Source organism: Lewinella sp. W8, from assembly GCF_004375085.3.
GTDB lineage: Bacteria > Bacteroidota > Bacteroidia > Chitinophagales > Saprospiraceae > Neolewinella.
Genome location: NZ_SNAQ03000004.1, coordinates 1 through 57,101, shown reverse-complemented (window position 1 = coordinate 57,101; position 57,101 = coordinate 1). Strand labels below are relative to the sequence as shown.

Genomic DNA, 57,101 nt, shown 5'->3' with positions numbered 1-57,101 from the left:
GAGCTCTGCGGGATATCCGCCATCCCGGAGGATTTCAAGGCACTCCGCATCGGCGTGCACCCGGCAGCGGTGGGTTTGTCCCAGCTCAGAGAGTAGGTACGGCAGCTCGGGGGCAACGCTTTCGTCGATGAGCAAACAATCCAGCGCATTACAGACGCTCACCCGCCGGCTCTTGGCGTTGGTGACGATGGCCTTGGCCCATTCCAAATTCGCAGTGGCATCCACGTAGGTATGGCAAATCCCGGCTCCGGTTTCGATGACGGGGACGGTGGCGTTGGCCCGGACGTGGTCAATCAGCCCCTGACTTCCCCGGGGGATGATGACGTCCACGAGGCCGTCCGCCCGCAGAATGGGGGAGAGGGCTTCCCGCTCCGAGGGTGCCAGGTAACAGGCGGGCGGCAGGTCGGTATCGGCCAGGGCCCGGTCGATCAGTGCTTTGATCGCGAGATTGCTGTCGTGGGCGTCGCGGCTTCCCTTCAGGACGGTCGCGTTACCGGCCTTCAGGTTCAGCGCGAAGACGTCGAAGGTGACGTTGGGCCGGGATTCGAAGACGATACCCACCACCCCAATGGGAACGCTGACCCGACTCAGCTGGATGCCGTTGGCCAGGGTACGATCCTCCAGGGTTTGGCCCAGCGGACTGGGCAGTTCGGCCACCTTACGCAGGTCGGCGGCGATGGCGTGGAGCCGCTCCTCATTGAGGAGGAGGCGGTCGTATTTCGGGTTGGTGGGGTTCATCCGCTGCAAATCCAGGCGATTAGCGGCCAGGAGTGGTGTAATATTGGCTTCTACCAGACTGGCCAACCGCAGCAGGCAGGCGTTAATTTCCTGGGTGGATTTCCGGTTGAGGTGATTGGCGGCGGTGCGCAGCCTTCCTAGATTCTCCTGAATCCGGGCTTGGTGGTCGACGGTAAGCATACGTCGCAAAGTTTAGGTAGGAAAATGATGGGCCACTAGGCGCCGAAGCGGCGGTGGAGGAGCCGTAGGGTTTTCAGCTTTTTGCCCCGGTCGTCGTAGATGGAAATCAGGTAGAGCCCGTCGGGGAGCTGCTCGATGTCGTAACCATCTTCCCCCGCGGGTTCGTCAAAGCGGCGGAGGCGGCGCCCGAGGGTATTCGAGACTTCAACCCGACCAACTTTGGTTCCGGCGGGCGCTTCCACGAAGAAGCGTTCGCGGGCCGGGTTGGGGTAGAGCCGGACGCTGGTGGGTTCGGGGCGATCCGGGGTGGTGGTTGTCTCCGTCAGTCCGTTGGCGCTGGAGGAATTACTATTCAGCATCGGGCGGCGTAAGATCTTGGTGGCGAAGGAGGCCGTGGCCAGGATTCTTCCGGGGATGGTCAGGTCAGAGAACAGTACCTCGGCACGACCGCTACCCGAAATGCCGTCGGGTTCCAGGACGATGTAGAAGGTGGCCGACTGACCCGGTGCCAGGGGCACCGCCTTGCCCTGGGAGCTGGTGCTGCGATCCAGCAGGTAGGGGGTGCTGGAGGTGCTGCCGTTGAAGATGCCGTAATTCCAGGAACGGGGCTTTTCGCCCATCCGGAGCTGGTAGGCCAGCTGAATCAGCCTGCTCGAATTGTTGGTCACCACGAAGGTGGTCATGTCCTGGTAACTCTCGTCGAGGTTGTCCACCACGATTTCCTGCACCACGTTTCCGGGTTCCACCCGTAACACTTCTTCCTGACAAAAACCAAGAACACTAAGCATCAGTAAAGGAAGAAGTAAGCGTGCTTTCATTGGAGTTACTGGGATTTGATGATAAATGATCCGTGAACGGGTAAAATGGAGGCTGATCCTTAAAGGCTATAACCCAATATAGGGCCTAAGGTTAACAGCGACCCCAAAAATAGGTCGCCAGCTCCGGATCATGGCCGACTTATTCCGGACTTTGGTCCATAATCATAAGGTAACAAGCGGTTTTAACTTTCTGCTAAGGGTTTTCGGATAAAGTCCGATCGCTGACGGGCTGGGGCGCCCAGAGCGCCTCCTTCCTCCCGGTGGAGCGGGCTAGGATAATGGGGGCGTGCCAAACAGAAGTTCCCGGGCGGGCAACTTTGCGCTGGGGCCGGATCGTTTTCCGGGATAATGGTCCGGTTTCGCGCCGGAACGCGCCCTCAAACCGGATTCTTTTTGCCGGATGGGAGGGATTTTACGGCCGGTCCGTCGGGGATCAGGACCAAAAGCAGGATCATTACAAAAATCCCGTCAACCTCTTTTACCTTTGCGCCCTATGAAAGTGTCCCTGAACTGGCTACGCCAGTATTTAGATATCGATCTTGACCCGGAAGTTGTCGGCGAGATCCTGACCGGAACCGGCCTGGAAGTGGAAGGCATGGAGAAGGTGGAATCCATCCCCGGAGGCCTGGCGGGCGTCGTGGTTGGTCACGTCCTCGAATGTGGCCAGCACCCCAACGCCGATCGCCTTTCGCTCACCAGCGTGGACGTGGGCGAAGCGGAACCCCTGTCCATCGTCTGCGGAGCGCCGAACGTGGCCAGCGGCCAGCACGTGCTGGTGGCCACGGTCGGCACCACCCTCCACCCCCTGAACGGAGAACCCTTCAAAATCAAGAAGGGGAAAATCCGGGGAGAAGTATCGGCCGGAATGATCTGCGCCGAAGACGAACTTGGCCTGGGCGACGACCAGGACGGCATCATCGTGCTGGAAAAGCCCTTCGAGCCCGGTACGCCCGCCGCGGAGGTCTACGAGCTGGAGGAAGATTACGTCTACGAGATCGGGCTCACCCCGAACCGTTCCGACGCCACCAACCACCTGGGTGTGGCCTTCGATCTGGCGGCCGCCCTAAACGTGAACCACGACCGCGAGGTGCAGGTCCGTCGCCCCGACGTGAGCGCCTTTCGGGAAGGCTCCGAGGCACCGATTCCCGTCACGGTAACGGATCCCAGCCAGGCTCCCCGCTACGCCGGTCTGACCATTGAAAATCTGAACATTGCTCCGAGCCCGGACTGGCTCCGCCAGCGGCTCCTGGCCATCGGCGTACGCCCGATCAACAACGTGGTGGACGTCACCAATTTCGTGTTGCACGAGCTGGGGCAACCGCTGCACGCCTTCGACCTGGACCAGTTCGGCGGTGGCGGCATCGTAGTGGAAAAGCTGCCGGAAGGCACCAAGTTCCTGAGCCTCGACGAAGTGGAAAGAAGCCTGAGCGCCGATGACCTGATGATCTGCGACGCCAACCACCAGCCCATGTGCATTGGTGGGGTATTTGGCGGACTGAACAGTGGCGTTAGCGACCAGACGACCCGCATCTTCCTGGAGGCCGCACACTTCGAGGCGGGCACCATCCGCCGGAGCAGTATGCGACACACCCTGCGGACCGACGCCGCCAAGGTCTTCGAAAAGGGGAGTGACCCCAACATCACGGTCTACGCCCTCAAGCGGGCGGCGCTGCTGCTCGAGGAAGTCGCTGGGGCCAAGGTGACGAGTAAGCTGCTGGACCTGTACCCCGAGCCCGTCAAACCCCTCGAAGTAGTGGTGCGGGATCAGCGGGTGGTGGACCTGATTGGAGCGCCTTTGTCGCGCGCGCAGGTGCAAAGCATTCTGGAATCGATGGGGATGGAAATCACGGCCAGCGACGACGCGTCCATTACCGTTGCCGTTCCCACCAACAAGAGCGACGTGACCCGCGAGGTGGACGTCATCGAAGAAATTTTGCGCATCTACGGCTTCAACAACGTCCCCGAACCGCAGATGATCACCACGGCGATGGTGGTGGCTCCCCAGCCAGACCCCCACGCCATCCGGGAACTGATCGGCGACCTGCTGGCCGCTAACGGCTTCTACGAGATGATGGCCCTCTCCCTGAGCGAAAGCCGCTACTACGGAGAGGTGAAGGAAGGCCAGCGCCAGGAGGGGCTCGTCTACATCAACAACACCAGCAACGTGCACCTGGACATCATGCGTCCGGGTATGCTGATGAGTGCGCTGGAGGCCGTTGCCCACAACCAGAACCGCAAGGAGAATGATTTGCGTTTGTTTGAGTTCGGTCGGACCTACCACCTCAAGGGCGAGAAATACAAGGAGGTTAATCACCTGACCCTGACGCTGACCGGGCAGAAGCAAACCGAAACCTGGCACCCCACGCCCAAGGGTGGGGGAGAAGTAAGCTTCTACACCCTGAAATCGGCCGTTAACCTGGTTCTCCAGCGGTTGGGTATTGACGGCTACCGGACGGACGAGGCGCCAGCCGAGACCTTTGGCTACGGCCTGCGGTACCACAAGGGGCCGATGGAACTGGTGGACTTTGGCGCCGTGCATCCACTGCACCTGCGCACCGCCGACGTAAAACAAGACGTCTTCTTCGCCGACTTCAACTGGGATAACATCATGCGGGTACTTCCGCGCAAGCCCATTCAGGTGCAGACCCCGGGCAAGTACCCCAGCGTCCGCCGGGACCTGGCGTTGGTGCTCGACAAAGGCGTCGCCTTTGCCGAAGTGGAACGACTGGCCGGCAAGGCCGAGAAGAACCTGCTGCGGGAGGTGAATCTCTTTGACGTCTACGAAAACGAGGAACAGCTGGGCGCCGGCAAAAAGAGCTACGCGGTGAGCTTTTTGATGGCCAGCGATGAGCGCACCCTGAAGGAAAAAGAGGTGGAGAAGGTTATGAAATCCATCGAAGGAACGCTCACCAAACAACTAGGAGCAGAAGTCCGTCGTTAATTGGTAACTTTGCTGATAATCAAAACTGAATGGAACCGTTGAACCAACTTGACGGTCTTGAAATAAAACTTCGGCAGCTGGCCGCAAAAATGGACCGCCAACGGGCGGCCCATGATGCGTTGGTCGCCGAAAACGAACAACTAAAGCGGGATTTCGACCGCCAACTCGGCGTCGTCAACTCGTTAAAGGATAAATTGGAACGCAGCCAACAACAGCTGGAGGTTACCGGAGAAGCAACCACTGCTTCGGGAACCGCCCCCGCCGCCAACGGACAACAACAGCAGCGGGAAGCGATTGACTTCTGCATCAGGGAAATCGATCGCTGCATTGACTGGATGCAACGGAATTAACGCTATGCCGGAACCCGCACAGGATACCAAACCGATTACCGTCGTCATTGCCGGACGCCCCTACCCCCTGCGGGTGGAGCGCCGGGATGAGGAGGGTCTACGTGCCCTGGTGGAGGAAATCAATAAGCGATTTAATGATTTCCAGATTAGGTACAGTGACCGCGATAAGCAGGATTGTCTGGTGATGACCCTCCTGACCTACGCCGATGAGCTACGCAGCGCCCGCCGCCTGGCGGATACCGGACAGGGAGGAGAAATCAGTGCCCGCCTGCAAGCGCTGAATGACCTGGTCGACGGCTTGCTATAACCCCGTTCCCCTTATCCTTTTCAGTTGTGCACGGAGTCATCCCCGATGGCTTCGATTGTTAACTATTTAATACGCTACAACGAAATGGAATTAATATACGGGGCAATTGGCCTGCTGATCGGTGCCGTTGTCGTTTTCTTTATCGGTTCGGCCCAGCGCAAAAAGCTCCAGAATGCCGTTCAGAAGCAAGACAACTCCCACAAACTAGAAGCCGAAAAAATGCTGGCGGAAGCGAAGCTGACCGCCGAGAAAACCATCGCTGAGGCTAAACTCAAGGCCGAGAAAACCTTTCAGGAATACAAGGAGAAGCAGGAGGCCTTCAAGCAGCAAAAGATCCAGGAAAGCCGCGACAAGTTCAAGCGCTTCAAGGAGGAGTTCAAGCAGGAGAAGGCGGAAGAACTGGTAGAGCTGAAGGAAAAGCGTGAGGCCCTCAAGGAGGAGCAGGCCGCGATGAAGGAAGAGCGGGCGGCCTTCAAGAGTGACCGGGAAGAAATTACGCGCGGCCAAAAGGAAGTGGAACAGCGCAAAGAAGAACTGGACCAGCGCGGAAAGCAGTTGGAGCAGGAAATCGAAACCGCAAAGCAGAAGCAGGCGGAGCTGGATACCCAGCACGAACGCTTCACCTCCGAACTGGAAAAAATCGCCAGCCTGAGCCAGGAAGACGCCAAAAAGCGACTGCTGGAGGAGGTGCGCGTGAAGTCCGAGACCGAAGCCCTTGCCCTCAAGCGGGAGCTGATCGAAGAGGCCAAGGCCGACGCCGCCAAGGACGCCCGCAAGGTGGTGATCAACACCATCCAGCGGATGTGTGCGGAAATGACAATCGAGAATACCGTTTCCGTCTTCAGCCTGGATAACGACAACGTGAAGGGGCAGATCATCGGCCGGGAAGGTCGCAACATCCGCGCCATCGAAGCGGCTACCGGTGCCGAACTGGTCGTAGACGATACGCCGGAAACCATCGTCATTTCCAGTTTCGACCCCATCCGTCGCGAAATTGCCCGCCTGTCCCTCAAGCGACTGGTCAGCGACGGCCGCATTCACCCCGCACGGATCGAGGAGGTGGTCAACAAGACGAAGAAGGAACTCGAAGCCCAGATCCGGGAAATCGGTCAAAAGACGATCATCGAGCTCGACATTCACGGCCTGCCCCAGGAACTGGTGCGCATGGTGGGACGGATGCGTTTCCGCAGCAGCTACGGCCAGAACCTGCTCAAGCACAGCATCGAGACGGCGCACCTCTGCGCGACGATGGCCGCCGAAATGGGCCTGAACAAGAAGCAGATCAAGCTGGCCAAACGTGCGGGACTCCTGCACGACATCGGCAAAGTAGCCGACGAGGACAGCGAACTGAGCCACGCCCTTTATGGCATGCAACTCTGTGAGAAGCTCAACGAGCACCCGATGGTGGTCAACGCCGTGGGGGCCCACCACGATGAGATCGAGATGAACAACATCCTCTCGCCCATCATCCAGGCCTGCGACGCCATAAGTGGCGCCCGGCCGGGCGCCCGGCGGGAAATCCTCGAGGGGTACATCAACCGGATCAAGGAGCTGGAAACCATCGCCAAGAAGAATCAGGGCGTAACCTCCGCCTTCGCCATGCAGGCGGGCCGGGAACTCCGCGTCATCGTGGAAGCCGAAAAGGTCAGCGACCAGCACGCCGACGAACTGAGCTTCAAGATCAGCCAGGAAATCCAGGAATCCATGCAGTACCCCGGCCAGATCAAGGTCATGGTCATCCGCGAAAAGCGGGCCGTGAGCTTCGCTCGCTAGGGCAGGACCCGGAAGGGAATCACGACAGAAAAGAGAAGCGCGACACCATCGGTGCCGCGCTTCTTTCGTTTGGACGGGTTGGTTTACCCTCCGTAATCGATGCTGCCGGAGCGTCGCCGACATCACACCGGGCTTCCGTTACTTCACGGGAGTTACGTAAGGAATGTCGGAGAGCACTCCGCTATTTAATCACTAATCTCCCGGTCCTGATGTCCTCCTTTCCCAGGTAGCGGAGCAGGTAGGTGCCCGGGCGAAGGTGGCGGGTTTCCACGGTCAGGACGGACTGATTCGGAGAAGTGACCTGGGCGGACAGCTGTCGCCCCTGCAGGTCAAAGAGCTGAATTTCGGCGACCGGGTTGCCCGCGGGTAGCTTGATCGTGACGGCGGATGAGGCCGGATTGGGGTAAAAGGTCAGCGGCTGGGTGGCCACGTCCTGCGTACTCACCAGATCGAAATTCAGGGGCCACCCCATATCCGCGAAGATTCCCAGGGTTACGGGGCCGGGGGTATGGACGGCTTCCCCCGCCGAGAAAAAGGGGGTCATCAGGGCGTTTTCTGATCCAGGTCGGTAGGTCTGTTCGTCGAGGTGACTGACGCTGCTACCGATGTCGAAGGCAGCGGGCGCGAAAAGCGGGACCCGTCCTCCGTTTTCCCGGTTGGCCTCCGGGCCGTTAAAGACGAGGTCGTTCATGGTGGCGGCTTGCAGCAATTCCGGAGATGGAGTGGTGAATACCGACGGATCGGCCAGGGGGAGTCCGCCTTCGGTCTCCAGAAACAGGTCGTAGATGATGAAGCGCCCCCCAAAACCCAGGCCGAGTTCCGTTTCACTGATGGTATCGGCGCTGGATAAGAATCCGAGGCCATGGCCGAGTTCGTGCAGAAAAACCGATACCAGGTCGATGCGGTTCCGGGGCGTATCTCCGTCCGTCCCGAAGTACCAGTTGGCCGTGCTGTTGGCCACCACAGTGATGTCAGCGTCGTCAGTACCGTTGAGTTGCTGTCCCGAAATGGCTTCGGCCAGGGCTACGGGATACCAGGTGTCCGGCTCGGATCCCACAAAACCTCGAATCAGGGTGGAAGGCCCCGCACTGGCCAGCAGCCGGTTATCCATGCGGTCCTGCCAGTCTACGTCGACCACGATGGGTATTTCTGATTGCAGAATACTCCCCCAGATATTGGCCGCAAAGGTCATGCTGGCCTCCGCGACCGAAGGTACGCTATCGGAAAACCTAAGGGTGAATTTCGTACCTAACTCCGAGGTCCCGTTCAAAAAGGCCAGGGGTGCCGCCTGGTAGGCGTCCACCGTGTCCCGCATCCCGCAGGTGATGCCGTGCCCGTCGCCGGCAATCTGGGCGTAGAGTTGCCCGTATCCCAGGGCGATGAATAGGAGGACGCAGGTGCGAAGAAGGGCCATGACGGTGAAGTGAGGAGGGTGAATATTACCACTATAAGTCTTCTGGTGGCCCGATTGATCGCTGGGACCCCGAAATAGTGGTGACCGTGTCGGATGGCAACAAAAAAACGGGTGGCCTCCTAAGAAGGCCACCCGTTTTTCACTCGCTCACCGCCACCTTAATCATTTAGAATTTTGGCGGTATCGCTGTAGTCTACGCCCATTTCCTTGGCCATCTCGATGGCCATTTCGGCTACCTCCCGGGCTTTGGCTTCGTTACCCGTCTTTTTGTAGAGCCAGGCCAGGGTGTCCAGGTTGGCGTAGTTGGCGTTGATGGCCACGGATTCTTTGGCCCAGTCGAGGGCCTGCAGCAGGTACTTGGGGTTGTCCGTATTCTCGAAGAAATTCCAGGCGATGGTGTTCAGTTCCTCGTAGTCCTCGCTGCCGTACTTCGTGTAGTAGGTGTAGGCGGCCTCCACGTAGGCCTGCATATTCCGGGAGCGCTCGGCGTAGAACACGGCGTAGTGGCTCTTCAGACGGTCCCGGAGCGGACCGGCGTACTTCGTGTAGTGGGCGGACATATCCTCCGCCGTGGGCAAAATCCGTCTTCCGGACGCCTTCATCTTGTGCTGGACCATCGCCATCTGTACGGAAGACATGTACGCCTGACCACCGGCGGCCTCCATGGCCGCGTCGGCGTTTTCGATCAGGTAGTTCATCCGTTTACCTCCGGGTTGGCCGGGTGAACTGACGAGCAGTTTCAGCACGCCGGGGGCCGACCAGTCGTCTTCGGCTTCCAGGTAGGAGTTGATGACCAGGTTCGCCTTGGGCTCCTCGTAGACGTTAACCAGGGTGCTGGCGTAGCTGGAGAGGAAGTCAGGGTCGCGATCGCCCGTTTCGTATCGCTTGGTCAGGGCGCCGAGGCTTTGGTCACTGACGGCCACCTGCCCGAGGGCGATGAATTCATCCTGGGGGATGTAGCCCAGCCCCTTGTGCATCAGCTCCCCCTCACCGTTGACGAAGAGGTAGGTGGGGTATGCACGCACGCGGTACTTCCGGGCCAGGGCCAGGCCTTCGCCCTTTTCCATGTCGAACTTGGCGTTGATGAATCGTTCGTTGTAGACGCTGCCCACCCGTTCGGCGGGGAACACCTTGGCGGACATCATTTTGCAGGGGCCACACCAGGTGGTGTAGGCGTCAATGAAGATGAGCTTGTCCTCTTCCTTGGCCTGCGCCAGGAGTTCATCGAACGTTTTTTCCGAAAACTGCATGCCCGTGGCGGCTTCCTGGGCGGACAGCCCGAGGGAAAGGCACAGTAAAAACAGGAAGAGTCCTTTTTTCATTCGTCATTTATTTGGGGTGAGCATTCTTCCCCAAAATAGGGGGTTTAGCGTAAAGTCTATTGTGCAACGACAATTGTAGTACCCAAATTGTTTCTTGGCGGACGAAGGAGATGGATTTGGGCGGCGCAGCGCAGGTGCAATGCAATGGAATCCTCGTGCTTTGCCGGGATGCAATGAAATCTCGTATGAGGGCCCTGGAAGGGTCCTCCTCCCCGAGCGAGGTCTGCCGGCCGTTCGCAGAACGGGCCAGGGCCTCGCGAAGATCGATCCCCCCAACGCCGTATCTTCGCCCCAATGTCCGTCAGCCTCAACAAATTCATTGCCGGCACCGGCCGGTGTTCCCGCCGCGAAGCCGACCGCCTCATCGAGGCGGGGCGGGTCCTGCTCAACGGCGAAATTGCCCAACGCGGTAACCGCGTCGAACCCGGAGACGTCGTTCTGCTGGACGGTGAAGCACTCACTGAACAACCCGAGACCGTCTACCTGGCCCTGAACAAACCCCCGGGCATCACCTGCACCACCGACCGCAGCGACCCCACCAACATCATTGACTACCTCAACTACCCCGAACGGATTTTCCCCATCGGCCGTCTCGACAAGGCCTCCACGGGACTCCTCCTGCTCACCAACGACGGCGACATCGTCAACAAAATCCTCCGCGTGGAAAACGCCCACGAAAAGGAGTACATCGTCACGGTCAACAAGAACATCAACGCCGCCTTCCTGCGCAAGATGGCCGGCGGCGTGCCCATCCTGGGCACCGTCACCAAGCGCTGCGAAGTCCAGAAGATCAACGCCCGCACCTTCCGCATCATCCTCACCCAGGGCCTCAACCGCCAGATTCGCCGCATGTGCGAGTTCCTGGGCTACGAAGTCCGGACGCTCAAACGCGTCCGCATCATGAACGTCCGGCTCGATCAACAGCCGGAAGGGGAACTACGCGAGCTGCGGGAGGACGAGCTGGCGGTGTTGATGGCGTTGGTGGGGTAGGGGAAGTAGATTAAGGGGAGAACTTCTGGAGAGTGATGCGTGCTATAATTAATCTTATGTTAAGTTAGTTTAGATTTTAAACTAACATTTGCCTTGTTAACTTAGCCAACTCGCCTTTCTACATCGTTCGCATTATGGTAGCCAGAAGGCGAACCGTTCCAATGTGGTAGTATGGACAACTGGGTATTGTATTCATAAAATGACTAGGGGCAGCCAATCGGACGCCCCTCGAGGTCTTTGGTGAAACACTACTGGTAAGTCTATTTCGATGGGGGCGTTGCCCCGATGGTGTAGAACCGTCTCCCCATCTTTCCTATCGCTTTCGTGCAAGATGAGTGATGCCTCTCGGCTGTAACACTTTCACCCCCATTCTTGGCGAAGGCCAAGGGGGCAGAAAGCAATACCCCCACCGACTAAACTGTGGTCGTTCTAGTTGGGAAGCCTATCGAGCTTTATTCAATCCAAATAAGAATTTCTATTTTGGAGCCACGGTAACTGCTCCGACGGGCGGCGGCGATAAAATTTTGCTTTTAAAAATGTTGAATCACATGCTTCATCTTAAGTCTCAGGTATCCTTGTTTGTTTTAGTATTTATAAATTTTATATTTATTTATAAGTACGGACAAAGGTTGATACCAAATTATATACTTTTGGTGTCTATCACAATAGCACTAATCCAATATGGGGTAGTTAGGTACTTTAAGTATTTTGAAAAAGTATTTACACACATATTCTTTTTATGTTCTGGACTATGCTTGTTGTCAATATGTGTATCTCACTTCTACATCCCTCTAGAGTCTCTTGACGTTGACAGATGGAGTGTAATTTCAAGTTTTTGGGAAAGCTTTGGAAGAGGTGATTACCCATACTTCGCTAGATCCCACATGGGAAACCCTCCTGGACCTATGCCTGTATATTTTTTGATTGCTTTCCCTTTTTATATGGCAGGATCACTAGAATTATTATCATTTATAGGATACATCGCAATGGCTTCATTTGTTTTTTTTACTACAAAAAATAGAAATAGCTTAATATTGTCAATGGTAATTATAAGTTCTTCTTCATACTTCTATTGGGAAGTGTTTACTAGGAGTAATATTTTTACGTATTCTTTTCTGATATTAGTATGTGCTTTCATTTTTAATAGTCTTTTTTCAAAAAAAGGCATTGGTTATAAAAAAACTTCTATTGCAGGCATAGTTACTGGATTGTTACTTTCAACACGGTCTATTTTCGTTGTGGTTTTTATTTCTTTATCGGTCTATATGCTTAAGAATAAAAAGGTAAGTAGTGTTCTTTTATGGTACGCCACAATAGTTTTGTTGTCATTTTTAATGACATTTATTCCTTTTGTGTTGATCTGGAAAGATTTGTTCTTCGAAGCAAATCCTTTTATAGTTCAATCAACCTTTCTCGTTCCTAAAGAAATGGTGGCGATTTTTTTAGTTTTATCAGCTATTGCTGGGTTGATTCCTGGATTTGAAAAAGATACATACTTCTTCTCTGGGATAACATTATTTTTAATTATTATGTTTTATTCTTTTTATCATATAGTGTTGGTTGGCTTTCAAAATGCATATTTAGAGAGTAAAATTGATATATCATACTTCCTTTTCTGTGTTCCCTTCTTATTTTATTCTTTTGTAAAAAGTCATGAAAAATATATAAATAGCCCCCCCTAAAACAGTAATCCTGCAGGGCGTTGACTCGTTCTCAAGCCCTGGGCTTGATTTTTCCAGTCTAGCTGTATCTTCTAGCATGGATCGGGCGCGGCGAAAACGTCTTCATCATCGGAGTAACCAACTTGTGCTGTGAATCCTATCTGACCTGTTTTCTAGGTGTTCAAGTGGTGAGTTCACAGGGTTATGCTTTGAGGCGACTACTACCGGAGCTGTATACTTTTCAAAGAAAAATACAGCTCCGGCAAGTAATTCATCATTCGACTAATAATATTTTATTTGTCGAAATAGCTTTACCCATCTTGTCCCTAACGACCATCAATAAAATACCAGATGGTAATTCATTTATATTAATGGCATTATTACCTAAATAAAGAGGGACAGATTTTGTACTAATTTTGTGACCTAAAAGGTCGTAGATGGTTAATCGCATTCCTTCTTCGTAAAATTCTATTGGAATGTCCATGTTTATTAGGTCATTACTACCCATTGAAAAAGGGTTAGGATAGATCTTGATCAAATTTTCTGGATTATTATCACCATTATTATGGATAGAAATTGGGGAAAAATCACCGGATAAAATTATTGTCTCCCCCGTAATGAACTGAAATATTGCTCTTGCATATCCGCTGTATTTTTTGCCAAGAAGTCCATATTCCTTTAGTGATACAAGATCATTTTCAAGCCTGTCTTTTGATGTTTTATTGGTGATAAAGTCAATGAATAATTCTTGCATCCAGGAAAAAGTATATAATTCGCGAGAATGCCCTTTAATTGTACTTAAAAAGGATTTGGCTTCTTCATACTTATTTTTACTAATAAGTACGTTTAAAGTTAGCAGCCTGATATCCATTATTGGATGATGACTCAAGAAAGCAACGGCGTCATCTGTATTGTCAGTTGTAATCAGATTTTTAGCATAATAGGTAGACAATTCTTTGTAGCACTGCTGCTCAGTATTAGACAGTTCATTGCTGATTTCTTTGTCATAGAAGACATCCAACCTTTTTTTGATTTCAAAATTGTTCATTGAGGCTTTAGACAAGTCAAAGCAGTGGCTTGTTTCTTCAAAGAAATCAGTATCGCTTTTTAATGCAGATTTACCGGCACAGGGATCAGATATTGCGGTAGGAGTTCCAACTAATACGCTTACATTCGTAGAGTTTGATGGATAAAATGGAGATCCTTGATTAGTTGTTCTTGAATAATATTGCAAAGTAGAAGATCCCTTATTGTCGATTGCCATTGTTGTTTGGCCTGAAAACTTGTTGTCGGCTGCATAGAATTTAAATAGACTTTGTGGATTGTTAATAGTTCCTCCTGACTCTATTTTAATATCAGAAGCCGAATTATTTCTAAAGCAGTTCGCTATATAGTTCATACCATCATTATTGCCAATGTTCTGGCAACCATAGACAGAGTTATCAATAGCATTCTCTTGAATATAAGACGTACTAGAACCGCAATTCATGGTTTGTACACCTGTAGAGGAACCATCTATATTGTTTCTAAATATGGTAACCTTATTAGGGCCATCTAATAATATTCCTGCAATGCCGCCATCAATACTATTATATTGAATTATCGGGTAATTATTTCCATATGAAACAGTAGAAACCACTCTGATCCCATAAGAGCTGCAGTTAAAGTAATTAGATTCACCTATATTACTACCTCCAATTTTCATGTCGTTGTATAAGGTAGGGCTTGTATTTATTGCATCTACACCAATATTAGAATTGGTGAAATTACAACCTGTTACGATGACTTCCGCATTATAGGGTAAAATGCCTTGCTTGGTAATGTTCACAAAATCACATGAAGTGATCTCAACTCCATTACTACTCCAATTTGAGATGCCAACACTTAAATCTTCAAATGTACAGTTTAAAAAATAGCTTTGATCGTCATGACCATTGATTGCATATTTCATTAGCTCTACAGCTCTCCATCCGTTCTTGAAAGTTGTGTTTTCAGCAATTATCAACCCGCCATAGTAGTCCTCTTTCTGTGGATATGGTATGTGTATGTTGTCAGTAGAAATCGCGTCCTGTGCGTTTTCAATAAGAGCGCCATTTAGATAAATTTTTCCTGCTTGAGACTGAGGGAAGTTTGAAAAATCAGAATAGCCTTCAATTCTTATTCCATGCCAATACATTCCACAATCAGTTGTTATTGTACCTCCATTTACATTTAGGGTGCCTCCCCGCTTCACGAATATTTTTCCATCAGATTGCATGGTTAATTTGCAGTCAATATCTAGTGTGGCACCATCTTCTACAATTATATCTCCGTATACCTTTATATCATAATCCCAGGTTTCATTGCTTGAAATGATTAAGTCATGATCAATCTTATCTTCGCAAATTATTGAAGACCTTAGGTTCTTGAACATAAATGTTTTATATGCTTCTCGGGATTGATTGTCTGAGAAATGAGTATATGCTCTTGATGTTTCAAATCCGCCTTGATTCATAAAGTCTGTAGAACAAGTTGACGAAAAGTGGCCCAAATTAAAGTAGTGACCATATTCATGTATGAATAAGCCTGAAAAGTATTCAAGCACTTCTTGTCTTCTTGATCCGAACCATTCAGGATCAGTTTTTTCAGCTTTGAAATTTTCATATAGCAAAAAGAAATCAGGAGCATGCCATCTTGCAGGATACGACAAATTTAAGGTAGGGAAGCCACTGTAAAAAAAGCCATTAAAGTACCATCCTCCTAAGTCTGACCATAGTTGAGTTCTCCAGATTTCAGTAGACCTATCCCAACCATAATGGTAGCTGGCATCAGTTGTTATAATTACATCAAAGCCCTGTTCATATGCAGGGTCTTGAAATACGAGATTCTGTATATCGTTCAGGTATGATTTATTACCACTTTCGCCACTATCGTATACTGTATGTTGCGGATCGTTTCGGTGATTCCACAGAAATTCGTCCTGAATTTCTATAAAATTGGGTACGTATTCTATGTTTAGGTCTCCAAGTGTTGATGGATCAGAAGTACACGTACTTTGCATATTACTAATTCTGTTGTTGATCATATCATATAAGTCATCAAGAAAATCTTGATGTACTTGATTTGACAACTCGAAGTTTCCTTCGCCGGAAGCGTTCTGAAGTAGTATGACGTTTGTTCTGATTCTAATCTTGCGTGTAGAATTGGTTGGCACTAAATCTGCAAGATGATCCTGCTCAAAGGTATTCAAATCTGTACCAGTAGGTGTAGAGCAATTAGTGGACTTAGCATCACTATTATTGTTACTGAAGCCTATTGGTGTTTGATCAGTGCCACATCCGCCAATTATGTGGGCTTGTCCGAAAAGGCCAATTGATCCGAATATAATGAATATAGCAATAGTGGTTCTAGTTAACATTAAGTTATTTGTTTGCATCCCGACTGATTTACAGAATTGTGTCGACAGGATAGTTTAAGAGGTGGTTCAGGTTTATTGAAAAAACTTTAGTTGCCTATAACCTAAAGATAGACAAATCCTAATGAGAAAAAAGAAATTAGAAGCTTATTATTACAACTGAACACTATCCGTGGTACTGTTCACCATTTGCTTTTGAGTCACCCCGCAAACTTTAATAACCTTTCTGAAAATTAGACGATGGTTGGGCAAATCCTGAACACTATACCTGCATAAGGTTCACCGGTCAATGACAGGCTGGTTGATATTTCGGAAAGATCTCTCTAAGCAACCAGGTCTTGTCTTTTAGCAAAAGCGCTCCCCTCACACCACCCACTCCAACAACCGTCCCAACAACCCATCGTCTCCGCCAGAAGTGGTTGCTTCGGCAACTAACTCGGACTTATCCGGAGCCTTCTCCTCCTTGAACTGCGCCGGCCCCTCTTTAGCCAGCGTCAGCAGACGCTGGCGGTCGTAGACGCTGAAGTCGGCGAAGGTGCGCCTTAGCAGGGGGAGTACCGCTTCGAAGTCTTCCCATTCCAGGCTGGCGACCCACTCGTCGACCAGCCGCCAGAGGGGCGGATAGTGAAAGAGGAGCTGGCCGCTGCCGTGGAGGAAGCCCGTCAGCCACTGGGCGATGTGGAGTGCCCCGTTGGCGGCGGAGAGGGCCCGGGAAAAGCGTTTGGCGGCTTCTCCGGCCGCGAGTTCTTCGCGGTCGTAGAGCAGCCGCACGCAGAGGCCCTCCACGGAGGGGTGTACGCCGGCGACGCTGCAGCGTCGCAGTCCGTCGCGCCAGTAATCCTCCAGTTGCTCCCCCCCCAGCTGGGCGAGGTGGTAGTTGGCGGAGGCCAGCAGTCCCAGCATCTCTTCGGCGCGCTCGTCGTCGATGTTGGTGGCGGCGGCCGGTAGGCCGGCCGTGAGGCGGGGGAGCAACTCCTCGATCACCAGCAGCAAGGCCGAAGTGTCGGTCTTGCGGGTGTCGCCGTAGCGGGTGGTCTGGATCAGGGTGGGTAGGGCCAGGAGCAGGGCGCTGACGTCGGTGGTGGCGGCGGCCCGCTGCCGCAGCTGAAGGAGGAGGTCCGGCACGATGGCCGGAAGGTCGGCCCGCAGGCAATCCAGCATCAACTGGGCCAGGGGTTGCACCATGGTCATCGCGCCGGCGCGTTCCCGGGCGTAACCGATGGCGGCGGCCGGTACCGTGTTCCCGTAGCCGGCCCGCTCGATGAGCAGCAGACTGAATTCGGGCTGCCATTCCAGTAACCAGATTTCCTTGAAACTGCTCAGGCTGTCGGGACCGAGCGGTTGCAACCGCCCCCAGTGGATGCCGAGCAGGTTCAGCCGATGCAGCAGGTGACTTTTCCGCAGGTCGTTGGACTGCCGCAAATCAATGCCTCCCCGGGGATTGGCCTTGGTGGCCTTGAGGTACTGCTCGCCGGCGGTCTCCCAGTGCTTGGCCATCCGGGTGCTCTTCAGTTCTTTGTTGAGGTCCGCCAGCAGGGGCACGGTCGTGACGCCCGGCGGAATGAAACCCACGGTGGTGCCCACCGTCAGGGCCCGGTGGATGATGGCCAGCCGCTCCGGCCGACCGGCCGCCAGCGTACCCAGCAGCGCCTCCTCCAGCTCGTTGATGCCCGGGCGTTCGTAGTCCCGCATGGTGGCCAGGGTTTGCGCGAGATTGACACCCTCGGTAGCCAGGGCCGGACTGGCGTCGAAACCCTCCGCCCGCAGCAGCTGGGCTGCGGCGGCCATCCAGCGGTCCGTGGCGTTGTCGGGGAAGTCAAACAGCAGCTGATACCAGGAGGGACTCGTCACCCCGGCCCCGTAGCCCCCGTTCCGCGCCAGGCGCGGAAACGACCAGGGCACCCAGGCACTGCTGATCTTTACCTTGGGTAGGCCGCGTAGCCGGGCCCGGTCGGTAGTGGCCTTGTACTGCTTTACGTCGGCCACCGCCGGAACGTGCCAGGCCCCAACCACGATCGCGATCCGTGCGGCCTCGGTTTTCATGGCCTTGCGAATCTCGTGCCGCATGTAGGCCTCCCGCAGTTCGTTTTCCTCATCGGACGCTTCGGGGAAGGTGCTCCTGAGCTCGGTCATCATCTCCCGCAGGGCGGTGAAGACGGCCGCGGGCTGCTCGAAGCCCCGCTCCAGAGTAGCGTCCCACCAGCTTTCCCCGTCGGGGTAGCCGGCGAGCTCCCCGACGATAGACAACGGGTCCCGCCGCAACTGCCCCAGCAGGGCCTTCCGGCTCTTGCCCGGAAGGGGAGAGGGTTCCTCCGGTGAAGGCTCCTGGTTGGGAAGCTGAAATAAATTTGGGGCGGGAGTGTCCTCCCGCTGCGCCAGAAAGTGCTTGGCCGGAAGGTCGATGGGGACCACCTCCACCGCCCGTTCTACCGCCCAGTCGATGGCCTGGTATTCGGGACTGAAGGACGCAAAGGGATAGAAGGCCGCGCGGTCAATGTCCTGGGCCGCATACAGCACCAGCGCGACCGGCGGGCGCAACCCCTTGCTGACCAACTCCCGCAGTACCACCCCGGCGTCCGCCGGCATTTCCAGCAGGATCAAATCCGGAACCCAGGCCTCGAGCGCCGCCCGTAGCCGCCGGGCCGAGCCCGGCCCGTGATGCCGAATCCCAAAGGTGCGTACCTCCATGGCGGGAAGGTAAGGAAGAGGATTGAGGATTTAGGCTCAAGGATTTAGAAAAGAGGAGCTCGTCCGCCCAGCCGCGACGGAGGAGCTGGCTGGTCGGCCGAGCGAAGGCCGTACTTTGTCTCCATCGAAAGCAGCTATATCTTCGCCCTCCACAAACGGACAATCATCCAAACTTTTGATCTAAAGCATCGCCGGATAATGATCATCGGCTGCTCCGGTTCGGGGAAGTCGACCCTGTCGCGTGCGCTCAGCGCACGGACGGGCCTGCCGATCATCTACCTCGATCAGCACTACTTCGGTCCGGGGTGGAAGGAACCCTCCCAGGAGGTATGGATAGAACGGGTCAGCGCCCTCGCCGCTCGGGAGGCCTGGATCATGGACGGCAATTATTCCGGAACCTTCGACTACCGGATGCCCCGGGCGGAAGCCATCATCTTCCTCGATTTCCCCACCTGGCGGTGTTTGTGGCGGGTTCTGAAGCGCACCACCCTTTACTGGGGAAAGAACCGCCCCAGCTCCGCGCCCGACTGCCCCGAACGCTTTGACCTGCACTTCCTGAGTTACGTCCTGCATTACCGAATGACCCGCCAGCCGGGGATCCTGCGTCGTCTGGAAGCGGAGCAGCAACGGGGAAAAACCATCTACCGCCTGCGGTCTCCCCGCGAGGTGAAACGATTCCTCCAACAATCATTTCCCTAGTCCCCTACCCCTTAATACTCTACTCGCTACCCGCTACCGTACTACCATACTATCTCCTAAACCTTTACCTTCCGGCATGGCAAACAAGCGAACTTACCGCCGGTTGCTGGTGCTCAGCTGCCTGCTCGTACTCATCTTCATTTCGGCTTTCCTCTGGCTGCGTCCCCTGCTTAACGTGGGCAGTGGGTATGCGGCCAAGCACGGCTGTAGCTGCCATTACCTTCAGGACCGGGACCTGGAAGACATCCGGGAGCATGACCTGAATTTCTCGGTGCTTTCCTGGTTCTCCCTCACCACCTTTGAGGGAGGGGTGGAGGCCCGACTGGCGGGATTGGTGCCCCGGCGCGCCTATTTCTTCCCGGGCGTGGGGTGTATCCTTGACAATCGTGGCGACCGTGATTTTCGAGCACTGGCTTTGGATGCAAGCACGGGTGCCATGGGCGTCCAGGATGCCGGCCTCCCTCCGGATTACGGCGGTTTCGACCGGGATAAACTGGCGGCGGCCCTGGATTTCGGCATGACGCCGGTGGCGGGCGGCGGTGCCCGGGGCATCGTGGTGCTGCACGACGGTAAACTCGCCGGGGAGCGCTACGCCGAAGGCTACGACCGGGATACCCGCCTTTTGGGGTGGTCCATGACCAAGACCCTCACGGCCCTGGCCACGGGAGCCAGTCTGCACGACCGACAAAACACGGCACCTGCGTCCGCGCCTAATCTAAATGCCTACGTACAGCAGCGCGAACTCTTCCCGGAGATATGGACGGATGCGCGCAAGAACATTAGCCGCGAAAGCCTGCTGCGGATGAACTCCGGCCTGGGGTGGAACGAAGCCTACGGCGGACTGAGCGACGCGACCATCATGCTGCACGAACACGCCGACATGGCCGCCTACCAGATCGGAATGCCGGCCGTGACCCCGCCCGGGGAGGCGTGGGTCTACTCCAGCGGAACGACCAATACCCTCATGGAACTCCTGCGTCGGGAACGCGGGGGAACCGCAGAACTTTACGACTTTCTGTACGACTCCCTGTTCCACCGGATCGCTCCGAGCCTGCTCCTCGAGCCGGACCAGAGTGGCCGACCGGTAGGCAGCTCCTACGGCTGGGCGACCGCCCGGGACTGGGCCAGATTAGGGCAGTTCATGCTGCAGGACGGCATCTGGGAGGGAGATACCCTCCTGCCGCCCGGATGGGTGGATTACCTGCGCCAGCCCGCGGCGGGCAGTGAAGGAACCTACGGTGGCCAAACCTGGCTCAAGGGCCCCGATATGCCCTCCCTGCCGGAAGACGCCTACATGATGCGCGGCTTTCAGGACCAGCGGGTGTTTATGCTGCCGCAGGAAAGGCTGGTGGTTGTCCGCCTCGGGCACAATGACGATCAGGTCTCCGATTTTGACGGGCTGATCAGCCGGATTCTGGCGGCGCGGCAATAAGCCCGGGTGGGCCTCAAAGATTTTGTTGCTTAGCGAGAGTTTTCCTTACTTGTTCAAAAAGGCGGAATACATCCAAACCAGTTTTTCCTGCTCGCGGATGTAATCGCTCATCAAAGCATTCGTCCCTTCGTCATCGGCTTCAGAAGATAAATTAAGCAACTCACGCTGTAGAATTATGGTCGTTTTGAAAGATTCGAGGATGTTTTCCACGGCTTTTAGGCCATTGTTGACTTCGACGCTCTCCTGAATCCTGGACATTGCCCGGTAGTCCGAATAATTATGATTTGGGGTATGCCCCAGGGTCAGAATTCTTTCGGCAACTTCGTCAATCTTCAGGATCAGATCATTGTACAGTTCCTCAAACTTCACGTGAAGTTCAAAGAATTTTTCTCCCTTGATGTTCCAGTGGTAACCTCGGGTATTCTGATAAAATATGGAGTAGTTGGCCAAGAGTTCATTCAGCTTATCAGCGAGTTGTTTAGCCTGGGCTTTGTCCAGGCCAATGGCATTTCTTGTGCTCATTATTGGTTGTTTGCGGATTGATTTAAAGGTACTCCCCTTTGCCCGGTAATTTTGTGAGGTCCGTCACATTATCTCCCCGATTAATTCGGTCAATCAAAATTCATTTGAAAGAGCAATTAGTTGACATCCATTATTTCTTCTCTTAGCCTACCTTAGCCATATGCCCGACGACTACGACGAATACCTCCGAAAGTGGCGACTCATCCTCGGCCAGCAGGCCGAAGAGGAGGGCGGTGATGCCATCGAGTTGCCGCCCCGCCTGGCGGGCATGGACGGCACGCTGGAAGCCCTCTACCACGATCAGGACCGTAAGGCCGGGCTGGGCTCCTCCAACCCCAACGTTAACCGTTGGCTCGGGGACATCCGTAAGTATTTTCCGGTGGACACGGTCCAGCTGCTGCAGCGAGACGCCCTGGAGCGACTGGGCCTCAAGCAGATGCTCCTGGAGCCGGAGTTACTGGAGACCATTGAGCCGGACGTGCATTTAGTGGGCGCGCTGCTGAGTCTGAAAAATCTGCTGCCGGAGCGGAGTCGGGAAACGGCGCGGCAGGTCGTCCGCAAGGTGGTGGAAGACATCGAGAAACAACTGCGCCGCCCGGTGGAGGAATCCCTCGGTGGACGCCGGCGGCAGCACAACCGGAATCGCCGTCCCCGCCCCCAAGACATCGATTGGGACCAGACGATCCGGCGCAACATGAAACACTACCAGCCGGAATACAAGACGGTATTACCCATACACCTGCGGGGGCAGGCCCGGGCCCGGCCCGGGCTTAAGCACGTTATCCTGCTCATCGACCAGAGTGGATCGATGGCCGCCTCGGTGGTGTACGCTGGCGTACTGTCTTGCATTCTGGCCAGCTTGCCGAGTCTGAAGACCCACGTGGTGGCCTTCGATACCAGCGTGGTGGACCTGACCGATCAACTGCCCGATCCCCTCGAACTACTTTTCGCCATCCAGCTCGGTGGGGGAACGGACATTGGCCGGGCGCTGCGCTACGCCGAACGGCTCAACGTTCGCCCGAAGGATACGGTCATGATCTTGCTGAGCGACCTTTTCGAGGGAGGCTCCGTGGACGCCATGCTGGCCACCGTCCAGCGGCTGCAGCAAACCGGCCTCACCTTCATCCCCCTACTGGCCCTCAGCGACGAAGGCGCGCCTGCCTACGACCGCGAGGTGGCCGCCTACCTGACGGAAATGGGCCTTCAACCCTTCGCCAGCACTCCGGGAGCCTTCGCGGAGGTACTGAGTAAGGCGCTGTATCCGTAGGATTAAGGATTGAGGATTCAGGCTTAAGGCTAAGGCTGAGGAGGAGGCTGAGGTTGAGGAGAAGGCTAAGGCTGAAGAGGAGGCCGAAACGGGAGAGGCGATTTGGGGCGTCCGCTGGGTGAGGGGCTTCCGCAAAGGGGCCGCGATGCATCCGATGACCCGTCGCTTTGCTCCGGAGACATCGGATGAACGCTACTTTTCCACCAAGCGCTCATCGGATCCGTCGAGCAAAGTGAGCTGATCCGATGTGTCGCGGCGCGAAGGTTTAGCTGAGTGAATTGGAGTACGATTACTTCCCCCACTCGGCCGACGAGTCAGTTCCTGCGTCACGCCTCGGCGGACGAGTTAGTCGGATATTTTGCGGAGCACGAGAGTGAAGACCAACGATAGAATAAAAGCCCTAAAAACTCGTATCCACCACCCGCAGGCGTTTGTACTTGCCGGTTTTGAATCGCTTCTTGCCCAGCAGCCGGGTGAGGAGATAGCCGGTGCCGACGGAGGTGAGGGTGACCATCAGGTCCCGGTTTTCGTAGCGGGTGGTGGGGTCTCCGTCGGTGGCGTTGCCCGCCAGGGCCCAGAAGGACCATCCGGCGCCAAAGGTCATCAGGCCGTAGCCCGCCGCGGCGAAAACGGTGTTGCCCTGGTCGATCACGGCAATCTCGTCGGTCATGATGAAGCGGTCGTTGATGACCAGCGCCTGAATGTCCGGCCGCATCTGCCGGATGGGACCCTCCTGCCAGAAGTTGTCTCCCTTCATCTTAAAGCGGAGCATCTCGCCCTCGTAGAGGCGTTCCGAGCGAGAGTCGGTCAGTTTCTCGAAGAGGAGGACCCGCTGGGCGGCGGCACTGCCCGCCAGGACCAGCAGGAAGAACAGTAGAAATGTTAGGCGCATAACGTAAAGAATCAACACCAACCAAAAGGGTTCGATGCATGGAGGAATAAAATTAAGGGCCGTAGCGTTTAAAAAGTGTTCATGGGAAATGGAAAAAACGAACCAATTTCCTAAAAATCACGTATGTAGGAATAGACGCACTCGTGCGCACATATCCCATAACCCACGCAATTTATGACCCATGAACTTTCCCAAAAATTTCGGCAGAATTAGTTTCATCATCGTCTTACTGACGCTCTACGGAAGTCTCTTCTTCCTCCCCCAACTCGCTAATCTGCTATAGTAATCACCGTTGATTCATCGGGTGGAAACTCATGATGGTTTCCCGCAGGAAGTCTGTATCCAGGTGCGTGTAAATCTCCGTGGTGAGAATGGACTCATGCCCCAGCATCTCCTGCACCGCCCGCAAGTCCGCGCCCCCCTCAATCAGGTGGGTAGCAAATGAATGCCGGAAGGTGTGCGGACTGACGTTTTTCTCAATCCCCGCCGCCGCCGCATACTTCTTCACGGCCGTAAACACTGATACCCTACTCAGTGCTCCGCCCCGGCGGTTCAAAAACACAATGTTCTCCGCTTCGGGCTTGATGCTCGGTAAATGTGGCCGGACGTACTCCAGATATATTTCCAGGTGCTTAACGGCTTCCCCCCCGATGGGTACCACCCGCTCCTTGTTTCCCTTGCCCGTCACCCGGATGAACCCCTGATCGAGGTAAAGATTGGTGAGCTTCAGCCCCGTCGACTCACTGACGCGCAAACCGCAGGCGTAAAGCGTTTCCAGTAAAGCCCGATCCCGCAGGCCGTGGTCGGTACTCAGATCAATCTGCGCCAGCAGTTCCCGAATCTCCTCATAAGTTAGCACCTCCGGAATTTTTCGCCCCAGTTTGGGAGCCTGCAGCAGCTCCGTTGGGTCGGTGGCGATGATCCGCTCGTCGAGCAGATAGCCGAAGAACGTTTTCATGGCCGAAATCAGCCGCGCCTGCGAGCGCGGCGCCAGGCCCAGCTCCGCCAGGTACTGAATGAAGTCATCGAGGTGAAAGCGCTCGATCTGGCTGATGCTCAGTTCCCAATCCCGCAACTCCAGGTAGGCGGGCAGCTTCTCCAGGTCGCGGCGGTAGGCCGCGATGGTATGGTCGCTGTACCCACGGGTAAGTTTGAGGTAGGCGGCGAAGGAACGGAGGTAGCTGGGGAACATTGGTATGCATTGGCACCTGCTGGGAGAATAATTATCGAGATCGGAAACTTAACCAATGAAAGCTTCTCCTTTTCAGGTGCAGTTTTGAAAGTCTTTTAAACTAATCGTGTAATATGGCCAAAGAGGTTTGTGATCTATTTTTCAAACCTAATTACTAGAGCTACAATTTTTGCTTCTGTGGACTTACAGGGGCAAATGTGCTCTGTAAACGGAACGATGGTCAAATAACAAGCAAAAAAGTATGGAAAATATTATTGGAATATGGAATTCCTCGTGGCCAGGGCACGGGACTGAGAGCCCTGTTGAGGGATGGGGGGAAAGTGATATGGGTAGATATAGTAACTCCAAACAGGTCATTGAGTATTTGAAATCTGGTTACCGAATCATTGCCAAGCGATCGTTCTTGTCCAGTCCCCTTACTGGAGAATTGATTGGCGTTCCAGAGATTATATGCGACGATAGATTTATTTGGTCCACCGAGTACGTTTACTATGCCGAATTGGGTTTTATTGAAATCGATGAGTTATTATCTGCTCATGCAGAACAAAACGGTTTTTTGATGCGGAAGGCATCAAAAATTGATTGGGAAAATATCAATGAGTTACTTAAAAAAGCTAGTTTCCCACCAATGAAAAGGATAGGGTGATTACAGGAAATACTCCATGGATTGGAAAAGTATTACCTAAACAAATAATTGAATTAAACTATCCCTTCGTCTAAGGAAGAGTTGGGCCCTCGCACTTTTTAGTGCCCAAAATTTTCAATTCTACATGTTCAATCAAAAATTCTCAATCCCCCCAACCTACCCCTTCAGCGTCATCCCCCCCGCCTTCAACCGCGCCTTCAGCGCGAATACCTCATCGCGGTACTGGGCGGCACTCATGAAGTCCAGCTCCTTGGCGGCTTTCTTCATCTTGCGCTCGGATTCGGCGATGGCGGCTTCGAGTTGCTCCTTCGTCATGGTGTTTAGGACGGGGTCGGCGGCACTGGAAATTTCCACCTTTTCCACGTAGGCTTTCTTCGCGGCTTTGCCGCGAATGTCGAGGATGGTTTTCCGCTCCAGGATTTCTTCCCGGGTTTTGGCCAGCGACATGGGCGTGATGTTGTGCTCCTCGTTGTAGGCCAGTTGGATTTGCCGGCGACGATTGGTTTCGTCAATGGTGCGGCGCATGGAGTCCGTGACCTTGTCGGCGTAGAAGATCACCAGGCCGTTGGCGTTCCGGGCGGCACGCCCGGCCGTCTGGGTGAGGCTCCGCTCGTTGCGGAGGAAACCTTCCTTGTCGGCGTCGATGATGGCCACCAGGCTCACCTCGGGAAGGTCAAGGCCCTCCCGCAGCAGGTTAACGCCCACCAGGACGTCAAATTCCCCGAGGCGGAGGTCACGCAGGATCTCCACCCGCTCCATGGTGTCCACCTCGGAGTGGATGTAGCGCACCTTCACGCTGAGCGTCTGCAGGTATTTGGTCAGCTCCTCGCTCATTCGCTTGGTCAGGGTGGTGACCAGCACCCGCTCGTTTTTCTTGACCCGCTCGTCAATTTCCTCCAGGAGGTCGTCAATCTGTCCTTCGCTGGGGCGCACCTCAATGGGCGGATCCACCAGACCGGTGGGCCGGATGAGCTGCTCGACGATCTCGCCGCCGGTTTGCTCCAGCTCGTAGTCGCCCGGGGTAGCCGAAACGTACACCACCTGGTTGATGAGGCTTTCGAATTCCGTGAAGTTCAGCGGACGGTTGTCCATCGCCGACGGCAGCCGGAACCCGAAGTTGACCAGACTCAGTTTGCGGGCCCGGTCGCCTCCGAACATGCCGCGGACCTGCGGAATGGTCACGTGGCTCTCGTCCACGATCATCAGGTAGTCGTCGGGGAAGTAATCCAGCAGGCAAAAGGGACGGGTGCCGGGCTTCCGCCCGTCGAAGAAGCGGCTGTAGTTCTCCACCCCGTTGCAGTAGCCCAGCTCCTTCATCATTTCCAGGTCGAAGGCCGTCCGCTCGTGGATGCGCTTGGCCTCCAGTAGTCGGCCTTCCCGCTCGAAGTAGCGCTCCTGCTCGTAGAGCTCGTCCTCGATCTGGGTGATGATGCCGTTCAGGCGCTCCTTCGGGGCCACGTAGAGGTTGGCCGGGAAAATGGCCGCGTTGCGCATCGATTCGATGCGCTTACCACTCTCGATTTCGATCTTCTCGATGCTCTCGATCTCGTCGCCAAAGAAGATGATGCGGTAGCCGAATTCTACGTAGGGGAGGTTGACGTCCACGGTATCCCCCCGCACGCGGAAGGTGGCGCGCTTGAAGTCGACTTCCGTCCGGCTGTAGAGGCTATCGACGAGGTCGTACAGCAGGCCGTTACGGCTCTTGGTTTGTCCCACTTCCAGGCGGATGATCCCCGATTTATAGTCTTCGGGGTTGCCCATACCGTAGATGCAGCTGACCGAGGCCACGATGATGATGTCGCGGCGGCCGGACAGCAGGTTGGAGGTGGCGCGCAGGCGGAGTTTGTCCACCTCCTCGTTGATGGCGAGATCCTTTTCGATGTAGGTGTCCGAGACGGAAATGTAGGCCTCCGGTTGGTAGTAATCGTAGTAGCTCACGAAGTATTCCACCGCGTTGTCCGGAAAGAATTCCCGGAATTCGCCGTAGAGCTGGGCCGTCAGGGTTTTATTGTGGGTCAACACCAGGGTGGGGCGGTTGAGCTGGGCGATGGTGTTGGCCATCGTGAAGGTTTTACCCGAGCCCGTCACCCCGAGCAGCACCTGCCCGCGCTCTCCGCGCTCGACGCCGTCAACGAGTTGGTCGATCGCCTGGGGCTGATCACCGGTGGGGGAAAATTTAGCGTTGAGTTCGAAGGCCATAACAAGTGTTGGAAGTGCGTAGTATTAAATACAATTGATGGCAATAAGGTTGGCCGGAGGATGTATTTTTTGGCGTCACCGCGGGTGCAAAAATTTTCGGTCCGGCCCCGTACGGACAAGGCATGAGTAAACATTGTGGAGACAAGGCATACCTTGTCTCTACGGGCCGTACCGAATAGGTAGGCACCTGCGCTCCGTCGCCCCGACTTTATTCCCCCGCCTTTGTCCAGTAATCCAGCACCAATACGTCCTTGAGGTGAGGCCCCAGCACTTCGCCGAAGGACTTGTGGGCGGGGTGGGGCAGGTAGATGTCGCGGTCCGCCTCACTGGCGAAGGTGAGGAAAAACAGGTGGGTAAATCCACGGTCGAGGCCTTCGGGACTATTGTTCGTGCCCCATTCAAAATCGATGATCTGCGGAATTTTTCCGGGAAGGGCGGCAAAGGCGGCTTCGACCTCCGCGACGCCATCGGGGTAGCTTTCCTCCTTGAAGGAAAACAAGACGGCGTGGCGTAGCAGACTGTCGGGGGTACTGGGTTCCATGGCCATATCGGTGGCGGGGGTGGTATCCGCTTCCGTTTCCTGCGCCTCGGGGGTGCAGGCCAACAGTAAGAGGAAACAAAAAGGAAGGTACTTCATCCCCCAAAGGTAACCTCTCCCGTGCGGCCTTTCGCTGAACGTTCATCTTAGTTACTGCCCACCAGCGCGTGACAGGCATCGGCGCAGCGGCGGCAACTCTCGGCGCAACGCTGGCAGTGATCGTGGTCGTGGGCGGCGCACTCGTCGGCGCACCAGGCACAAATTTCGGCACAAAGACCGCAGTAGGCGGCGGCCCACTGGCTGTCGGCGACCATCATCTTCAGGGCCACCTGACAGGCTTCGATGCACTGGACGCAACAGCGGGGGCACTCGTTCATGCTTTCTTTCGTGGCCATGGCCATCAGGCAGGCCTGGCAGTCAATCATGCAGGCCTGACAGGCCTCTACGGCATCGAGGTAACGGGGAGAAATGGGCGCACTCATAAATGTAGTTTTTCTCCGCAACCGCTGGTGGTGCCCCTGGGTTCGGGCGGACATTGCGATCGTTCCGTAACTTTCTCCCAAAACCCCACCAAATGCGACACTTTTTCACCCTGGTCCTGTGCCTGTTGGCCATCACGCTGACCGCCCAGGATTCCCCTTATTTTGTGGACCATCCCAGTCTGACGCCCGACGGAAAAACGATCATTTTTACCTACAACGGTGACTTATGGGAGGTGCCCGCCGCCGGCGGGCAGGCCAACCGCCTCACCGCCCTCGACGGGGCGGAGAGCAGCCCCCGCGTCTCCCCCGACGGGAAATGGATCGCCTTCTCCTCCAGTCAGTACGGCAACAACGACCTCTATCTGATGCCCTTCGGTGGCGGACCAATCCGGCAGCTGAGCTTCCACGAGAGCAGCGACGTGGCGGCGACCTGGAGCTGGGATAGTCAGACGATCTACTTCGTCTCCAGCCGCTACAACGCCCGCACCACCTACGCCATTTCCCGGGAGGGCGGCACGCCGAAGCGGTTGTTCGGCCACTACTTCAACACCATCCACAATCCCGCCATCCACCCCAGCACCGGCGAGCTGTACTTCAACGAAAGCTGGGAAAGCAGCATCTTCACCCACCGCAAGGGGTATAAGGGGCCCTTCAATCCCGACATCAAATCCTACAATAGTGCTACCGGTACCCTGACCCAGCACACCGACTGGGAGGGCAAGGACATGTGGCCCATGATCGACCGCAACGGGAACACCTACTTCGTTTCCGACCGGGACAACGGCGAGTACAATCTGTACGCCCTCCGGGACGGTAACCAACGGCGACTAACCCGCTTTTCCAGTTCGGTCTTCTCGCCCAGCATCAGCGCCGACGGCAGCGCCATTGCCTTCATCAGGGATTACCAACTCCACCTATTCGATACCGCCATCGGCAAGTCTCGCTTGGTACCCATTACGTTGAACGCCTTTGCCGGACTAACCAAAAGCCAGGACTTTACCACGGACGGAAAGCTTACTGCCTTCGACGTCGCGAAGGACGGCAAAAAACTGGCCTTCGTTTCCCGCGGGGAGCTCTTCGTTTCGGATATGGAGGGCAAGTTCATCCGACAGATGGAAACGGGTACCGGGCGGGTACTGGAGGTGAAGTGGCTCAAGGACGGCAAAACCCTCCTGTTCAACCAGACGAAGGGCGGCTACCAGAACCTCTACCGGATGCCTGCCGACGGCAGCGCGGCCCCCACGGCCATCACCAACGATACTAAGAACAACCGCAACCTGGAGATGAGTCACGATACCTCCCGGGTGGCTTACCTGAGTGGCCGCAACGAAGTGCGGGTCCTGAACCTGGACAACTTCACCACCGAGCTGGTGGCCCGGGATGAACTCTGGGGGTTTTATAATGACTTCCCCCTCTGGTCGCCCGATGACCGCTACCTGATGTATACGGCCTACCGGGACTTTGAGAACGACATCTTTCTCGTTGATCTGGAAAACGACAACGAGGTCAAGAACCTGACCAATACCGGAGTGAGTGAGTCCGGACCGGTCTGGTCGCCCGATGGGCGCTACATCTACTTCTCCAGTGCCCGGCGACAGCCAAGTTATCCGCGGGGTGGTGGAAATCAGAACCTCTACCGCCTACCCCTGCACCGCTACGAAGCGCCCTACCGGACGGAGAAGTTTGACGCCCTGTTCTCCGAGGAGAAAGAAGAGAAGGATTCGGTGGTCGTCAGTATCGATTACGAAAACATCATGGAGCGGCTGGAGCAGGTCGGTCCTGGATTCGGCACCCAGGGAGGGGCTTACGTGATCGAGGAAAAGGGCAAAACGATCGTCCTGTATGGCTCCAACCACGAAGGGGGGCGCACCAAGCTGTACAAGACCGTTTACGAGGACTTTGAGTCACCGAAGACGGAAGAAATCAAGGGGCAGGGCGTTGGCGGTGCCAACGATCTGGTCGTGGTCAAGGGAAAATACTATTTGCTCGGGGGCGGTAAGGTTCAGCAGATCAACCTCAACCAGAACAAGCTGGAGGCCACCGAACTGAAGCACACCTTCCGGCGAAACCTGAACGACGAGTTCCGGCAGATGTACTTCGAGACCTGGGCCAACCTGGAGGAAAACTTCTACGCCGAAGACTTTCACGGCGTGGATTGGCCGGCCCTGCGGGATCAGTACGCTAAGTACCTGCCCCACCTCACCAACCGGGCCGACCTGCGCCGACTCACCAATGACCTCCTCGGTGAGCTGAACACCTCGCATTTTGGGTTTAATTCTTCCGGTTCGGAAGAACGGGCGCGGCAGCGCTCCCGGACGCTTTCGCTCGGACTGGAATTCGCCCCGGATGATCCCTACCGCGTGGAGCGGGTACTGACGGATGGTCCCGCCGACGTCTACGGAAAGGACATTCAGCCCGGAGATCGTCTGGTGGCCGTGGGCGGCGAATCGGTGGATCCGGCCATGAACCGGGAGATGTACCTGTCCCGGCCGAGTATCGATAAGGAGATCATGCTGACCTTCGCCCGGGGCGGGGAACGGTTTGAGGTCGGTATCCATCCGGTAAACTACTTTCAGACCCGTACGGCCCGCTACGACGAATGGATGGACGATAATCAGGCGCGGGTAGACCGACAGAGTAAGAGCCGGATTGCCTACATCCACATGAAGAACATGGGCGGCGGGGAGCTCAACCGCTTCCTGGATGAAATGATCTCCGAGGGGTACCAGCGGGAAGGCATTATTCTTGATCTGCGCTACAATACCGGGGGGAACGTCCACGATGCCGTCCTCCAGTTCCTCAGCCAGCGGCCCTACCTCGAATGGGCCTACCGGGGTGGCGACCGGGCGTCCCAACCCAATTTTGCACCCCAGGCCAAACCGGTGGTCCTCCTGATCAACCAGCAAAGCCTGAGCGACGCCGAAATGACCACCGAAGGGTTCAAGCAGCTCGGTCTCGGTACGGTCGTGGGTACCCCCACCTACCGGTGGATCATCTTCACTTCCGGGAAGGGACTGGTAGACGGTTCCTTCTACCGTCTGCCCAGCTGGGGCTGTTACGGACTCGACGGGAGAAACCTCGAAAAGACGGGCGTGGAACCCGACGTAAGAATCGATAACACCATGGCCGATCGCCAGGCGGGGCGTGACCCGCAGCTGGATAAGGCCATTGAAATCATCATGGAGCAGTTGAAATAATGGGATTGGAACGGGAGCAGTTCCTTAAATGGGAAAGCTCCCGTTCTGATTTCCCTTATTTCCAGGCGTAAAAATTTTGCTGGGTCTTGCCCAGCGAGCGTTCATAATCCTGAAAGAAGTCCTTCAGTTTGCCAAAACGGTACTGCTTCTCTGCTCTCTCGCGGTTGAAAAAATCCACGTGTTGGTAGAGCTCCACCAACTGCTTTCTCCAGGTGAATTCCCGTAGCTGCACCATCTCTCCATCAAAAGTTTCGAGGAAGTAGCGGGCAATGAGTCCGCCGTCGTACGGGTGACGGGTATAAAAGAAGTATAGGTTCACGGATCCCTGGTGAATGAGCTTAACGAAGTACTGCTTATTCTTTACTTCTTTGCTCAGAAAAGCTACGGAGCCTTCCTTAGTTTTATGGATGATAAATCCCTGAATATCGGTAGGCTTGAACTTTTTAATCCTGCCCGGAGCCAACTCCATGGTAACGGATTTTTTAATGCTGGTGGGGTTGACACTCTTTCCGCTGAAAAAGCCGACTCCGGCATCAATTTTGACGGCAATGGAGTCCCCGCTCAGGGTGATCAGGGTTCCCGGAAACATGACGGCTTTGAGGGAAGAGCTGCCCAGAAGAAGCAAGAAGAAAAGGAGAAAATTGATGGATTTCATGGGTAGTGGTTTTATCACCCATTGCGCCAGACCAGGAATCTTACCCGTAGTAAAATTTTTTTCTCCGGGAAAAGGACTTTTCCGGGGAGTAGATCTATTCCCGAACTTTTATTCATTTTAGGGCGTTTCCTTGCCAAATGCGACTCAAAGACGAGCACAAACTCAACGCCATCATCCGGGCGACCCTGGAGCTGACCAACGAGAAGGGCTTGGCGGGTATCCGGATGAGCGACCTGGCCAAACGGGCGGGGATCGCCACGGGGAGTCTTTACACATATTTTGAGGATAAGCAGAATCTGTTGCTCTCCGTGAATCGCTCCGTGCGGTCCACGGCCGCCCGCTACCTTCGTCACCAGTTCCGGGAGGAGGATACGCTGGAGCATCGGCTGGAGCATACCGTCAAGCGGTACGTGGATTACGTGGGGGAACACCGGGAGGCCATTTTATTCGCCGATCTGCTCAAGCGCTCCCCCTACATGACCGAGGCAGCGAGCCAGGAAACCATGGACCACTTCCAGTTTTTGCTGGACATGGTGGAAGAAGGCCAACAATCGGGTATGATCAGAACGGGGGACCCGGAAGAATTGCTCCACGTGATGGACAGCATCGTCAAAGCCATGGTCGATTTTCAACTCTTTCACGGTAGGCCCTACACCAAAAATATCCAGCAACGAACGTGGGGAATTGTGCGGTCTGCCCTGATCGGATAAAAAATTTATCCCAAAAATGAATAAATATTCAATATTAAAGATATGACTCCAATTACCTCTTCACCAATTTTACTGACCGGCCTGACCGGATACATCGGTTCCCAGATTGCCGTCCAGTTACTCCAGCGGGGCTACCGGGTGCGGGGAACGGCCCGGAACCCGGCGAAGGCCGAAGCCGTCAAAACCGCCATTGGCCAACGGGTCGCCACGGAGGGCCTGGAAATTGTGCGGGCCGAACTGATGGACGCCGATAGCTGGCGGCCGGCCATGACCGGTGTGGAGTACGTCCTTCACGTTGCGTCTCCTCTGGCCGCCGTGGAGCCCAAGGACCCCAACGAATTGATCGTTCCGGCCCGTGAAGGAACCCTCAACGTCTTGCGCGCCGCCACGGAGGCGGGCGTCAAACGGGTGGTCATTACTTCTTCGATGGCGGCCGTGGTCTACGGTCAGGACAATGATCCCGCCAATCCCATGACGGAGAAGAACTGGACGAATCCGGAGCGGAAAGATGACGTGACCGCCTACATCCTGAGCAAGTACTACGCCGAGCGGGCGGCCTGGCAGCATGTGGACGAAACGCCGGGAGCACCGGAGCTGGTCACGGTAAATCCCGGGGCTGTCCTCGGGCCCCTGATCGGGAACAACCCCAGCGACTCGCTGCTGATCGTACAGAAAATGATGCGGGGAGACCTCCCGGGAGTACCGAAGTTCGGGTTTGAGATTGTTGATGTCCGGGACGTGGCGGACCTGCACCTGCGGGCCATGGAATCTCCCGCAGCCGCGGGCGAACGCTTCCTGGCCGTCGCCGGCCACCGGACCTTCCTCCAGATCGCCGAGACGCTGCGGAACAGCGTTCCCGCGCAAGCCAAGAAGGTTCCACGAATGCAATTCCCCAATTTCCTGATCCGCCTTTCGGCCCTTTTTGACCCGGAAACCCGCGGCATTCTGAACGAACTGGGCCGCAAGCGGGTGGCCAGTTCCGCAAAGGCACGGGAGGTGCTGGGCTGGACTCCCCGCACGCCGGAGGAGGCCATTCGGGCCACCGCCGAGAGCCTGATCGAAAGGGAACTGGTTTGACAAAAAAAGGGCACGCTGAGAATCTCAACGTGCCCGATTTTTTTTGGTATGCAACCCAGGCGCCGCTCAAAGGATCGTAAATCGCCGATTTTCGAACGCTTCGGGGTCGGGGAGAGGTCCTTATTGACCTCGAAGTGTGGTGTCCTGACGAAGTCGGATGCCTCCTTTGAGGGTCAATCCGGGAATCTTAGAGCTTGTTCGGATTTTGGTCATCTGACCGAATTTGAGATTTTTTTGGTGGTAGCGAGGCGGGACAACCGGAGTTTAGCAGCGCTAAATGAGGATTTTTCCAACGAAGCTAGCGCCAAAAAAGGCCAAATGGAGGTCGATTACTAAATTCCAAACAAGCTCTTACGCTCCCTACGAAAGCATCTTCATGCTGCGGTCCACGAAGGCCTTCAGGTCGGCCCCGGACAGCATCTGCTGGCTCAGCAGCGCCAGCTGGTAGAGGTGGGTGGCGTTCTCCGTGCGGGCTTCCGCATCTTCCTTCGCCAGGATCTGTTCCTTCACCACCGGATTGTTGGCGTTGATGATCACCTGGTAAGCGTCGGGGAACATATTGGGATCCATACCCTGAAGCATCTGCATCTCCTTCATGCGGCGCATGAATTCCGGGCGTACGATCTGTACCGGCGCGTCGGTAGTGTCCAGCGGCTTCAATTCCACGGAACCCGCCGTGCCGACGATCTCCGTAAAGAGCCCCTTCACGGTTTCCTGCTCCTCCTCGCTCAGCACGATCTCTTTTTCCTCGTCCTTCTGGACGAGTTGATCGGGGGTGGCGGAGTCCACCCGCACGAAGGTGATTTTTTCCTCCTTCTGCTCCAGCGACTGGATGAAGGGAGCGTCAATGGCGTGCTCGAACTTCAGCACGTCGTACCCGCGCTCCTGCACGGAGGTGATCAGGGTATGCTGCTTGTCCGCGTCGGCGGTGTAGATGCCCACCAGCCGGTCATACTTGTCGGTCTGGTTCTCCTTGATGCGTTCGCGGTATTCTTCGACGGTGAAGTGCTTGCCTTCGGTGTTGCCGAGCAGGACAAACTTCTTGGCCCGGTCGTAGAATTTATCGTCAGAGATCATACCGTACTTCACGAAGACACCCAGGTCGGACCACTTATTTTCGTAGTCTTCGCGGTTGTCCTTGAAAAGTCCGTTCAGCTTCTCGGCCACCTTCTTGGTGATGTAGCCGGTAATCTTTTTAACGTTGGTATCCGCCTGGAGGTAGGAACGGGACACGTTCAGCGGGATGTCCGGCGAGTCAATTACGCCATGGAGTAGGGTCAGAAATTCCGGCACGATGTCCTTGACGTCGTCGGTTACGTAAACCTGATTGCTGTAGAGCTGGATTTTGTTCCGTTGCAGTTCCAGTCCGGCGGAAAGCTTGGGGAAGTAGAGTACCCCGGTAAGGTTGAAGGGGTAATCGATGTTGAGGTGAATCCAGAACATCGGGGGTTCACCCATGGGGTAGAGCTCGCGGTAGAAGGCTTTGTAGTCCTCGTCCGTCAGGTCGGCGGGCGACTTCTTCCACAGCGGGTCAGTATTGTTGATGATGTTGTCAACCTCCGTCTCTACTTTAACGGGCTCCGGCTTGTCTTCTCCCTCGGCTACTTCTCCTTCGGGCGTCTCGTAGGTGGTCTCCGTGCGGGTACCGAAGCGCACGGGGAAGGGCAGGAAGCGACAGTACTTCATCAGCAGGCCCTCGATCTCTCCCTCTTCCAGGTACTGCGCGCTGTCCTCACTAATGTGAAGAATGATGTCGGTGCCGCGGAAGTCGCGTTTTGCCGCACCAATCTCGTAACTAGGGTCTCCTTCACAGACCCAGCGGACGGCCTTCGCGTCCTCCTGGTAACTCTGGGTGACGACTTCTACCTTGTCGGCCACCATGAAGGCGGAGTAGAAGCCAAGACCGAAGTGGCCGATGATGCTGGCCTCGTCCTTATATTTTTCTACGAAATCCTGCGCGGAAGACAGCGCCACCTGATTCAGGTATTTCTTGACTTCCTCTCTGGTCATGCCGATGCCCCGATCGCGGATCGTCAGGGTTTTGGCGTCCTTGTCGATGAGAATGTCGATGGTCAAATCGCCGATGTCCCCACTTACCTCACCCTTGCGGGCCAGGGTTTGCAATTTACTGGTGGCGTCAACGGCATTGGATACAAGTTCCCGGAGGAAGATTTCCTGATCGGAGTACAGAAACTTCTTGATGATCGGAAAGATATTCTCCGTCTGTACGGAAATTTTTCCCTTTGGCATTGCATGCTATTTTGGTCCGCTTGATCCCGGCAAAGAACATTCCAGTCTTATCGTCCTGACACTTTGACGTGTAAAAAGAGGAATTGCGTGTTTCCGTATTTCATACCAACTTGCCCTTCTAATTATCGTAAACCTCTTGTTTTCCGCCCGCCCCGGAGGTAAATTTGTTTTACAGCGTCCAACCATCATTTTTGGGTGGCCGCTAGCCCTAATCGTTCGAGGCAGCAATGCCGAATGATAAACTGATGGGGCGGGCCGGTCGGTAACAACGGGGGGGTTGAAGCCGGCGATAGGCCCGCCCCTCGTTTTTTGATGAAGGGGCTATATACTTCCAAATATTCAGGTGGACGTTTTTTGCGGCGGCGCGCGGGTGCCGTGGTATTGGGAATAGATGGAGGCGCAAAATCTTGCGTCTCCACCCAGCTAAAATCATTTGACCGTTTAATCCACCATTTTAGTCCGCCGCCGACATCTACTCACCATGAAAGCACACCTGAACCTGATCGTCATTATGCTGGCCCTAACGGCCAGCCTTTACCTGGGCTGGCGGGTCACCCAGCCGGAGTTGACGGGCCACTGGCACGTGCATCCGGCCTACCAAACGAGTCAAGATGGCCTATCGGGAGTACATCATTTCAAGATTAACGGTAATGGTGAAGTACGGATAAACGAGGTTTTGGACGAAGAGTACGCGGTCACCGGATACGTCGACAAACTATTTCTCACAATGCATCTTAGGTTGGAGTGCTGGTACGAGAGTTTTCAATATCGCATTCGTGGTGACCGGATGGATTTCTGGTACGAAGACGGAGAACACAGCCGCTGGCGGCCCGTCGCCCACCGTTTTCGCCCCGGAGATTGTGACCCGGAACAAGATTATTTCATCGATTTGCCCATCTCCATTACGCTACCCAGAGATACCATGGGAGAGTACCCCGTTATCCCGGTAACGCATAAGCATCTGACATTCCAGGTAGGAAGGGATCGTTTCAACAGTGAAATCAAGGCTTTAGCGGCCGGCTACCGAAAAATTCTGGATCAGGATGGGCTAAAAGATCTTATTCGCCAACATTCCCTCTATGTACCGCCATCAACCAGGGATCTTCCAGCGGTAGCGATCATCTACAAAGACGCCAGCATCACGCCGGACGAATTACGGACGGCCCTGACGGATGACCTCCAAACCATCACCAATCTGGACGGCTACTACCTGGCCCACCGAAACCCCAACGAAGAGGGGTTGGCGCTGACTTTTCGGTGGGTAGCGTTTTAAATATTTGGGTAGCCCAGCGCCCAAAAGGTCGTCGGCCGAAACGCGAGGTACGAGCAGGTTCGTCCGCCGACCGGTACGGTAGCGCTCCTCGGAGCGGAGCACCTCGACCGGCAGGCTACGGAATAGTCTGGCCCTGGAATCTGCCTCGGAGCGGAGCTCCTCGACCGGTCTGCCGCGATGCATCGGATGACCCCTCGTTTCACTCGGGAGACATCCGATGAACGCTACTTCCTTCTTTATTCTTCCTTCTTCCTCCCTCCCCACTAAATCCTGAATCCTCAAACCTCAGGCCTAAATCCTCAATCCCCCTCCCTACCGCATATTCATCATCTTCCACACCAATTCCTTGAGGAGCTCGCTTTCTCCCTTGCCGGCGAGGTTGCTGCCGACGCCCTTGGACTTCAGGTCGTACTCCCGCAACAGGGCAAAAATGTTGCGGATGCCCGCTTCGGAATAATTGCGGGCGGTACGGTCGTAGTCGGCCAGGAAGAAATCGAAGCGAAGGCTCAGCGCCGACATGATTTCCTGCTTACTGGCCCGCTGGCGGTGGAGTTCCTTGAGCCGGAATACCTTGCTGAAGTAAGTGTACAGACTCCCCAACACCATGGGCAGCGGACCGGCCTTGGGGTTGGCCCGGAAGTAGTGAAGGATCCTGGTGGCCTTCACCGGGTCCTGATGGCCGATGGCCTTCTGGAGCTCAAAGACGTTGTAATCTTTACTGACGCCCACCTGGTCCTCCACAATTTGCGCTGTGATGGTGGTGCCGGGCGCCAGGTTGAGCATCAGTTTGTCCAGCTCGTTGCTGATTTTACCCAGACTCGTGCCCAGAAACTCGCTCAGCAGTAGCGAAGCTTCGTTGTCGATGCCGTACTTCCGGTCCTTGAGGTACTTGCTGATCCAGCCCGGAATCTTGTTCTCGTAGAGGGCCTTGGATTCAAAAACGACCCCGTTTTTTTTGAGGTTCTTCGTCAGGGCCAGGTTGCCGTTGAGCTTCTTGTGCTTGTGGCTGATGACCAGCACGGTCGTGGGGGAAGGCTTTTCGGCGTAGGCCGCCAGTTCCTTGAGGCTGCGCATGTCCTGGGCCTCGCGGAGGATGACGAGCTGGCGTTCGGCCATCATCGGAAAGCGCCGGGCGGCGTCGATTACCTGGAGGTGATCGGTATCCTTGCCGTAGAGGATCGTCTGGTTGAAGGCCCGCTCGTGCTCCTGCAGGGCGTGTTTTTCGATGGCGGCTTCCAGTTGGTCAATGAAGTAGGCCTCCTCTCCGTGCAGGAGGTAGAGGGGAGAAAAATCACGGCCCTTGATGGCCTTTTGGAGACTGGAAAAATCCATGCCGCTAAGGTAAGTGAGTGTAAAGGATATTCAAATGCGTGGCCGCGAACAACGTGGGTCCGGGAACCGCCGTACATTTGTGTAAATAGTAATCCCACGAAAATGAAGTATCTCCTCTTTTTGCTACCCGTCTTGATGTTGGTGGCCTGCCAGGACGACCAGGCCACGGGCAGCAAGACCCAAATGGTGTCCTCCACCGCTGAGTTTGCTTCCAGTCACGACAGTGACACGGCGAAGTACAAACCGCTGTTTATTCACGGTATTCCGACCGACGACGAAATCAACGCCGATAGAACCGGAATGGGAGGGCATGGACGAATCCTTCCCCCCGACATGAGCCGTACCGAAGCACAGGTACTGACCAAAAGCATCTGGGTGTTTGAATTTTACATCGACTCCCAGGCGAGCCTACCCCAGACGGCCCAGGGCACCGGGCAGTGGATGCAGTTCAACCCCGACGGCACCTTTATCGCCGGGCACTGGCAGCAGCAAACCCACTCCGGTGCCTGGTACCTTGATTACCAGGAAAAATTCCCGAAGCTGACCCTGGACAGCAACGTCGACCGCATGGACGCCGTATGGGAAATCCAGGCCATCAACGCCGAACAGGATAACATGGGCTGGCGCCGGGTGCCCGACGCCTTCGGCCCCTACCGCAAGTCCATCATGGGTAAGGTCATCGAACTCTATGATCGCCCCACGCGGCAGCAGTTCGAGCACCTGCTGAACCAACCCGGTTTGTAGTGAAGTAAGAATACCAAAGAGGAAGCCCCGGATGAAAATTTTCATCCGGGGCTTTTTCGTTCGGGAACGGCCGATTTATTCAATCGTCACCTCCCGGTCGGGCTTCATGTTCGCTCCGGCCTTGGGGGCCGTGATGACCAGCACCCCTTCGTCCATCTTAGCGGTAATGGCTTCCTGATCGACTTTCTCGCTCAGCTGGAACCAGCGCTCAAAGGATTTGATGGGATACTCCTGAAGCAGGAAATCGGGGGTGTCGTGCTCGGGATGACGGTGGCCGCTGATGTAAATGACGTCGTTGGCCAGACTGATCTTGATGTCCTCCCGCTTAAAGCCCACGCAAAATACCCGGGCCTCAAAGTGGGTGGAAAACTCCTCAATGTTAACGGGAACGTTGTGCTTAGGGCGGCGCGGACCGTACTGGGGGCGACGACGATGGTGGCGGTGATGGCGATGCTTGTGGTGGCGCATATGGTCTATTGTTTACTCCGGTAGACGGCCGTGCCATCCGATTACTTTAAATCGCCGCATTTTTTTACAAAGTCCCCGCTGCTTCCCGATAAATCACGGCCAAAACCACCTGGCCGGCGGCTCCGAGGCTCACTTTATCGATGGCGTCCATGCCGTCGTCTCCGGTATGCCAGTGGAGCACGAAGCCGGACTCCGTTTCCTTACGACGGTTGATGATGTCGATGGTCGGGATACCCGCCATCTGGTTAATGAAGTAATGGTCGTCCGTCACGGCACCGCCGTCTTCGTTGACGTAGTATTTGCCGTAGCCCATCTGGGCGGCGAGCCCCCAAACCTTTTGGACAACCTGGGGTGCGAAGTGCTGGGAAACCCCCTCAATGGCGAAGCGGGGGTCCTTACCACCGACCATGTCCAACAAAATGCCGTACCGTGGTTTGATGCCCGACAGCGTACGGGCGTAGTGCTGGGCCCCGAGGCCCCAGCTTTCGGTGTTTTCGGAGGCTCCCTGGTCTTCGGCGTCCAGGAAGACGATGTCGACGCCGATTTCCGGGCCGTCGTTACCCAGGTGACGGGCAATTTCCAGCAGTACCCCCACGCCGCTGGCGCCGTCGTCGGCGCCCTCCACCACGGCAGTGGGGTCGTCTTCCAGCGGGCTGTCCGCCACGTAGCGGGTATCCCAGTGGGCGGCGAGGAGAATGCGGTCCCGCAGGGCCGGCTTAAACCGGCCAATCACGTTGGTGCCCCGGAACTGGGTGCCGTCAGGTCCCGTAGCGTTGAAGTTTTGTTCCTCCACTTCGGCTCCAAAGGTGTTGAGTTGCTCCACCAGCCAGTCGCGGGTCGCGTCGTGGGCCGGGCTGTTCATCGTCCGCGGACCGAAGGCCACCTGCCGGGCGACGTAGGCGTAGGCACTGTCGGGCTCAAACTTAGGGACGGGTTTCGGGGCTACCGTAGGCTCATTGGGTGAAGAAGCGGTGGTAGCGGCGGGGTCTTCCTTGCCGCAGGCCGTGAAGAGCAGGGGCAAGAGGAGAAGCGTAAAACGGAAAAAGAAGGATTGAGACAAAACGTACAATTGTGGCCGCCCGCGACGAGGCGACGAGCGGAGCGTTCATCCAAAAAAATGGCGCTTGTCTGGGGTTATACCGATGGCCAAAACCCGGACAAGCGCCAGAGCAAAAGATTATTTTCCGGCCCCGGAATCATCGTCCGTGATCAGTTCGGCGTCCACCATGATGTACATCAGGCGGTTGATATCGTCGTCATTGAGCAGGAGCTTACCGCGCAGTTTGATGCGTTCGGTGCTGTACTTCACCGGCTCGTTGGCCGTAACTTCCATGACCGTTTCCGGCCCAGCGCCACCACAGAAGAAACACATATTGTAGGGATAGGCACTGAAGACGAATTCGGTGTGGCTTTTGTAGCCCTCCACGGGAACGATGTAGCCACTGATTTCGATGATTTCTCCTTCCAGGTCCTTAATCTCCTGGCTGAAGACGGGAACGTCTACCTTGAACCCCAGTAATTCGTCGAATTGCTTTTCGTAGGTGATCTTACTGAGGGTCTGCCACATCTGGGCGTCCTGAGCGGTAAGCTCGGTGGCGGCACCAAACAGCAACAGAAGAAGGGGGAGAAAAAGCGCACGCATGGCGGATGATTTTAGTGAGGAGGGTGTGCCGCCAAAGATCGGGATCTTTGGCGGCTTACAAAGATAGGAACGTCGAACGGACCGCCTGGATTAATAAGGAGGCGTTAAAAAATCCGTCCAAACAGGCTCTTATTTCCATTTGATGTTGCAGCCCATGCTGGGATACTGCTTTTCCGGAGCGGGGCGCCCGGCCAGTAGATCGTCCAGCGCATTGCGGAGATCGACCCCGGAAACCGGACTGCCGGAATTGGGGCGGCTGCCGTCCAGGCGGCCGCGGTAGTAGAGCTTGCCGTCTCCGCTGAAGAGGTAAAGGTCGGGCGTACAGGCCGCGTCGTAGGCTTTGGCCACCGACTGATCTTCGTCGTAGAGGTAGGGGAAATTGAAGTGGTTCTTCTCGGCGAAGACCTGCATGTTTTCCGGACTGTCGACCGGGTATTTTTCGACGTCGTTGGAGCTGATGGCCACCACACCGATGCCGCGGGTACGGTAATCGTTGGCTACCGCCACCAGCTCGTCGATCACGTGCAGCACGTAGGGACAATGATTGCAGATGAAGTACACTAGGGTACCGCTGTCTCCCTGGAGGTCTTTAAGACTGAGCTGCCGGTCGGATACCGTGTCGAGGAGCGTAAATTCGGGTGCTTGGGTGCCGATGTCGAGCATCGTAGATTCGGTCAGGGCCATGTTGGTTGTTGGTTTTCTGAATAATGATTTAGGGGGCGAGGGACCGCAGGTGCAAAGATGCCCTGGAGGAGCCGAATTTGTGAGCAGGCTCATCGTGAGCGATAACCGTGCCATTCGTTCTCTATGCCGGCCTCCCGGGCGGTCGCGGCACCTGCGCGCAGCGCCCAAGTGCTTGGTCGGACTTGCGCCCCACCATCCCGGATGATCGGCGATCCCAGCGACCTGCGATCTCGGGGCCGTTGCCCGTGAGATCGACTATATAAAGTGATAAATCGAGTTTTGGGTTGACTCAAAACCCCCGGATTCTCCGGAATGCTACCCAGGAAGTTTGCATCTTTGGGGAGCAAATTCCACCGCTTATGACTTTCCTCTGTATTTCCTGCTATTTCAAGGGAGCCCCCTTCCTGCGCGCCTGCAAAGCGGCGGGAAATACGGTCTACCTGCTGACGGCCAAAAAGCTCGAGCATGACCCCTGGCCCTGGGAGGCGATTGACGAGGTGTTCTACATGGAAGACGACAGCAACAGTCCAGCGAATCTCGGGAACCTGGCGAAGGGACTGGCCTGGATGATGCGCGACCGGCAGGTAAACCGCATCGTGGCCCTCGATGACTTTGACGTCGAGAAGGCCGCCTACCTGCGCGAAGAGTTTCGCCTGCCCGGCATGGGGCAAACGACGGCTCGCTACTTCCGGGATAAGCTTGCCATGCGCATTCGCGCCCGCGAGGCCGGCGTTCCGGTGCCCGACTTCACGCCCCTGTTCAACAACCAGGTGCTGGCCGACTTCGCCAACCGGATTGAATATCCCTGCCTGATCAAACCCCGGGGAGAAGCCAGTGCGACGGGCATTAAAAAACTACACTCCGCCGATGAACTCTGGGCGGCGGTGCACGCCCTCGGGGAAAAGCGGCACGAGTACCTCATCGAGCAGTTTCGCCCCGGAGATGTCTACCACGCCGACGCCATCAGCGTGGACGGGGAAGTGGTTTTCTGCCAGATTTCCCGCTACCTGAGCACTCCCTTTGAGGTGGCCCACGGCGGCGGCATTTTCCGCTCCGTCAGCGTACCCCACGACGAAGAGGATGCCCAGCGCCTGCGGGCCCTGACGGCCGAGGTAATGCAGGCCTTTGGCATGCGCTTCAGCGCCAGCCATACGGAATTCATCAAGCTCCCCAACGGCGAATTCGTCTTCCTGGAGACGGCCAGTCGGGTAGGGGGCGCGCACCTCGCGGAGATGGTGGAGGCCGCCACGGGCGTCAACCTCTGGGCCGAATGGGCCCGGCTGGAAACCGCCATGGCCCACCATACTGCCTACCAGGTCCCGGAGCGTAAGTACGGCCAGGCCGGCATCGTCGTCAGCCTTTCCCGCTTCGAGCGGCCGGACATGAGCGGGTTCAATGACCCCGAAGTCGTCTGGAAGATCGATAAGAAGCAGCACATCGGCATGATCGTAGCCAGTGAACGCGCCGCACGGGTGCGCGAACTACTCGATGATTACGCCGGTCGCATCGCGCGAGATTTCCACGCCTCGGCTCCCGCACCGCCCAAAAGTGCCCACTAGGGCGGGGAAGCCTACCCGAAAAGCCGGAAAAACTCCTGCGGGAGAATTGAACCATCGGTAACCGACAAACATTAGCGTTCGGAATAATTCCACAACACTAAATCAAACCAATCACCATGCGTAAGCAAGTACTTACCCTCACCTTTGCGCTCTTCGCGCTGCTGCTGACCACCAGCCTGGAAGCTCAACTGCGGACCACCCCCGCTTCTCCCTCCGCCAAAGTGGAGACGACCATCGGTCTGACCGACGTTCACATCGAATACAGCCGCCCCGGCGTTAAGGGCCGTAAAATCTTTGCCCTCAATGGTCTGGTGCCCTTCGGCCAAGTATGGAGAACTGGTGCCAACCAGGCCACGAAAATCACCTTTGGTGGAGACGTCATGATCGGTGGTGAGGAAGTTCCCGCCGGCAGCTACGCGGTGCTTTCTAAGCCTTTCACTACGGAGTGGGAAGTAATGTTCTTCCCCTACGAGACCGGCAACTGGGGTAGCTACGTCGACAAAACGCCTGCCGTTACCACCAAGGTGAAAAGCATGGCCTCCGAAGGAAAAGTAGAAGCCTTCACGATTGACGTGCAGAACTATACCCTGGACGGTGCTGACATCGTCATGAAGTGGGACAACACGATGGTCGCTGTACCCGTGAAGACGAATGCTAAGACGCAAATTATGGCCAGCATTGACCGCATCATGGCGGGCCCCGGCATGAACGATTACTACAACGCCGCTTCCTTTCTTCACGAAAACGGCGATAAGGAAAAGGCCCTGGAATACATCAATAAGGCCGTAGCCATGGGCGGTGACAATCCACGTTACTGGATGGTACGTCGTCAGGGCTTGATCCTGGTGGATATGGGCATGAAGGAAAAGGCCACGGACGCTTTCAACCTGTCCGCCGAATTGGCCGAGAAGGCCGGTAATATGGACTACGTGCGGATGAACGAGAAGTCCATACTCGAGCTGAATTATTAGGGTATCCTGAACGGAACGAAAGCGCAGTTGGCTCGGGCCGGCTGCGCTTTCTTTTTGTCCCCTTTTCGTCATCCGTTTTTAACCCGGGGGTGTTTATGCTCCCGTAACCCTACTTTGGCACACCCCCAATTCATTCCGTATGTCTGCATCCGCCACCATGCCCTACTTCATCAAGCCGTCGGTCAACCTGAGCCGGGAAGAGAAGCGGGCCGCCTACGCCGCTGCCCGTCAGGCCATTCTGGCCACCCTAGGGGAGGAGCCCAGCGAAATGGTGAAGATGGTGACGATCAACTCCCTGCTGAAAAGCCACCTCCCTTATTATTACTGGGTGGGTTTTTACCTCGTCCGTGGTGACCGACAGCTGGTAGTGGGACCCTACCAGGGAACGCTGGGCTGCCTGTACATCGATTTTGGTCGGGGCGTATGCGGAGCGGTGGCGGCTTCCGGAGAAACAAAAATCGTGGAAGACACTCACGCCCTCGTGCCGGGCAAGGAGCACATCGCCTGTGATCCCAACAGCCGCTCCGAGATTGTGGTGCCGGTACGGCGCCCCGACGGCTCCCTGATGGGCGTCTTTGACGTAGACAGTTCCCTGGAATCGTCTTTCGACGCGGTAGACCAGGAAGAACTGGAAGCCCTGCTGGGGGAGGTGTTTGGCGGCTAGCGCACTCCGCCCAGAATACTATCTTTGCCCGGGTTTACGCTTCGTGAGCCCCAAACCCCCGCATCATGGCCGCTGGCTACACCATCAAACTTCCCCAGTTCGAGGGGCCCTTCGACCTGCTGCTCTTCTTCATCGAGCGGGATGAGCTGGACATTTACGATATCCCCATCGCGCAGGTGACGGATGAGTTTCTGGCCTACATGCGGCAGGCCGAGGCCATGGACATCGACCTGGCCAGTGAGTTTGTCCTCGTGGCGGCCACCCTGTGCCGCATCAAGGCCAAAATGCTCATCCCCCGCAAACCGGTAGACGAAGATGGCAACGAGATCGATCCCCGCGAGGAACTCGTGGCCCGCCTGCTGGAATACAAGCGATACAAATCCGTGCTGGAGGAACTGCGGACCCTGGAGACGGAACGCGGCATGCGCAATTACCGGGGTAACGTCACGGCGGAACTCGCCCAGTTGGCCACGAAAGCGCTGGTGGACGTGGAGCTGGAAAGCGTAACCCTGTTCAAACTGCTGCGGGCCTACGAACGGATGCTCCAGAAACTGGAGGACGCCAGCAAGCGGCCCGTGGTGCACGAAATTGCACAGTTCAGTTATACCATTGAAGATCAGCAGACCCGGATTATGGACGTCGTGTCGCGAGTGCGGACCAGCGGTGAGCGGGCAACCTTCATGGATATTTTCTCAGTATGCGAAACCCGCATTCACGCCATCGTGACCTTCCTGGGCTTACTGGAACTGCTGAACCTGCAGGAAGTGAAGCTCATTCCCGGCGAGGGACCGAATAACTTCTGGCTGGAGGCCGGACCCGGCGAAGAGGAGTAGGTGAACCGCGGGTATAGGCGCGTAAGCCCCAACCTCAGATTTAGTTAAGGACTTCGGTTGCCACGTGCAGAAAGCGCGGGACTTCCACCTGGAACAACTCTCCTCCCTGGCGGGGGGAAGCGGACTGCCGCTTCATCAGGTACGTTCCCTGCATGGCGCCGATGGGCGTTTCAAACTGTACCCAACTGGTGTATTCATGGAATTGGCCCGGAAGGATTACCGGTTGCTGCCCCACCACACCTTCTCCTTCCACGAGCCGTCGGGCCCCGGTAGCGTCAATAACCTCCCAGGACCGACTGAGAAGCTGCACGGGGTGCGCTCCGTCATTGGCGATCCGGATCCGGTAAGCGTGCACGTAGAGTTCCTTCTCCGGGTCGCTGTACTGGGGTTGGAAAATGCTGTCGGCACTTACGGTTACTTCCTGGGTTGTTTGACGAACCATATTGGATGGTCATTGAGGTTATTCCTTTCAGACAATCGAGGTGCCGAAAGGTTGTGGCAAACGCCTGGTTCGTGGGGAGCAATCGGTATGGCGCGATGAATTCAGTCCCTAGAAGGGCAGATCGTCGTCAGCGGAAACGGCCGGTTCGTCGCCGGCGCTGGGGAAATCGTTAAAGGTTTCTTCCGAGCTGGTGCTGACGCCACTGGAAGCGGAGATGTTTTCTACCCGCCAGGCGTTCAGGTTGGTGAAGTAGCGGCCCTGCCATTCCCGGCCCCGCAGATCGAAGTGCACCTTGATTTCGTCGCCTTCGTTCAGGTCGTCAACGATGGCCGTCCGATCCTGGGTGCACTGGAATTTTACAAAGTTGTCGTACTGTCCGCCGTCATTGGCTTTGATCACAAAGTCACGCACCCGGAAGGATTCTCCCTTGGTTTCCGTTTCGTATTTCTTGACCAGGGTGCCGGTGATTTCAAAAGACATATTATGCGTAGTTTTTCAAATTAATGGGGTGCAAAAGTGGCCACTTCCGCCAGTTACTGCGCGAAAGTACGACCTTAATGGGGTGATGGCCTACTTTGTCGTTTTTTCACAGCCCCCGGCGCAATTCCCGTAAAGGTTGAGCGAGTGACTGGTGACGTTGAAATGCAGGATTTCACCCATCATGTTTTTGATCTGCTGGACGCGGGGATCGCAAAATTCCAGCACCTTGCCGCAGTCATTACAGATCAGATGATCGTGCTGCTTGTAGCCGTAGCTTTTTTCGTACTGAGCGAGGTTTTTCCCAAACTGATGCTTTTTGACCAGGTCACAGCTCACGAGAAGTTCCAGGGTGTTGTACACCGTAGCCCGGGAGACCCGGTAGTTGTTGGTCTTCATGTGGATGTAGAGGGACTCTGCGTCGAAGTGATCGTCTCGGCTGTAAATCTCCTCCAGAATGGCGAAGCGCTCGGGGGTGCGGCGCGCTTTGCGCTCCCGTAAGTGGTCCGAAAAAATCTCCTTCACCCGTTCAAAGTCGGTGCTCAGCTTGCTCTCCATGCCCTTTAATTAAATTTATTCTACCCGGGAAACGGTTGAGATGTTATCTAAGTTTTGCAAGCCGCGCATGGCCAGGAAAAGCTGGTCCGTATTCCGCACCAGCAGACTGATGTTGGCCTTGAAGTAGCCGTCTTTCGCCGAGATGTTGAAGGAACGGATGTTGAGGTCCATCTGACCAATTTCGTGGCTGATCTGTTCGATCACGCCCTTGCCGCTGTCGAGTCCCGTGAGGGTGAGGTTCACCACGAAACTGGATTCGGTGGTGCTCACCCACTCGGCCTTCATGATCCGGTAGCCGTAGTTGGCCATCAGGTTTTCGGCGTTGGGGCAGGTAGCCCGGTGTATTTTCAGGCCGGCATTGGCCGTCAGGTAGGCGAAGACCTGATCCCCCTGCACGGGATTGCAGCAACTGGCCATGGTGTATTCAAACTGATCTCCGGGCTCTCCGTTGATCATCAGCTTGCTGTGGCCCTTGATCTTACTGGCCGGGTTCCGCTTGCGGGCGGCGGGGGCACTGGGAGCGGGGGCAGTGGGCAGTTCCGCGGCCTTGGCCACCAGCTTCCCATTTTCAACGATGAAGGGCTCCAGCACCTGGGCTACGGTCATGGCCTCCGTGGCCACATTGTAGAACAGATCGACGTGGCTGCGGTCGGTGTGGAAGTTGGCCAGTTGCTCGAAGGCCGCCTTGGTGTCTTCTACCTTGAGGTTCTTGAGCTTGCGCAGCAGCGCCTCCTTGCCCAACTCACCCTTTTCTTTACGGTCGGCCTTCAGGGCCTGGCGGATTTTGGAGCGGGCCTTACCCGTCTTCACCATTTTCAGCCAGTCCTTATTCGGCTTCTGCTGCTTGTTGGTGATGACCTTCAGGCGGTCGCCATTTTGCAGCTCGTAGGAGAGGGGAACGATCCGCTCATCACACAGCACGCTTTGGCATTGATGGCCGACCATGGTGTGAATGCTGAAGGCAAAGTCAAGCGCCGTAGCGCCCTTGGGCATGGTCTTCATGTCGCCGTCCGGCGTCCAGACGTACACTTCCTCGTTGAAGAAGTTATTGGCCCGGAAATCACCGAGAAACTGAACGGTGTCGCTGTTGGGGTCTTCCAGAATGTCGCGGACGCTCTCAAACCACTGCTCGTAGATGTCCGGCTGATTGCTAACCCCCTTATACTTCCAGTGGGCGGCGAAGCCCCGTTCGGCAATTTCGTTCATCCGCTCACTGCGGATCTGCACCTCGACGAAGCGGGCGTCCGGCCCGGCCACGGTGGTGTGCAGGCTTTCATATCCGTTGGACTTCGGGATGGTGATCCAGTCCTTCAGCCGCTCGGGTACGGCCTGATAGACGTCCGTAACGATACTGTAGGCACCCCAGCAGGCCATTTTTTCCTGCTTCGGCGGCACGTCCACGATGATGCGCACGGCAAAGAGGTCGTATATCTGCTCGAAGGGAACCTGCTTCTTCTTCAGCTTATTGGAAATGCTGTAGATGGATTTCGGACGGCCGTATATCCGGTAGGGGATGTTCAGTTCGTCCATCCGCTCCCGTAGCGGAGCGATGAAGCGTTCGATGTATTCCTCGCGCGAGGCTTTGGTTTCCTGCAGCTTGCGGGCAATGGTGTTGTACTCCTCCCTTTCGAGCACCTTCATGCAGAGGTCCAGAAATTCCGAGCGGAAATTATACAGTCCCAGGCGGTGGGCCAGCGGTGCGTAGATGTAGCTGGTTTCGGCGGCGATTTTGAGCTGCTTGTGCTCGGGCATGCTCTTGATCGTCCGCATATTGTGCAGGCGGTCGGCCATCTTGATGAGCACGATCCGTACGTCCACAATGAGCGTAGACAGTACCTTTTTGAAGTTGGCCGCCTGCTGGCTCTCGTGCTGGTAGGCGCTGTCGAGTTTGGTCAGGCCATTGACCATCTGGGCGATGCGCTCCCCGAACTCGGCCTGAATCTCGTCCAGGGTGACGGGGGTGTCTTCCACCACGTCGTGCATCAGGGCCGCACAGATGGCCGTCGTGCCCAGTCCGATCTCCTCCCCGCAGATGCGGGCCACGGCAATCGGGTGGAAGATGTAGGGCTCCCCCGACTTCCGGCGCTGGTGCCGGTGAGAATAGTTGGCCAACTCGAAGGCACGATCCATCTGCGCCCGATCCTCCTCGGAATAGGAGACCCGCATCGCAGCGATCATTTCTTCGTAGGCAGTCCGGATCTGGGTCCGTTCCTCAACGTTTATTTCGATTACTTCAGCCATACCTAGGTAGAGAACAAAAATGCGGATAAAACGGCTTAAATCCTACCATGAAACTACAAAGTATGATATTTAGTAAGCTAGGGCGTGGCCGCAGGTGCCTTGAGGTGACGAAGAGCAAAAATTTTGGGTTAAAACCATCAAATGACTGTATTTCGTACAAATTCGGCTTTTTTCAATTTTTTTTCAATTTTTTCAATTTTTCCGTGCACACCACCCCGAACCTGAGGTTTGAGCCACCAAACGCACGCGAATAGCGGCGAACTTAAACTACATTTGTTACTCTCTAAGCCTCTTTTATCATGAAGTACGTATTTCTCTCTTGCGTCTTCTTTTTCTTCACCCTCGGTCTGGCCGCACAAAGTGCGGCGGAGGACCTTCGTATTTTCCCCAACCCCGTAGCTGATCAATTTGAGATCGGGAACAGCGAGCGTGTAGCGAGCATCCGCGTAATCAATATGGTGGGCCGTGAGGTGCGGAAATTCGAATACGTCGCCAAACAGCCTTACAACATCAGCGACCTTCCCCAGGGCATGTACCTGGTGCAGTTGCGGGATGCCGACGACCAGGTGATCCACACCCAGCGCGTTAAGAAGAACTGATCAGCGGGTTATCTCCCGAATCGACCTCACATTTCTGATCAAAACTCCTTGGCGTAACGCACACACTTTACACTATCTGCCCGCTGGGCATTTTACCGTCTCTTTTGAAGTTTTTGGCCCCCGGCCATCCTGAACCGATTTGAGGTTTTTAATTATTTCAGTTTCAATTTCAATGTCGGGTTCCCCGTCCTTCGTGGAGCGGCACATCGACCCCGGGCCCTCGGCCCGTGGAACCGGTGCGTCCGCCCTGTGGGCGGGGAGCTTTTTTTATGCCGCTGCGACGGACGGCAGCGGGTCAACCACCCTCCCGCTCGTTCCGTTCTTAGGGTATGCTGAAATGGTTGCTCATCTTCCCCATCCGGGTTTATCAGTGGACGATCTCCCCACTCCTGGGGGCCAACAAGTGCCGCTATGATCCCACCTGCTCTTCCTACGCCATTCAGGCCATCGAAGAATGGGGCCCCTTTCGTGGCTTCTGGCTGGCCATTAAACGCATCGGACGTTGCCACCCCTGGGGTGGTTTCGGCCCCGATCCGGTACCCAAGAACCCGAAAAAGAATGACTGAAGTAGCGAAGGATTGAATGACTGAAGGAGCGAATGACTGAATGATTGGAGGAGCGAATGACTGAATGATTGAAGGAGCGAAGGATTGAATGACTGAATGATTGAATGAATGAATGACTGTGGAGCTCCCCACAATAGTAGACAGCTACTTCTGATTGACTTGGTTGCTATTTTTAACCAATCAACTCGATCAGATGTCGAAAATGAGGAAACAATTTACCAAAGAAGAGCGGCTTGAAATTGTCCAGCAAAGCTTCGAACCCGATGTGAAAGTTGCTGATGTAGCGGCTAAGTTTGGTATTGGAGCAAATACCTTAAGCCGCTGGCGGCGTCAATTTCGCCAAGAGCATGGAATCGTTCCAGAAGGCCAGGGCATCAAAGTGATGACCGATGAAGAGCGCAGAATTGCCCAATTAGAGAAGCAATTACGCGAAGCCCAACTTGAACGGGACATTTTAAAAAAGGCCATCAGCATCTTCTCCAAGGGCGACGGAAAATATTCCAATTTATAATGGATAGCCGCCAAGAATTTTCCGTTGAGAAGATGTCTAAAGTCTTCGGTGTTAGCCGTAGTGGCTTTTATAAATGGCTAAACAAACACCAGCTAGCTGGGCAGCAAGTCGATCCACTCGATGCAGCCATCAGTAGTTCTTTTGACCGAAGCAGAAGAACTTATGGCAGCCCAAGAGTTGCTTTAGACCTTAAGCAGCAGGGCATTCTAACCTCTAAATCTAGCGTTGCCCGTAGAATGCGTCAACTCAAGCTTGCCGCTAGAAAGCCTAAACGGTGGACGCGTACCACCCTGGTCAATGAGGATAATCCAGTAGCTCCCAACCTGCTTAACCGGGATTTTGCTGCTGATCGACCAGCGACCAAATGGGTAAGCGACATTAGTTACTTTTCGATCAAGGGTAGCTGGCATTATCTAACGATCATATTGGATCTTGCTGACCGAGCCATCGTTGGCTGGGCCATTAGCGACGAGATGAGTGCACAAACCACCTCAGTAGCAGCTTTGGAGCGAGCAGTAGCTAGACGCAAGCCAAAGGGAAACCTGATCTTCCACTCTGATCGTGGAGTTCAGTACACTTGCGATAAAATGCGCCAACGCATTGCAGCCATTGGTGCGGTGCAAAGTATGTCCAGAAAGGGGAACTGTTTGGATAATGCAGTAGCAGAGTCCTTCTTCAAAACGATTAAAGAAGAATGCATTGATCGGCACGAGTTCACAAGCAGAGCCCACGCGTGGTCAATTATCTTTGATTACATTGAAGTATGGTATAACACTAACCGCATTCATACTACACTGAAAGGACTAACCGTCCGCAAGCGTATGAACGAAAAACAAAAACTAAAGTGCCGAATTAATCAGAAGTAACTGTACACTTTTGTGAGGAGGTGCAACTGAATGAAAATAATTCAATCCATCAATCCATCAATCCTTCATTCCATATCCCCCGGCACCTGCGGCCCCTCGCCCTAATGCTAAATGAAGGGGGATGCACGTTTGATTACGGAACAATTTCGAATCCGTTATCTTAGCACCTCCCCTAAACATTGACCGACTATGCGCAAAGTGCAACAAGTATTTCTGGCGATCTTTTTACTCAGTAGCTTGACGATAAACGCTCAGGGAATCGAATTTTTCCAGGGCTCCTGGGAAGAGGCGCTGGCCCGGGCGGCTGCGGAGGAGAAGCTGATTTTTGTTGATGCTTACGCCAGCTGGTGCGGACCCTGCAAGGCCATGGCGGCTAACGTTTTTCCTAAAAAGGAGGTGGGTGACTTCTTTAACGCCAACTTCATTAACGTGAAGTTTGACATGGAGAAGGAGGAGTCCGTCGAGTTTCGGAAAAAACACCGGGCGGCGGCTTTTCCCACCCTTTTCTTTATCAACGGAGGGAATGACGTGGTGCACAAAACCGTGGGTGGAAAGCAGGTGGCGGCGCTGCTGAAGGAAGCCAATATGGCCCTGGGTAAAATGGATGATCTGCCGGCCCTGGCCGCGCGCTGGGAAGAAGGGGAGCGATCCTCCAATTTTGTTTTTACCTACGTCCGGGCCATGGTGCGGCAGAGAGAACCCCACCTGCGGGTCGCCAATGATTTCCTGCGGAGCCAGTCGGGACCGCGCGACGAAGCCACCCTGCGCCTGATTCACGTGGCGGCCACGGCCGCCGATAGTCGGATTTTTGATCTCCTGGTGCAAGAACGGGACCGGATTACCGAACTGGTCGGAGAGGAGGCCTTTAACAGCACGGTGAAGCGGGCCGTCGCTACGACCAAGGATAAGGCCCTCGAATACAAGGATGAAGGTCTGCTCGGAACCGCAGTAGAGAAGCTGGCGCTGGTGAATCCGGAGGCGGCCAAGAATCTGGAGCTGGCGGGAACGCTGCAACTGGCGGCCCTGGGCAATGACGTGAAGGCCCTGCAGAAGGCCGCGAAAAACTACACCAAGAAGGTGGCGACCACGCCGGAAAGACAACTGCTGTTCTACCGGACCATCATGGCCTCCCGCCACGCCAACGACGAGAAATTACTACCCATGGCGCTCGAGGCCGGAGCCGCCGCTGCCCTGGCGGACACCGAGGAAGGCTACCGCCAACTGTACCGGATGGCCGACCAACTGAGCAAGCAGGGGCACAAGGAACTGGCGCTGAAGTACGCCCAGATGGCCAAGGACGCCGTACCCGAAGGACAGCTCAATTACCAGCGGGCCGTTCAGGGCCTCATCAACCGCATTCAGGAGAGCTAAGGTAGTCGCACATCGTGGTAGTCGTCCTTCGCCTGTTTACCGAAGAGGGCGTCGCCAGCCTGAAAATTATTCGTCAGTAATCAGCGAGCATGCTTCGCCTTTTCGGGCGCTAACCGGCACGGCCGGTTAGCGCCCGATTTGTTTTTAGGGGTGAGGGACTACTTTTTCCGATCAGGCCTATCCGGCTATAACCCAGGGAGTAGAAACAGAATTGGCGCAAAAGGTGGGTAAAATGAGGGTTTTTATTTTGGTGATTGGAGTCAATTTTTATTGACATAAATAATTGTAAAACAAGGCTTTAATTTTTTTAAAGCTCAAAGGGGGCATTTTTCAAGGTGTTCCGTGAAGGCTTGTTTTGCCTTCAGGTGATCTTACTGTTGGAATACTTTAAAAACGTACGGATGACCAAAATGCTACCACCTATGTTCAAAACACGCCAACAGATTGCCGATGAATACGGCATCAGCCGCAAGACGTTGTACCGGAAGTTGAAACGGTACGGTGTTCTGCTTCCCACCCAGGGATTACTGACTCCCGAGCAGCAGCAAACAATCTATGCCCTTCTGGGCGATCCGAGTCCCGGTCATTTCTCCTGACTTGTCCATCGTGCTTACCCCCGATATGGGACAGTTTGGGGCAGAATGAGGCAATTTGGGACAGAAATTTGGAGTGATATCCTCACGCTCCCTTCTTTTGGAACCAAGCCCGATGCCCGGCTGGGTAAGCGGGAAAACACCAGAATTATTCACCTAAAATCCTTTTACCATGAGGTTCTTTTTGCTTTTACTCATTTTCATCATCGCCTGCTCCTGCGAGAAGGAGAGCACGGCCGTTTCGGCCGAATTACCCCAGGAGTTCGCAAGCTGGATTGCCAACGACTCAGGAATGAGCGAGGCGATCCAAGAACGATCCACCGACAAAGGCTTGTCGGACCAGGCCGCCCTCGAAATCACCCATGACCTGGTCGCACATCCGGTTTTTCGGGGGTACATCAACCAGGCCACCGATCCCGAGCAATCGGGCGATGATGGCCTGGAAAACTTCCTTTATAAAACGACTGACGCACTCCACGCGGAAATTACCAGCGATTATAGGGCAGTACGAAAGAACTCCGACACTCCCTGCTACGACGCCCTGATGGAAGAGCGAAGAATACTGATGGAGGATTGGCTACGGTCTCCCTACGATATGTGGACCTACATTGTCAATTACGCTTTAACCTGGACTCATTACCAACAGTGTATGAGAGAAAACTATCCAGAAGAATAGAAACAATCCACGTTTTCATCAAAATCGATGAAAACATTACTAATCCATAATCACCACCTTATGATTGCTTACCTAAAGACCAGCCTTTTGCTTCTAGGCCTCTTCTTACTTGCCGCTTCTTGTGACTCTCAGGAAAGTACGGGCCTGTTGGAGCAAAAAGATACTTCGGAGTTGCTGACTCAGATTGCTTACTCACCCGAATACCTTTCCTACAGCAAAGCGTTTGATGCTCTCATCGGTTCTACCCTGGCCGTTCAGCTGGACCACTTTCAGCAGAAGAGGGATGAGTTTTATGAAACGCACGACGCACATATTACTCCAGACCCAGCCTACTTCTCCGAAGTGCAAGGCGGAGTTGAGTTCATGCGGAATCGGATCGCTCATCACGCCGCGCTGAGCGTTCTTATTGAACGATTTCCCCAGTACAAAACCATCAGCGAAGAAGAGGCAGGTATCCTGCGACAGATGTACCGAGCCACTTATGGAGGGCCAGTATATGACCATAAGGACATCTGGCAGAAAATCAATGATGGCACGTACCCACTCCTTAACCGTTACTAAAAAGCACCCGTTATGACCAGAATACACCCTACTACCCGGAAAAAGGCGCGCAAACTGTTCTTTCTCTTCTTCATGCTACTCTCTTATTCGAGTGTATTTGCTACCGGAAGAGACTGTTTGCTCGACTTCCAGATATCGATGAATGAACTGGAAGTGGTATACATTAATGATTTGCGGTATTGCTGGGATGAACCTGTAATTTTCGCTCCTTTATGTGAAGATGAGGCACATCGTTCCTTTCAGCGAGGCGTTCGAGAGGCCGGAGATACCTACGATCGATGTACTCGGACTTAAGCGAATAAGTCCGTCTGGAGATTGATTTCACCGTAGCCCTGGGCTTGTTGCAAGTTTAGGGTTACGGTGAATACCATCGATGATCGCAAGGATATCAACACGGCAAGAGCTACCGAAAAAAAACGCTTGTTACTAAACGGTCTCTCCTGCTAAATATCCCTGTTCAGGCCTGACGGAATGATTCTTTATGGACTCAGAACACCAGAATTAGATTCACCTGTTACCATGGAAATCTACGTATCCATAGCCCTCACGATATTTTTGTTCTTGCTAGGTTTTGATCTTCAACCTTGCAGGGGCCAGGACCAGGGTCTGGCTCCCTTCAACGAAGAGGCCAAGGGGGACTTCCTGATCATGGTAGCCGAGAGCCAGGAATACATCAGCTACGCCCAGGCGGTGCGTAACCACCTGTCTACGGTTCGACCACTGACTGCGGAAGGACTCAGAGAAGTCACCAAAAGCCAGATCGATTTCGAAAACGGAGTCTTGTCGAAGCGGGACTACGACGCCATCATTTCCGCCATTCCCGGTGCCGTAGACTACGTCTCCACCGCCAAATTAGTCGATAAGGCCTACCTGGCCCTGGAGAAAAAATTTGCGCTGAAGGAGCGGATCACCCGGGATGAATTTGCCTACATCGTCCGGTATCACGCCGATAAGTATCCCCTGCCACTCAATTACATCGATCCGGAAAAACACCGCAGGGACCAGTAACTAGTCGTCCCTGAAAAACATATCGATTCTCATTTAAACATCTGATAATCAGTCTTTATCTTGGTCCTGACGTCGTTTGTGGATATTAGTTTTTTGCCAGAAACGGCCATTTTGATACCAAAAGCTTG

Annotated in this window: 51 protein-coding genes (1 of these 51 running past the window's edge); 28 read left to right on the top strand and 23 right to left on the bottom strand. The window is 55.0% G+C overall.

Going from position 1 to position 57,101, the window contains the following annotated elements; translation table 11 throughout:
- Positions 1-918: the 5' portion of a glutamate-5-semialdehyde dehydrogenase gene (locus tag E1J53_RS06215; protein ID WP_134271100.1), read on the bottom strand. 351 nt of this gene lie to the left of the window's left edge; 918 of the gene's 1,269 nt are visible here — the first part of the coding sequence; the start codon lies at positions 916-918; the stop codon falls past the left edge of the window.
- Between the two features lie 35 nt (positions 919-953).
- Positions 954-1,736: a T9SS type A sorting domain-containing protein gene (locus tag E1J53_RS06210; protein WP_134271102.1), complete on the bottom strand. Its 783-nt coding sequence runs from the start codon at positions 1,734-1,736 to the stop codon at positions 954-956.
- Positions 1,737-2,229: 493 nt separating this feature from the next.
- Between E1J53_RS06210 and pheT the strand changes: the two genes are divergently transcribed.
- The 4 genes from pheT to rny all read left to right on the top strand — a co-directional run bounded on the left by pheT (position 2,230) and on the right by rny (position 7,107).
- The gene (pheT, locus tag E1J53_RS06205) at positions 2,230-4,677 is read left to right on the top strand and encodes a phenylalanine--tRNA ligase subunit beta (protein WP_134271103.1); all 2,448 of its coding nucleotides are present in this window, start codon (positions 2,230-2,232) and stop codon (positions 4,675-4,677) included.
- Positions 4,678-4,706: 29 nt separating this feature from the next.
- On the top strand, positions 4,707-5,027 hold the full coding sequence (locus E1J53_RS06200) for a hypothetical protein (RefSeq protein WP_134271105.1): 321 nt from the start codon (positions 4,707-4,709) through the stop codon (positions 5,025-5,027).
- A 4-nt stretch (positions 5,028-5,031) separates the two neighbouring features.
- Positions 5,032-5,334, top strand: a complete 303-nt coding sequence (locus tag E1J53_RS06195; protein WP_134271107.1) for a cell division protein ZapA — start codon at positions 5,032-5,034, stop codon at positions 5,332-5,334.
- Positions 5,335-5,418: 84 nt separating this feature from the next.
- The gene (gene rny / locus E1J53_RS06190) at positions 5,419-7,107 is read left to right on the top strand and encodes a ribonuclease Y (protein ID WP_134271108.1); all 1,689 of its coding nucleotides are present in this window, start codon (positions 5,419-5,421) and stop codon (positions 7,105-7,107) included.
- Positions 7,108-7,288: 181 nt separating this feature from the next.
- On the opposite strand, the gene E1J53_RS06185 is transcribed toward rny, so the two are convergent.
- Entirely contained in the window at positions 7,289-8,521 is a 1,233-nt protein-coding gene (locus tag E1J53_RS06185) for a T9SS type A sorting domain-containing protein (RefSeq protein WP_134271110.1), read from the bottom strand.
- A 158-nt stretch (positions 8,522-8,679) separates the two neighbouring features.
- Positions 8,680-9,843: a thioredoxin domain-containing protein gene (locus E1J53_RS06180; RefSeq protein ID WP_134271111.1), complete on the bottom strand. Its 1,164-nt coding sequence runs from the start codon at positions 9,841-9,843 to the stop codon at positions 8,680-8,682.
- 294 nt (positions 9,844-10,137) lie between these two features.
- Here E1J53_RS06180 and E1J53_RS06175 point away from each other — a divergent pair, with 294 nt between their 5' ends.
- Together E1J53_RS06175 and E1J53_RS06170 are read left to right on the top strand one after the other, a co-directional pair.
- Complete coding sequence (locus tag E1J53_RS06175; RefSeq protein WP_134271112.1) at positions 10,138-10,833, top strand: pseudouridine synthase; 696 nt, start codon at positions 10,138-10,140, stop codon at positions 10,831-10,833.
- Positions 10,834-11,171: 338 nt separating this feature from the next.
- Complete coding sequence (locus E1J53_RS06170) at positions 11,172-12,515, top strand: hypothetical protein (protein WP_154640147.1); 1,344 nt, start codon at positions 11,172-11,174, stop codon at positions 12,513-12,515.
- 253 nt (positions 12,516-12,768) lie between these two features.
- Here the strand turns inward: E1J53_RS06170 and E1J53_RS06165 are convergent, their stop codons facing one another.
- On the bottom strand, positions 12,769-15,909 hold the full coding sequence (locus E1J53_RS06165) for a hypothetical protein (RefSeq protein ID WP_134271116.1): 3,141 nt from the start codon (positions 15,907-15,909) through the stop codon (positions 12,769-12,771).
- Between the two features lie 342 nt (positions 15,910-16,251).
- Positions 16,252-18,576, bottom strand: coding sequence for a DUF5682 family protein (locus tag E1J53_RS06160; protein WP_134271117.1), 2,325 nt, complete (start codon positions 18,574-18,576; stop codon positions 16,252-16,254).
- 198 nt (positions 18,577-18,774) lie between these two features.
- Here E1J53_RS06160 and E1J53_RS06155 point away from each other — a divergent pair, with 198 nt between their 5' ends.
- Both E1J53_RS06155 and E1J53_RS06150 read left to right on the top strand, forming a co-directional pair.
- Complete coding sequence (locus E1J53_RS06155; RefSeq protein WP_134271119.1) at positions 18,775-19,275, top strand: adenylate kinase; 501 nt, start codon at positions 18,775-18,777, stop codon at positions 19,273-19,275.
- Positions 19,276-19,351: 76 nt separating this feature from the next.
- Entirely contained in the window at positions 19,352-20,707 is a 1,356-nt protein-coding gene (locus tag E1J53_RS06150) for a serine hydrolase (protein WP_134271121.1), read from the top strand.
- Between the two features lie 45 nt (positions 20,708-20,752).
- Here E1J53_RS06150 and E1J53_RS06145 read toward each other — a convergent pair whose 3' ends face one another.
- A complete protein-coding gene (locus E1J53_RS06145) occupies positions 20,753-21,229 on the bottom strand; it encodes a Dps family protein (protein WP_134271123.1) in 477 nt (158 codons plus the stop codon).
- 160 nt (positions 21,230-21,389) lie between these two features.
- On the opposite strand from E1J53_RS06145, the gene E1J53_RS06140 reads away from it, so the two are divergent.
- Entirely contained in the window at positions 21,390-22,496 is a 1,107-nt protein-coding gene (locus E1J53_RS06140; RefSeq protein ID WP_134271124.1) for a VWA domain-containing protein, read from the top strand.
- 400 nt (positions 22,497-22,896) lie between these two features.
- On the opposite strand, the gene E1J53_RS06135 is transcribed toward E1J53_RS06140, so the two are convergent.
- Positions 22,897-23,388: a hypothetical protein gene (locus E1J53_RS06135; RefSeq protein WP_134271126.1), complete on the bottom strand. Its 492-nt coding sequence runs from the start codon at positions 23,386-23,388 to the stop codon at positions 22,897-22,899.
- Positions 23,389-23,674: 286 nt separating this feature from the next.
- A complete protein-coding gene (xerD, locus tag E1J53_RS06130; RefSeq protein ID WP_134271128.1) occupies positions 23,675-24,580 on the bottom strand; it encodes a site-specific tyrosine recombinase XerD in 906 nt (301 codons plus the stop codon).
- Positions 24,581-24,821: 241 nt separating this feature from the next.
- On the opposite strand from xerD, the gene E1J53_RS06125 reads away from it, so the two are divergent.
- Positions 24,822-25,226, top strand: a complete 405-nt coding sequence (locus E1J53_RS06125; protein ID WP_134271130.1) for a hypothetical protein — start codon at positions 24,822-24,824, stop codon at positions 25,224-25,226.
- Positions 25,227-25,382: 156 nt separating this feature from the next.
- Here the strand turns inward: E1J53_RS06125 and uvrB are convergent, their stop codons facing one another.
- From uvrB to E1J53_RS06110, 3 genes are all read right to left on the bottom strand, one after another.
- On the bottom strand, positions 25,383-27,425 hold the full coding sequence (gene uvrB, locus E1J53_RS06120) for an excinuclease ABC subunit UvrB (protein WP_134271132.1): 2,043 nt from the start codon (positions 27,423-27,425) through the stop codon (positions 25,383-25,385).
- A gap of 208 nt (positions 27,426-27,633) precedes the next feature.
- Positions 27,634-27,972: a Dabb family protein gene (locus tag E1J53_RS06115; RefSeq protein ID WP_368671736.1), complete on the bottom strand. Its 339-nt coding sequence runs from the start codon at positions 27,970-27,972 to the stop codon at positions 27,634-27,636.
- Positions 27,973-28,109: 137 nt separating this feature from the next.
- Positions 28,110-28,445, bottom strand: a complete 336-nt coding sequence (locus E1J53_RS06110) for a four-helix bundle copper-binding protein (protein WP_134271135.1) — start codon at positions 28,443-28,445, stop codon at positions 28,110-28,112.
- Between the two features lie 92 nt (positions 28,446-28,537).
- On the opposite strand from E1J53_RS06110, the gene E1J53_RS06105 reads away from it, so the two are divergent.
- On the top strand, positions 28,538-31,642 hold the full coding sequence (locus tag E1J53_RS06105) for a S41 family peptidase (protein ID WP_134271136.1): 3,105 nt from the start codon (positions 28,538-28,540) through the stop codon (positions 31,640-31,642).
- 55 nt (positions 31,643-31,697) lie between these two features.
- On the opposite strand, the gene E1J53_RS06100 is transcribed toward E1J53_RS06105, so the two are convergent.
- A complete protein-coding gene (locus E1J53_RS06100) occupies positions 31,698-32,297 on the bottom strand; it encodes a hypothetical protein (RefSeq protein ID WP_134271137.1) in 600 nt (199 codons plus the stop codon).
- A 137-nt stretch (positions 32,298-32,434) separates the two neighbouring features.
- On the opposite strand from E1J53_RS06100, the gene E1J53_RS06095 reads away from it, so the two are divergent.
- On the top strand, positions 32,435-33,007 hold the full coding sequence (locus E1J53_RS06095) for a TetR/AcrR family transcriptional regulator (protein WP_134271138.1): 573 nt from the start codon (positions 32,435-32,437) through the stop codon (positions 33,005-33,007).
- A gap of 42 nt (positions 33,008-33,049) precedes the next feature.
- Positions 33,050-34,084: an aldehyde reductase gene (locus E1J53_RS06090; RefSeq protein ID WP_134271139.1), complete on the top strand. Its 1,035-nt coding sequence runs from the start codon at positions 33,050-33,052 to the stop codon at positions 34,082-34,084.
- Positions 34,085-34,444: 360 nt separating this feature from the next.
- Here the strand turns inward: E1J53_RS06090 and htpG are convergent, their stop codons facing one another.
- Positions 34,445-36,334 (bottom strand): molecular chaperone HtpG, encoded by a 1,890-nt coding sequence (htpG, locus tag E1J53_RS06085; RefSeq protein ID WP_134271140.1) that lies wholly within the window; start codon positions 36,332-36,334, stop codon positions 34,445-34,447.
- A gap of 481 nt (positions 36,335-36,815) precedes the next feature.
- Here htpG and E1J53_RS06080 point away from each other — a divergent pair, with 481 nt between their 5' ends.
- The gene (locus E1J53_RS06080; RefSeq protein ID WP_134271141.1) at positions 36,816-37,607 is read left to right on the top strand and encodes a hypothetical protein; all 792 of its coding nucleotides are present in this window, start codon (positions 36,816-36,818) and stop codon (positions 37,605-37,607) included.
- 312 nt (positions 37,608-37,919) lie between these two features.
- Here E1J53_RS06080 and holA read toward each other — a convergent pair whose 3' ends face one another.
- Complete coding sequence (holA, locus tag E1J53_RS06075) at positions 37,920-38,939, bottom strand: DNA polymerase III subunit delta (protein ID WP_134271142.1); 1,020 nt, start codon at positions 38,937-38,939, stop codon at positions 37,920-37,922.
- Between the two features lie 102 nt (positions 38,940-39,041).
- On the opposite strand from holA, the gene E1J53_RS06070 reads away from it, so the two are divergent.
- The gene (locus tag E1J53_RS06070; protein ID WP_134271143.1) at positions 39,042-39,683 is read left to right on the top strand and encodes a hypothetical protein; all 642 of its coding nucleotides are present in this window, start codon (positions 39,042-39,044) and stop codon (positions 39,681-39,683) included.
- Positions 39,684-39,758: 75 nt separating this feature from the next.
- Here E1J53_RS06070 and E1J53_RS06065 read toward each other — a convergent pair whose 3' ends face one another.
- The 4 genes from E1J53_RS06065 to E1J53_RS06050 form a co-directional block, all read right to left on the bottom strand.
- Positions 39,759-40,151, bottom strand: a complete 393-nt coding sequence (locus tag E1J53_RS06065; RefSeq protein WP_134271144.1) for an Hsp20/alpha crystallin family protein — start codon at positions 40,149-40,151, stop codon at positions 39,759-39,761.
- 64 nt (positions 40,152-40,215) lie between these two features.
- Positions 40,216-41,172 carry a M28 family peptidase gene (locus E1J53_RS06060; protein WP_253930867.1) on the bottom strand — a complete coding sequence of 319 codons (957 nt, stop codon included), beginning with the start codon at positions 41,170-41,172 and terminating at the stop codon, positions 40,216-40,218.
- Positions 41,173-41,328: 156 nt separating this feature from the next.
- Positions 41,329-41,793 (bottom strand): hypothetical protein, encoded by a 465-nt coding sequence (locus E1J53_RS06055; protein ID WP_134271146.1) that lies wholly within the window; start codon positions 41,791-41,793, stop codon positions 41,329-41,331.
- Between the two features lie 129 nt (positions 41,794-41,922).
- A complete protein-coding gene (locus tag E1J53_RS06050; protein WP_134271147.1) occupies positions 41,923-42,477 on the bottom strand; it encodes a thioredoxin family protein in 555 nt (184 codons plus the stop codon).
- Positions 42,478-42,836: 359 nt separating this feature from the next.
- Here E1J53_RS06050 and E1J53_RS06045 point away from each other — a divergent pair, with 359 nt between their 5' ends.
- The 4 genes from E1J53_RS06045 (at position 42,837) to E1J53_RS06030 (ending at position 46,504) form a co-directional block, all read left to right on the top strand.
- Positions 42,837-44,036 carry an acetyl-CoA carboxylase biotin carboxylase subunit family protein gene (locus E1J53_RS06045; RefSeq protein ID WP_134271148.1) on the top strand — a complete coding sequence of 400 codons (1,200 nt, stop codon included), beginning with the start codon at positions 42,837-42,839 and terminating at the stop codon, positions 44,034-44,036.
- A 116-nt stretch (positions 44,037-44,152) separates the two neighbouring features.
- Positions 44,153-45,007, top strand: a complete 855-nt coding sequence (locus E1J53_RS06040; protein WP_134271149.1) for a DUF2911 domain-containing protein — start codon at positions 44,153-44,155, stop codon at positions 45,005-45,007.
- Positions 45,008-45,146: 139 nt separating this feature from the next.
- Complete coding sequence (locus E1J53_RS06035) at positions 45,147-45,671, top strand: GAF domain-containing protein (RefSeq protein ID WP_134271150.1); 525 nt, start codon at positions 45,147-45,149, stop codon at positions 45,669-45,671.
- 65 nt (positions 45,672-45,736) lie between these two features.
- The gene (locus tag E1J53_RS06030; protein ID WP_134271151.1) at positions 45,737-46,504 is read left to right on the top strand and encodes a ScpA family protein; all 768 of its coding nucleotides are present in this window, start codon (positions 45,737-45,739) and stop codon (positions 46,502-46,504) included.
- 40 nt (positions 46,505-46,544) lie between these two features.
- On the opposite strand, the gene apaG is transcribed toward E1J53_RS06030, so the two are convergent.
- From apaG to E1J53_RS06010, 4 genes are all read right to left on the bottom strand, one after another.
- The gene (gene apaG, locus E1J53_RS06025) at positions 46,545-46,946 is read right to left on the bottom strand and encodes a Co2+/Mg2+ efflux protein ApaG (protein WP_134271152.1); all 402 of its coding nucleotides are present in this window, start codon (positions 46,944-46,946) and stop codon (positions 46,545-46,547) included.
- 108 nt (positions 46,947-47,054) lie between these two features.
- Positions 47,055-47,426 (bottom strand): DUF3127 domain-containing protein, encoded by a 372-nt coding sequence (locus E1J53_RS06020; RefSeq protein ID WP_134271153.1) that lies wholly within the window; start codon positions 47,424-47,426, stop codon positions 47,055-47,057.
- 90 nt (positions 47,427-47,516) lie between these two features.
- Positions 47,517-47,981, bottom strand: a complete 465-nt coding sequence (locus E1J53_RS06015; protein ID WP_134271154.1) for a Fur family transcriptional regulator — start codon at positions 47,979-47,981, stop codon at positions 47,517-47,519.
- A gap of 15 nt (positions 47,982-47,996) precedes the next feature.
- A complete protein-coding gene (locus tag E1J53_RS06010; RefSeq protein ID WP_134271155.1) occupies positions 47,997-50,222 on the bottom strand; it encodes a bifunctional (p)ppGpp synthetase/guanosine-3',5'-bis(diphosphate) 3'-pyrophosphohydrolase in 2,226 nt (741 codons plus the stop codon).
- A gap of 299 nt (positions 50,223-50,521) precedes the next feature.
- On the opposite strand from E1J53_RS06010, the gene E1J53_RS06005 reads away from it, so the two are divergent.
- The 9 genes from E1J53_RS06005 to E1J53_RS05965 all read left to right on the top strand — a co-directional run bounded on the left by E1J53_RS06005 (position 50,522) and on the right by E1J53_RS05965 (position 56,973).
- Entirely contained in the window at positions 50,522-50,821 is a 300-nt protein-coding gene (locus E1J53_RS06005) for a T9SS type A sorting domain-containing protein (RefSeq protein ID WP_134271156.1), read from the top strand.
- Between the two features lie 329 nt (positions 50,822-51,150).
- On the top strand, positions 51,151-51,387 hold the full coding sequence (yidD, locus tag E1J53_RS06000; RefSeq protein WP_134271157.1) for a membrane protein insertion efficiency factor YidD: 237 nt from the start codon (positions 51,151-51,153) through the stop codon (positions 51,385-51,387).
- A gap of 193 nt (positions 51,388-51,580) precedes the next feature.
- Positions 51,581-51,898, top strand: a complete 318-nt coding sequence (locus tag E1J53_RS05995) for a transposase (RefSeq protein WP_134271158.1) — start codon at positions 51,581-51,583, stop codon at positions 51,896-51,898.
- Positions 51,898-52,764 carry an IS3 family transposase gene (locus tag E1J53_RS05990; RefSeq protein ID WP_154640146.1) on the top strand — a complete coding sequence of 289 codons (867 nt, stop codon included), beginning with the start codon at positions 51,898-51,900 and terminating at the stop codon, positions 52,762-52,764. Before E1J53_RS05995 ends, E1J53_RS05990 begins: the two co-directional genes overlap by 1 nt.
- Positions 52,765-52,953: 189 nt before the next feature.
- Entirely contained in the window at positions 52,954-54,135 is a 1,182-nt protein-coding gene (locus E1J53_RS05985; protein WP_134271160.1) for a thioredoxin family protein, read from the top strand.
- Positions 54,136-54,557: 422 nt separating this feature from the next.
- Entirely contained in the window at positions 54,558-54,731 is a 174-nt protein-coding gene (locus E1J53_RS05980; RefSeq protein WP_173021383.1) for a helix-turn-helix domain-containing protein, read from the top strand.
- A gap of 169 nt (positions 54,732-54,900) precedes the next feature.
- Positions 54,901-55,404: a hypothetical protein gene (locus tag E1J53_RS05975; RefSeq protein WP_134271162.1), complete on the top strand. Its 504-nt coding sequence runs from the start codon at positions 54,901-54,903 to the stop codon at positions 55,402-55,404.
- A 60-nt stretch (positions 55,405-55,464) separates the two neighbouring features.
- Positions 55,465-55,965: a hypothetical protein gene (locus E1J53_RS05970; protein ID WP_134271163.1), complete on the top strand. Its 501-nt coding sequence runs from the start codon at positions 55,465-55,467 to the stop codon at positions 55,963-55,965.
- Between the two features lie 519 nt (positions 55,966-56,484).
- The gene (locus tag E1J53_RS05965; RefSeq protein ID WP_134271164.1) at positions 56,485-56,973 is read left to right on the top strand and encodes a hypothetical protein; all 489 of its coding nucleotides are present in this window, start codon (positions 56,485-56,487) and stop codon (positions 56,971-56,973) included.
- The last annotated feature ends 128 nt before the right edge of the window (positions 56,974-57,101 follow it).

Bases quoted from the DNA above. Each gene is read 5' to 3' on its own strand.
- xerD (WP_134271128.1), bottom strand. From the start codon at position 24,580: ATGTTCCCCAGCTACCTCCGTTCCTTCGCCGCCTACCTCAAACTTACC.
- E1J53_RS06160 (WP_134271117.1), bottom strand. From the start codon at position 18,576: ATGGAGGTACGCACCTTTGGGATTCGGCATCACGGGCCGGGCTCGGCC.
- E1J53_RS06115 (WP_368671736.1), bottom strand. From the start codon at position 27,972: ATGGCCATGGAACCCAGTACCCCCGACAGTCTGCTACGCCACGCCGTC.
- E1J53_RS05990 (WP_154640146.1), top strand. From the start codon at position 51,898: ATGGATAGCCGCCAAGAATTTTCCGTTGAGAAGATGTCTAAAGTCTTC.
- E1J53_RS06105 (WP_134271136.1), top strand. From the start codon at position 28,538: ATGCGACACTTTTTCACCCTGGTCCTGTGCCTGTTGGCCATCACGCTG.
- E1J53_RS06150 (WP_134271121.1), top strand. From the start codon at position 19,352: ATGGCAAACAAGCGAACTTACCGCCGGTTGCTGGTGCTCAGCTGCCTG.
- E1J53_RS06040 (WP_134271149.1), top strand. From the start codon at position 44,153: ATGCGTAAGCAAGTACTTACCCTCACCTTTGCGCTCTTCGCGCTGCTG.
- E1J53_RS06180 (WP_134271111.1), bottom strand. From the start codon at position 9,843: ATGAAAAAAGGACTCTTCCTGTTTTTACTGTGCCTTTCCCTCGGGCTG.
- rny (WP_134271108.1), top strand. From the start codon at position 5,419: ATGGAATTAATATACGGGGCAATTGGCCTGCTGATCGGTGCCGTTGTC.
- E1J53_RS06140 (WP_134271124.1), top strand. From the start codon at position 21,390: ATGCCCGACGACTACGACGAATACCTCCGAAAGTGGCGACTCATCCTC.
- E1J53_RS06135 (WP_134271126.1), bottom strand. From the start codon at position 23,388: ATGCGCCTAACATTTCTACTGTTCTTCCTGCTGGTCCTGGCGGGCAGT.
- E1J53_RS06010 (WP_134271155.1), bottom strand. From the start codon at position 50,222: ATGGCTGAAGTAATCGAAATAAACGTTGAGGAACGGACCCAGATCCGG.
- E1J53_RS06020 (WP_134271153.1), bottom strand. From the start codon at position 47,426: ATGTCTTTTGAAATCACCGGCACCCTGGTCAAGAAATACGAAACGGAA.
- E1J53_RS06200 (WP_134271105.1), top strand. From the start codon at position 4,707: ATGGAACCGTTGAACCAACTTGACGGTCTTGAAATAAAACTTCGGCAG.
- E1J53_RS06110 (WP_134271135.1), bottom strand. From the start codon at position 28,445: ATGAGTGCGCCCATTTCTCCCCGTTACCTCGATGCCGTAGAGGCCTGT.
- E1J53_RS06185 (WP_134271110.1), bottom strand. From the start codon at position 8,521: ATGGCCCTTCTTCGCACCTGCGTCCTCCTATTCATCGCCCTGGGATAC.
- E1J53_RS05970 (WP_134271163.1), top strand. From the start codon at position 55,465: ATGATTGCTTACCTAAAGACCAGCCTTTTGCTTCTAGGCCTCTTCTTA.
- E1J53_RS06070 (WP_134271143.1), top strand. From the start codon at position 39,042: ATGAAGTATCTCCTCTTTTTGCTACCCGTCTTGATGTTGGTGGCCTGC.
- E1J53_RS05995 (WP_134271158.1), top strand. From the start codon at position 51,581: ATGTCGAAAATGAGGAAACAATTTACCAAAGAAGAGCGGCTTGAAATT.
- E1J53_RS06055 (WP_134271146.1), bottom strand. From the start codon at position 41,793: ATGCGTGCGCTTTTTCTCCCCCTTCTTCTGTTGCTGTTTGGTGCCGCC.
- E1J53_RS06005 (WP_134271156.1), top strand. From the start codon at position 50,522: ATGAAGTACGTATTTCTCTCTTGCGTCTTCTTTTTCTTCACCCTCGGT.
- uvrB (WP_134271132.1), bottom strand. From the start codon at position 27,425: ATGGCCTTCGAACTCAACGCTAAATTTTCCCCCACCGGTGATCAGCCC.
- apaG (WP_134271152.1), bottom strand. From the start codon at position 46,946: ATGGTTCGTCAAACAACCCAGGAAGTAACCGTAAGTGCCGACAGCATT.
- E1J53_RS06065 (WP_134271144.1), bottom strand. From the start codon at position 40,151: ATGCGCCACCACAAGCATCGCCATCACCGCCACCATCGTCGTCGCCCC.
- E1J53_RS06045 (WP_134271148.1), top strand. From the start codon at position 42,837: ATGACTTTCCTCTGTATTTCCTGCTATTTCAAGGGAGCCCCCTTCCTG.
- holA (WP_134271142.1), bottom strand. From the start codon at position 38,939: ATGGATTTTTCCAGTCTCCAAAAGGCCATCAAGGGCCGTGATTTTTCT.
- E1J53_RS06100 (WP_134271137.1), bottom strand. From the start codon at position 32,297: ATGAAATCCATCAATTTTCTCCTTTTCTTCTTGCTTCTTCTGGGCAGC.
- E1J53_RS06035 (WP_134271150.1), top strand. From the start codon at position 45,147: ATGTCTGCATCCGCCACCATGCCCTACTTCATCAAGCCGTCGGTCAAC.
- E1J53_RS05975 (WP_134271162.1), top strand. From the start codon at position 54,901: ATGAGGTTCTTTTTGCTTTTACTCATTTTCATCATCGCCTGCTCCTGC.
- htpG (WP_134271140.1), bottom strand. From the start codon at position 36,334: ATGCCAAAGGGAAAAATTTCCGTACAGACGGAGAATATCTTTCCGATC.
- E1J53_RS06090 (WP_134271139.1), top strand. From the start codon at position 33,050: ATGACTCCAATTACCTCTTCACCAATTTTACTGACCGGCCTGACCGGA.
- E1J53_RS06095 (WP_134271138.1), top strand. From the start codon at position 32,435: ATGCGACTCAAAGACGAGCACAAACTCAACGCCATCATCCGGGCGACC.
- yidD (WP_134271157.1), top strand. From the start codon at position 51,151: ATGCTGAAATGGTTGCTCATCTTCCCCATCCGGGTTTATCAGTGGACG.
- E1J53_RS06080 (WP_134271141.1), top strand. From the start codon at position 36,816: ATGAAAGCACACCTGAACCTGATCGTCATTATGCTGGCCCTAACGGCC.
- E1J53_RS06145 (WP_134271123.1), bottom strand. From the start codon at position 21,229: ATGAGCACAAGAAATGCCATTGGCCTGGACAAAGCCCAGGCTAAACAA.
- E1J53_RS05965 (WP_134271164.1), top strand. From the start codon at position 56,485: ATGGAAATCTACGTATCCATAGCCCTCACGATATTTTTGTTCTTGCTA.
- E1J53_RS06175 (WP_134271112.1), top strand. From the start codon at position 10,138: ATGTCCGTCAGCCTCAACAAATTCATTGCCGGCACCGGCCGGTGTTCC.
- E1J53_RS06170 (WP_154640147.1), top strand. From the start codon at position 11,172: ATGCCTCTCGGCTGTAACACTTTCACCCCCATTCTTGGCGAAGGCCAA.
- E1J53_RS06050 (WP_134271147.1), bottom strand. From the start codon at position 42,477: ATGGCCCTGACCGAATCTACGATGCTCGACATCGGCACCCAAGCACCC.
- E1J53_RS06155 (WP_134271119.1), top strand. From the start codon at position 18,775: ATGATCATCGGCTGCTCCGGTTCGGGGAAGTCGACCCTGTCGCGTGCG.
- E1J53_RS05985 (WP_134271160.1), top strand. From the start codon at position 52,954: ATGCGCAAAGTGCAACAAGTATTTCTGGCGATCTTTTTACTCAGTAGC.
- E1J53_RS06210 (WP_134271102.1), bottom strand. From the start codon at position 1,736: ATGAAAGCACGCTTACTTCTTCCTTTACTGATGCTTAGTGTTCTTGGT.
- pheT (WP_134271103.1), top strand. From the start codon at position 2,230: ATGAAAGTGTCCCTGAACTGGCTACGCCAGTATTTAGATATCGATCTT.
- E1J53_RS06195 (WP_134271107.1), top strand. From the start codon at position 5,032: ATGCCGGAACCCGCACAGGATACCAAACCGATTACCGTCGTCATTGCC.
- E1J53_RS06165 (WP_134271116.1), bottom strand. From the start codon at position 15,909: ATGCAAACAAATAACTTAATGTTAACTAGAACCACTATTGCTATATTC.
- E1J53_RS06015 (WP_134271154.1), bottom strand. From the start codon at position 47,981: ATGGAGAGCAAGCTGAGCACCGACTTTGAACGGGTGAAGGAGATTTTT.
- E1J53_RS05980 (WP_173021383.1), top strand. From the start codon at position 54,558: ATGTTCAAAACACGCCAACAGATTGCCGATGAATACGGCATCAGCCGC.
- E1J53_RS06125 (WP_134271130.1), top strand. From the start codon at position 24,822: ATGGAAAATATTATTGGAATATGGAATTCCTCGTGGCCAGGGCACGGG.
- E1J53_RS06030 (WP_134271151.1), top strand. From the start codon at position 45,737: ATGGCCGCTGGCTACACCATCAAACTTCCCCAGTTCGAGGGGCCCTTC.